This window comes from Paenibacillus sp. NPDC057886 (genome assembly GCF_042796655.1).
Taxonomy (GTDB): Bacteria; Bacillota; Bacilli; order Paenibacillales; family Paenibacillaceae; genus Paenibacillus.
In genome coordinates, this window is the sequence record NZ_JBHVMZ010000008.1 from 269884 (window position 1) to 327554 (window position 57671).

The 57671-nt window shown below is 46.8% G+C and carries 57 protein-coding genes, 1 pseudogene, 1 riboswitch and 1 other annotated feature (1 of these 60 running past the window's edge); of the genes and pseudogenes, 17 read left to right on the forward strand and 41 right to left on the reverse strand.

Features of this window, described 5'->3' with window-relative positions; translation table 11 throughout:
- Nucleotides 1–32 precede the first annotated feature (32 nt).
- Nucleotides 33–174: riboswitch (SAM riboswitch) on the reverse strand.
- A gap of 131 nt (nt 175–305) precedes the next feature.
- The 3 genes from ACFVQB_RS25910 to ACFVQB_RS25920 all read right to left on the reverse strand — a co-directional run bounded on the left by ACFVQB_RS25910 (nt 306) and on the right by ACFVQB_RS25920 (nt 2829).
- Nucleotides 306–1034: a Cthe_2314 family HEPN domain-containing protein gene (locus tag ACFVQB_RS25910; protein ID WP_379446823.1), complete on the reverse strand. Its 729-nt coding sequence runs from the start codon at nt 1032–1034 to the stop codon at nt 306–308.
- A gap of 216 nt (nt 1035–1250) precedes the next feature.
- Nucleotides 1251–2234 carry a COX15/CtaA family protein gene (locus ACFVQB_RS25915; protein WP_379446824.1) on the reverse strand — a complete coding sequence of 328 codons (984 nt, stop codon included), beginning with the start codon at nt 2232–2234 and terminating at the stop codon, nt 1251–1253.
- A 250-nt stretch (nt 2235–2484) separates the two neighbouring features.
- The gene (locus ACFVQB_RS25920; protein ID WP_379446825.1) at nt 2485–2829 is read right to left on the reverse strand and encodes a thioredoxin family protein; all 345 of its coding nucleotides are present in this window, start codon (nt 2827–2829) and stop codon (nt 2485–2487) included.
- Nucleotides 2830–2971: 142 nt separating this feature from the next.
- Here ACFVQB_RS25920 and ACFVQB_RS25925 point away from each other — a divergent pair, with 142 nt between their 5' ends.
- Complete coding sequence (locus ACFVQB_RS25925; RefSeq protein ID WP_379446826.1) at nt 2972–4252, forward strand: DUF2515 family protein; 1281 nt, start codon at nt 2972–2974, stop codon at nt 4250–4252.
- 152 nt (nt 4253–4404) lie between these two features.
- Here ACFVQB_RS25925 and ACFVQB_RS25930 read toward each other — a convergent pair whose 3' ends face one another.
- From ACFVQB_RS25930 to ACFVQB_RS25950, 5 genes are all read right to left on the reverse strand, one after another.
- Nucleotides 4405–6033, reverse strand: coding sequence for a putative polysaccharide biosynthesis protein (locus ACFVQB_RS25930; protein ID WP_099858137.1), 1629 nt, complete (start codon nt 6031–6033; stop codon nt 4405–4407).
- Between the two features lie 60 nt (nt 6034–6093).
- The gene (locus ACFVQB_RS25935) at nt 6094–6534 is read right to left on the reverse strand and encodes a DUF456 domain-containing protein (RefSeq protein WP_063566179.1); all 441 of its coding nucleotides are present in this window, start codon (nt 6532–6534) and stop codon (nt 6094–6096) included.
- A 54-nt stretch (nt 6535–6588) separates the two neighbouring features.
- Complete coding sequence (locus tag ACFVQB_RS25940; RefSeq protein ID WP_379446827.1) at nt 6589–7338, reverse strand: Cof-type HAD-IIB family hydrolase; 750 nt, start codon at nt 7336–7338, stop codon at nt 6589–6591.
- Nucleotides 7339–7654: 316 nt separating this feature from the next.
- Complete coding sequence (locus ACFVQB_RS25945) at nt 7655–8023, reverse strand: sugar phosphate nucleotidyltransferase (RefSeq protein ID WP_379446828.1); 369 nt, start codon at nt 8021–8023, stop codon at nt 7655–7657.
- A 20-nt stretch (nt 8024–8043) separates the two neighbouring features.
- A complete protein-coding gene (locus tag ACFVQB_RS25950; RefSeq protein ID WP_379446829.1) occupies nt 8044–8727 on the reverse strand; it encodes a TetR/AcrR family transcriptional regulator in 684 nt (227 codons plus the stop codon).
- A 254-nt stretch (nt 8728–8981) separates the two neighbouring features.
- Between ACFVQB_RS25950 and ACFVQB_RS25955 the strand changes: the two are divergent.
- Together ACFVQB_RS25955 and ACFVQB_RS25960 are read left to right on the forward strand one after the other, a co-directional pair.
- Nucleotides 8982–9551 (forward strand): annotated as a pseudogene (locus ACFVQB_RS25955) (SDR family NAD(P)-dependent oxidoreductase); the annotation flags it as partial.
- 11 nt (nt 9552–9562) lie between these two features.
- Nucleotides 9563–10696, forward strand: a complete 1134-nt coding sequence (locus tag ACFVQB_RS25960) for an SMP-30/gluconolactonase/LRE family protein (protein ID WP_379446830.1) — start codon at nt 9563–9565, stop codon at nt 10694–10696.
- A gap of 153 nt (nt 10697–10849) precedes the next feature.
- Here the strand turns inward: ACFVQB_RS25960 and ACFVQB_RS25965 are convergent, their stop codons facing one another.
- The 8 genes from ACFVQB_RS25965 to ACFVQB_RS26000 all read right to left on the reverse strand — a co-directional run bounded on the left by ACFVQB_RS25965 (nt 10850) and on the right by ACFVQB_RS26000 (nt 20824).
- Nucleotides 10850–11722 carry a metal ABC transporter permease gene (locus ACFVQB_RS25965; protein WP_063566127.1) on the reverse strand — a complete coding sequence of 291 codons (873 nt, stop codon included), beginning with the start codon at nt 11720–11722 and terminating at the stop codon, nt 10850–10852.
- Nucleotides 11722–12681 (reverse strand): metal ABC transporter permease, encoded by a 960-nt coding sequence (locus tag ACFVQB_RS25970; protein ID WP_379446831.1) that lies wholly within the window; start codon nt 12679–12681, stop codon nt 11722–11724. Before ACFVQB_RS25970 ends, ACFVQB_RS25965 begins: the two co-directional genes overlap by 1 nt.
- Nucleotides 12682–12684: 3 nt before the next feature.
- Nucleotides 12685–13506 (reverse strand): metal ABC transporter ATP-binding protein, encoded by an 822-nt coding sequence (locus ACFVQB_RS25975; protein WP_379446832.1) that lies wholly within the window; start codon nt 13504–13506, stop codon nt 12685–12687.
- Nucleotides 13507–13537: 31 nt separating this feature from the next.
- Nucleotides 13538–14521 carry a metal ABC transporter solute-binding protein, Zn/Mn family gene (locus ACFVQB_RS25980; RefSeq protein WP_379446833.1) on the reverse strand — a complete coding sequence of 328 codons (984 nt, stop codon included), beginning with the start codon at nt 14519–14521 and terminating at the stop codon, nt 13538–13540.
- 205 nt (nt 14522–14726) lie between these two features.
- Complete coding sequence (locus ACFVQB_RS25985; protein ID WP_379446834.1) at nt 14727–16703, reverse strand: peptidoglycan D,D-transpeptidase FtsI family protein; 1977 nt, start codon at nt 16701–16703, stop codon at nt 14727–14729.
- Between the two features lie 368 nt (nt 16704–17071).
- Nucleotides 17072–19096 (reverse strand): peptidoglycan D,D-transpeptidase FtsI family protein, encoded by a 2025-nt coding sequence (locus ACFVQB_RS25990; protein WP_379446835.1) that lies wholly within the window; start codon nt 19094–19096, stop codon nt 17072–17074.
- A 105-nt stretch (nt 19097–19201) separates the two neighbouring features.
- The gene (locus ACFVQB_RS25995; RefSeq protein WP_379446882.1) at nt 19202–20299 is read right to left on the reverse strand and encodes a transglutaminase domain-containing protein; all 1098 of its coding nucleotides are present in this window, start codon (nt 20297–20299) and stop codon (nt 19202–19204) included.
- A gap of 69 nt (nt 20300–20368) precedes the next feature.
- Complete coding sequence (locus ACFVQB_RS26000; RefSeq protein ID WP_076290926.1) at nt 20369–20824, reverse strand: ATPase; 456 nt, start codon at nt 20822–20824, stop codon at nt 20369–20371.
- A 216-nt stretch (nt 20825–21040) separates the two neighbouring features.
- Here ACFVQB_RS26000 and ACFVQB_RS26005 point away from each other — a divergent pair, with 216 nt between their 5' ends.
- Nucleotides 21041–22216, forward strand: coding sequence for an MFS transporter (locus tag ACFVQB_RS26005; protein ID WP_379446836.1), 1176 nt, complete (start codon nt 21041–21043; stop codon nt 22214–22216).
- Between the two features lie 378 nt (nt 22217–22594).
- Nucleotides 22595–22942: a toprim domain-containing protein gene (locus ACFVQB_RS26010; RefSeq protein WP_024631255.1), complete on the forward strand. Its 348-nt coding sequence runs from the start codon at nt 22595–22597 to the stop codon at nt 22940–22942.
- A 79-nt stretch (nt 22943–23021) separates the two neighbouring features.
- Here the strand turns inward: ACFVQB_RS26010 and ACFVQB_RS26015 are convergent, their stop codons facing one another.
- Together ACFVQB_RS26015 and cyoE are read right to left on the reverse strand one after the other, a co-directional pair.
- On the reverse strand, nt 23022–23633 hold the full coding sequence (locus ACFVQB_RS26015) for an SCO family protein (protein ID WP_053783327.1): 612 nt from the start codon (nt 23631–23633) through the stop codon (nt 23022–23024).
- Nucleotides 23634–23857: 224 nt separating this feature from the next.
- Nucleotides 23858–24787, reverse strand: a complete 930-nt coding sequence (gene cyoE, locus ACFVQB_RS26020; RefSeq protein ID WP_379446837.1) for a heme o synthase — start codon at nt 24785–24787, stop codon at nt 23858–23860.
- A 253-nt stretch (nt 24788–25040) separates the two neighbouring features.
- Here cyoE and ACFVQB_RS26025 point away from each other — a divergent pair, with 253 nt between their 5' ends.
- Nucleotides 25041–26021 carry a metal-dependent hydrolase gene (locus ACFVQB_RS26025; protein WP_379446838.1) on the forward strand — a complete coding sequence of 327 codons (981 nt, stop codon included), beginning with the start codon at nt 25041–25043 and terminating at the stop codon, nt 26019–26021.
- Between the two features lie 107 nt (nt 26022–26128).
- On the opposite strand, the gene ACFVQB_RS26030 is transcribed toward ACFVQB_RS26025, so the two are convergent.
- The gene (locus ACFVQB_RS26030) at nt 26129–26347 is read right to left on the reverse strand and encodes an alpha/beta-type small acid-soluble spore protein (RefSeq protein ID WP_017692386.1); all 219 of its coding nucleotides are present in this window, start codon (nt 26345–26347) and stop codon (nt 26129–26131) included.
- Nucleotides 26348–26466: 119 nt separating this feature from the next.
- On the opposite strand from ACFVQB_RS26030, the gene ACFVQB_RS26035 reads away from it, so the two are divergent.
- Entirely contained in the window at nt 26467–26664 is a 198-nt protein-coding gene (locus ACFVQB_RS26035; protein ID WP_063566137.1) for a hypothetical protein, read from the forward strand.
- A gap of 109 nt (nt 26665–26773) precedes the next feature.
- Here the strand turns inward: ACFVQB_RS26035 and trpS are convergent, their stop codons facing one another.
- Entirely contained in the window at nt 26774–27766 is a 993-nt protein-coding gene (gene trpS / locus ACFVQB_RS26040) for a tryptophan--tRNA ligase (protein WP_379446839.1), read from the reverse strand.
- Between the two features lie 118 nt (nt 27767–27884).
- Nucleotides 27885–28151, reverse strand: a binding site (T-box leader).
- 249 nt (nt 28152–28400) lie between these two features.
- Between trpS and ACFVQB_RS26045 the strand changes: the two genes are divergently transcribed.
- Nucleotides 28401–29375, forward strand: a complete 975-nt coding sequence (locus ACFVQB_RS26045) for an aldose 1-epimerase (protein ID WP_379446840.1) — start codon at nt 28401–28403, stop codon at nt 29373–29375.
- Nucleotides 29376–29576: 201 nt separating this feature from the next.
- Complete coding sequence (locus tag ACFVQB_RS26050; protein ID WP_379446841.1) at nt 29577–29810, forward strand: alpha/beta-type small acid-soluble spore protein; 234 nt, start codon at nt 29577–29579, stop codon at nt 29808–29810.
- A gap of 80 nt (nt 29811–29890) precedes the next feature.
- Here ACFVQB_RS26050 and ACFVQB_RS26055 read toward each other — a convergent pair whose 3' ends face one another.
- Together ACFVQB_RS26055 and ACFVQB_RS26060 are read right to left on the reverse strand one after the other, a co-directional pair.
- A complete protein-coding gene (locus tag ACFVQB_RS26055; RefSeq protein WP_063566141.1) occupies nt 29891–30304 on the reverse strand; it encodes a hypothetical protein in 414 nt (137 codons plus the stop codon).
- Nucleotides 30305–30577: 273 nt separating this feature from the next.
- Complete coding sequence (locus ACFVQB_RS26060) at nt 30578–32377, reverse strand: M3 family oligoendopeptidase (protein ID WP_379446842.1); 1800 nt, start codon at nt 32375–32377, stop codon at nt 30578–30580.
- A 118-nt stretch (nt 32378–32495) separates the two neighbouring features.
- Here ACFVQB_RS26060 and ACFVQB_RS26065 point away from each other — a divergent pair, with 118 nt between their 5' ends.
- The gene (locus ACFVQB_RS26065) at nt 32496–32666 is read left to right on the forward strand and encodes a YycC family protein (RefSeq protein WP_379446843.1); all 171 of its coding nucleotides are present in this window, start codon (nt 32496–32498) and stop codon (nt 32664–32666) included.
- The gene (locus ACFVQB_RS26070; RefSeq protein ID WP_063566143.1) at nt 32663–32896 is read left to right on the forward strand and encodes a hypothetical protein; all 234 of its coding nucleotides are present in this window, start codon (nt 32663–32665) and stop codon (nt 32894–32896) included. Before ACFVQB_RS26065 ends, ACFVQB_RS26070 begins: the two co-directional genes overlap by 4 nt.
- A gap of 18 nt (nt 32897–32914) precedes the next feature.
- Here ACFVQB_RS26070 and ACFVQB_RS26075 read toward each other — a convergent pair whose 3' ends face one another.
- Entirely contained in the window at nt 32915–33646 is a 732-nt protein-coding gene (locus tag ACFVQB_RS26075) for a DUF2225 domain-containing protein (RefSeq protein ID WP_379446844.1), read from the reverse strand.
- A 36-nt stretch (nt 33647–33682) separates the two neighbouring features.
- On the reverse strand, nt 33683–34060 hold the full coding sequence (locus ACFVQB_RS26080; RefSeq protein ID WP_053783277.1) for a globin domain-containing protein: 378 nt from the start codon (nt 34058–34060) through the stop codon (nt 33683–33685).
- Nucleotides 34061–34622: 562 nt separating this feature from the next.
- Here ACFVQB_RS26080 and ylbJ point away from each other — a divergent pair.
- Nucleotides 34623–35876, forward strand: a complete 1254-nt coding sequence (ylbJ, locus tag ACFVQB_RS26085) for a sporulation integral membrane protein YlbJ (RefSeq protein WP_379446845.1) — start codon at nt 34623–34625, stop codon at nt 35874–35876.
- 104 nt (nt 35877–35980) lie between these two features.
- Complete coding sequence (locus ACFVQB_RS26090; RefSeq protein WP_379446846.1) at nt 35981–36784, forward strand: NAD kinase; 804 nt, start codon at nt 35981–35983, stop codon at nt 36782–36784.
- 25 nt (nt 36785–36809) lie between these two features.
- On the opposite strand, the gene ACFVQB_RS26095 is transcribed toward ACFVQB_RS26090, so the two are convergent.
- Both ACFVQB_RS26095 and lipA read right to left on the reverse strand, forming a co-directional pair.
- The gene (locus tag ACFVQB_RS26095) at nt 36810–37211 is read right to left on the reverse strand and encodes a YutD family protein (protein WP_379446847.1); all 402 of its coding nucleotides are present in this window, start codon (nt 37209–37211) and stop codon (nt 36810–36812) included.
- Complete coding sequence (gene lipA, locus ACFVQB_RS26100) at nt 37208–38107, reverse strand: lipoyl synthase (protein WP_379446848.1); 900 nt, start codon at nt 38105–38107, stop codon at nt 37208–37210. The genes ACFVQB_RS26095 and lipA overlap by 4 nt, the downstream gene beginning before the upstream one ends.
- A 202-nt stretch (nt 38108–38309) precedes the next feature.
- On the opposite strand from lipA, the gene ACFVQB_RS26105 reads away from it, so the two are divergent.
- Nucleotides 38310–39380, forward strand: a complete 1071-nt coding sequence (locus tag ACFVQB_RS26105) for a M23 family metallopeptidase (RefSeq protein WP_379446849.1) — start codon at nt 38310–38312, stop codon at nt 39378–39380.
- Nucleotides 39381–39506: 126 nt separating this feature from the next.
- On the opposite strand, the gene yunB is transcribed toward ACFVQB_RS26105, so the two are convergent.
- From yunB to zwf (ACFVQB_RS26125), 4 genes are all read right to left on the reverse strand, one after another.
- Nucleotides 39507–40382: a sporulation protein YunB gene (gene yunB, locus ACFVQB_RS26110; protein ID WP_379446850.1), complete on the reverse strand. Its 876-nt coding sequence runs from the start codon at nt 40380–40382 to the stop codon at nt 39507–39509.
- A gap of 206 nt (nt 40383–40588) precedes the next feature.
- The gene (gene fsa, locus ACFVQB_RS26115) at nt 40589–41233 is read right to left on the reverse strand and encodes a fructose-6-phosphate aldolase (RefSeq protein ID WP_024632668.1); all 645 of its coding nucleotides are present in this window, start codon (nt 41231–41233) and stop codon (nt 40589–40591) included.
- Between the two features lie 86 nt (nt 41234–41319).
- Nucleotides 41320–42213, reverse strand: a complete 894-nt coding sequence (gene gnd / locus ACFVQB_RS26120) for a phosphogluconate dehydrogenase (NAD(+)-dependent, decarboxylating) (RefSeq protein ID WP_163761027.1) — start codon at nt 42211–42213, stop codon at nt 41320–41322.
- A 438-nt stretch (nt 42214–42651) separates the two neighbouring features.
- Nucleotides 42652–44106 carry a glucose-6-phosphate dehydrogenase gene (gene zwf / locus ACFVQB_RS26125; protein WP_379446851.1) on the reverse strand — a complete coding sequence of 485 codons (1455 nt, stop codon included), beginning with the start codon at nt 44104–44106 and terminating at the stop codon, nt 42652–42654.
- Between the two features lie 414 nt (nt 44107–44520).
- On the opposite strand from zwf (ACFVQB_RS26125), the gene ACFVQB_RS26130 reads away from it, so the two are divergent.
- Nucleotides 44521–44841, forward strand: a complete 321-nt coding sequence (locus tag ACFVQB_RS26130; protein WP_024632671.1) for a winged helix-turn-helix transcriptional regulator — start codon at nt 44521–44523, stop codon at nt 44839–44841.
- Between the two features lie 209 nt (nt 44842–45050).
- On the opposite strand, the gene ACFVQB_RS26135 is transcribed toward ACFVQB_RS26130, so the two are convergent.
- Both ACFVQB_RS26135 and ACFVQB_RS26140 read right to left on the reverse strand, forming a co-directional pair.
- Complete coding sequence (locus tag ACFVQB_RS26135) at nt 45051–45281, reverse strand: hypothetical protein (RefSeq protein ID WP_379446852.1); 231 nt, start codon at nt 45279–45281, stop codon at nt 45051–45053.
- 363 nt (nt 45282–45644) lie between these two features.
- Complete coding sequence (locus ACFVQB_RS26140; protein ID WP_379446853.1) at nt 45645–46802, reverse strand: Gfo/Idh/MocA family protein; 1158 nt, start codon at nt 46800–46802, stop codon at nt 45645–45647.
- Between the two features lie 112 nt (nt 46803–46914).
- Between ACFVQB_RS26140 and ACFVQB_RS26145 the strand changes: the two genes are divergently transcribed.
- On the forward strand, nt 46915–47784 hold the full coding sequence (locus ACFVQB_RS26145; RefSeq protein WP_379446854.1) for an AraC family transcriptional regulator: 870 nt from the start codon (nt 46915–46917) through the stop codon (nt 47782–47784).
- 80 nt (nt 47785–47864) lie between these two features.
- On the opposite strand, the gene ACFVQB_RS26150 is transcribed toward ACFVQB_RS26145, so the two are convergent.
- The 4 genes from ACFVQB_RS26150 to ACFVQB_RS26165 all read right to left on the reverse strand — a co-directional run bounded on the left by ACFVQB_RS26150 (nt 47865) and on the right by ACFVQB_RS26165 (nt 50918).
- Nucleotides 47865–48626 carry a DUF3600 domain-containing protein gene (locus tag ACFVQB_RS26150; RefSeq protein ID WP_379446855.1) on the reverse strand — a complete coding sequence of 254 codons (762 nt, stop codon included), beginning with the start codon at nt 48624–48626 and terminating at the stop codon, nt 47865–47867.
- Entirely contained in the window at nt 48613–49200 is a 588-nt protein-coding gene (locus ACFVQB_RS26155) for a sigma-70 family RNA polymerase sigma factor (protein ID WP_379446856.1), read from the reverse strand. Before ACFVQB_RS26155 ends, ACFVQB_RS26150 begins: the two co-directional genes overlap by 14 nt.
- A gap of 173 nt (nt 49201–49373) precedes the next feature.
- Complete coding sequence (locus ACFVQB_RS26160) at nt 49374–50162, reverse strand: TrmH family RNA methyltransferase (RefSeq protein WP_379446857.1); 789 nt, start codon at nt 50160–50162, stop codon at nt 49374–49376.
- A 93-nt stretch (nt 50163–50255) separates the two neighbouring features.
- The gene (locus ACFVQB_RS26165; RefSeq protein WP_064635682.1) at nt 50256–50918 is read right to left on the reverse strand and encodes a potassium channel family protein; all 663 of its coding nucleotides are present in this window, start codon (nt 50916–50918) and stop codon (nt 50256–50258) included.
- A 184-nt stretch (nt 50919–51102) separates the two neighbouring features.
- Here ACFVQB_RS26165 and sspI point away from each other — a divergent pair, with 184 nt between their 5' ends.
- Entirely contained in the window at nt 51103–51336 is a 234-nt protein-coding gene (gene sspI / locus ACFVQB_RS26170; protein ID WP_379446858.1) for a small acid-soluble spore protein SspI, read from the forward strand.
- 293 nt (nt 51337–51629) lie between these two features.
- Here the strand turns inward: sspI and ACFVQB_RS26175 are convergent, their stop codons facing one another.
- The 5 genes from ACFVQB_RS26175 to ACFVQB_RS26195 form a co-directional block, all read right to left on the reverse strand.
- Nucleotides 51630–53213 (reverse strand): peptide chain release factor 3, encoded by a 1584-nt coding sequence (locus ACFVQB_RS26175; protein WP_379446859.1) that lies wholly within the window; start codon nt 53211–53213, stop codon nt 51630–51632.
- 358 nt (nt 53214–53571) lie between these two features.
- Nucleotides 53572–53970 (reverse strand): DoxX family protein, encoded by a 399-nt coding sequence (locus tag ACFVQB_RS26180; RefSeq protein WP_379446860.1) that lies wholly within the window; start codon nt 53968–53970, stop codon nt 53572–53574.
- Between the two features lie 403 nt (nt 53971–54373).
- Complete coding sequence (zwf, locus tag ACFVQB_RS26185; RefSeq protein WP_379446861.1) at nt 54374–55924, reverse strand: glucose-6-phosphate dehydrogenase; 1551 nt, start codon at nt 55922–55924, stop codon at nt 54374–54376.
- A 247-nt stretch (nt 55925–56171) separates the two neighbouring features.
- Nucleotides 56172–56909, reverse strand: a complete 738-nt coding sequence (locus ACFVQB_RS26190; RefSeq protein ID WP_379446862.1) for a YwmB family TATA-box binding protein — start codon at nt 56907–56909, stop codon at nt 56172–56174.
- A 156-nt stretch (nt 56910–57065) separates the two neighbouring features.
- Nucleotides 57066–57671: the 3' portion of a response regulator transcription factor gene (locus tag ACFVQB_RS26195; protein WP_379446863.1), read on the reverse strand. 69 nt of this gene lie beyond the right edge of the window; only the last 606 of its 675 coding nucleotides appear in the window; its start codon lies beyond the right edge, outside the window — the gene reads right to left on this strand; it ends in the stop codon at nt 57066–57068.

The following is a 57671-nucleotide window of genomic DNA, read 5'->3' on the forward strand; positions in this document are numbered from 1 at the left end:
CAAAAAGGGCTCTTCACGTGAAAGATTATACCTTCTCATCTGCCAAAATCGTGCCTTGCACCATTTTGTAGGAATTAGCACCTAACATCTATAAAGTATGACACAGCTGTCATGCAGTTATAAATCGGTTGCCGGGCTTCATCGGGCCTGTCCCTCCGCCGCTCTCGATAAGAAATATTTAATTTATAAGTTCAGTAATAGTTATAATGTTAATGTCATAAATGTTAATTCCATCTAACTGTCGATCAGGAACTCATTATAATCCAAGTATTCCGATTTGTCAAAGGCAAATATTACAATTCAAATCACTTTGGCGGCTGAGCCATTCCCTGCTTATGCCACTTCTTGTTGATGTAGCCATACGCTGCTTTTAACGTCTTACATACCATGTCTACGCCCTCGCGGAGTTCCAAAAGATGCTGATCCAGGTCCTCCAGCTTTACTTTCCCTTGCAAAGTCTGGTGCAGCTGCCACAGATCATCCTGCATTTCGGAGTTCATGTAATGAATCTCCATGTTTCGTCGTTTGCGCAATTTGCTCATTGGCTCACGGTAGGAGTCCTTGATCTGGATCAGTTCGTTGGCAAGAACATAATGCAGCTTGTCATATCCGAACTGTCTTAATACGGTAAAATAAGAATAATGAGTTTTAACATTGGTTGTGTTCAGCTCAAATATTTCATTCAATACTGTACCTAACTTATCCAGAATGGCAAAACATCGGATGAAGCCATCCTTATAGAAATAGACGTAACGGGCGTACTCCGCTTTTTCTGGTATCGTCATATCATCTGTAGAGCCCGCTTTGACTTTCTGACGGAAATGGGAAGCAGCAAAACAACTTTGCTCCAGTTCATCCAGCGAGGAGATCAGTCCCTGGGTCCACACATACAGTTTACGAAAATCATGGGTAGGATCATGGTCCACATGCATCTGTCGCTGAAATAACTCAAGCGTATCCGCCATCGCCTCCATCGCTTCCTTGAGAACCCCTTCATTTTTACGCGGCTTTTCACCCAGCAACGTTCGCAGCATATATAGCCTCCTCTTTCCACTCTGCAGATCATCAAATTAATAATAATTCATCATATTAAATAAAATCGGAATCAGAGTACACGTATGACCGCTGCTTACAATAGGGTGCCCTGACACGCCTGACATCAAACAAAGTTCACCTGTCCAATGATGTACATCATCGGATGGTGAACTTCACTGGATTCATCCCCCCTGAACGACAATAATTCGGATAAATTAGAACCGGTTAACGGTCCGATGCAACTTGTACACCAGGAAACTCATATACGTTAATACACCGAACAAAATGGCAATATCAAGCATATGCGCCAACGCCACGAACATATACACTTCCGGACGGTTCATCGTGAGCATCAGTCCAAAACCAATAACCACTTGCAACAAAACCAGTACAACAGAAATGACTCCTAGCGCTCTTAATTCCGTGTTATCCGGATGTTTGCGATACGCAAAATGACCGAGAATTGCAATGACGATTACTAATGAAACAGCCGCCACCCGGTGAGCAAAAGCAACAGCTACGCCTCCCGAGAGCTCAGGAATAATCTGCCCGTTACAGAGGGGAAAGCCTGAACAGCCTCCAGCAGAATCCGTATGGCTCACAAATGCTCCAGTATATACCACGAGGTACGTATAGATCGTGGAAAACCACACCAAATTTCGGAACCCTTTGCTGACTCGCGGATATCGATTCAGTCGTTCCAATCCACCATGGCGAGCTTCCTGCCGAATACCAAGCGCCATCATCAAGGAGCTGGCAAAAGCGATTAAGGCAAATCCGAAATGCAGTGCCATGACTGCAGAAGATTGGGAGAATACGACGGCAAAAGCCCCCATGATTCCCTGGACAATAACAAATATCAGCGTTAACAATGAAAACAATTGCAGATCACACCGTGATTTACCAAACCGTAAAAATGCTACAAAAGAGGCTATGGACAAAAGCCCTGCCAGTGCGCTGACGGCGCGATGGGAAAATTCAATAAGTGAGGCAACAGTGTGTGCAGGCACAAGTTTTCCGTTACATAAAGGCCATTCCGCGCCGCAGCCGAGGCCCGATTCCGTTCGGGTTACAACGCCTCCGCCAAATGTGGCCAGAAACATGACAAGACAGGTTAATACAGTTAACCATTTAAACAAGGTTAAGTGCTTCAATTTTTTTCTCACCCGCTGTTGGTTTAAGATGGCGAAGAACTTCATCCTCCGCTTGATTCGGTACTTTGACACTTATTTCACAACTAAATTCATTATACCGGATAAATGTGTCATTGACGTTGCGCTTTGTGACAAAATGTTAACGTCTGTCGAAAAGTTGAACCTCTATTTATCAAGGCTATGTACGTCAATTAGTTTCCCCGAAAAATGTTAAAAATACAAACGCCACTTCCCTATTTCAAGAGAAATGGCGTTCCTTTAATTATAACCTTTTACATGGTGAACCTGTCATGCTTTATTTATGAATCGTGTTATATACCTCAACTGCTCGCTGCAGAAATTGCTCAATCTCTTCTCTCGACTTGCGCAGTTTGTTCACGTAACGAACGAGTTCCCGGCCATCCGAGTAAGCTACAAAGCTGGGGATACCCAGAATATTTTGCTCTTCGCTCACTGTACCCACCTGATCTACATCGACCTCAATCAACGTCAGTTCACGTGCAAACTTCTCTTCAACTTCAGGCATAAACGGATCGATGTACTTGCAATCACCACACCAATCTGCCTTAAATACAGCTACAGTCAAACGCGGAGATTGGATTGCCACATCAAATTCCGGTTTCGATGTAATCTTTTCCATTACAACATCTTCCTTTCTATACCTTGTCTATCCTCTAAGTGAAGCAAATTGCGGAGTGGAAGTCAAATATTCGGCGCATACTGAGATTAACAACTTCTTAAACTAAAATCATAATCAGAATAACAGGAAAGGAGGTCATGTCATGACTTCCGCTAAAACGGATTCCTCCGAGTCTGCCCATCACGGGTCGCTATTGCAAATGGTTCGATCCATCCCAGGTGCGGCCCGGGAAGTGTGGAGGGGTAAACAAGCGGCTTGGCAGGCCTCTGCACAGCTTCGCCATCCCTTGCGTGATATGGCTTGGGACTCTGACATGGCTGCAACCTTACAAGCTGAGGTGGAACGCCTATTGCCTGGAAACGAGAGTGCTTTTGCCCGAAATCCGCTCAGTGCACTGGTCTGTGAAGAGGATTGCATTATTCTGGAAGAGATCCAAACATTAACGCAGGAAAACAACCGGAGTAACATCACTCGCACAGCAGCATACCTGGAATGTTACGAACAGTATCCTGAGCTTCACTGGGCCCTGCTTGCCCATATGGTATCCCGCAACGGCGGATATCACATGACCGATCTTCAGAGTGACCTTATGCACAATCTGCAAAATCAAACAGACCGTGAGCACATGTATCGACTACTGGAGCGATGCAATGCCCTCATTTTCCAGGACGCCTATCCCCAGCTTCTGTTGTATATGAACAGCCGCCGGATCGGCCGGAGCTGTTTTCATTTGTTGTCCCATTTTCATGTATCGGCATTCATGACACCGTTCTGGGAACGATTTTGGCTGGAGCGATGCAGCTCGCTGCTTAGTGTGGCGTTAATTATTAATGAGCAGAACTATATCGAGAGCCGGGTCGTGCAGCATCCCTATTTTCAAAAACAAGTGCTGTCCAAACCCGCATTCCATCTGCATAATCTGGTTGGGCTGAATCATATCGTGTTTCCACTTGGAAGGGAAAAAGGTCTTGCAGGCCGGGTTATTGAACATTTTGGCAAGCTGGATGAGCGGATTATGTTTGGCAAAGGTTTATATGCGATGCTGTTTGGAGTGGAACAAGTTTTCACACAAGTATTGGAGTTTGCGCGCTCGGTTCCCCACCGTGGCTCACGTGCCGAATACTGGCCCGGTCTGTTCACCGCAAATGAAGATGAAGCCGGGGAAGCTGAGCTCTATAGCCAGGAGCTGCTGGACCAAGAATGGCTAGCGGAAGGACAACGGTTATATAGTCCTGAATTGCTGGCCGTATGGGGTGATACGCCGTATGAACCGATAACAAGGCAGGATTGGCTGCAAAATCGCGATTGTCTCGGTCATCTCACGATCCCGCGCCGCCCCTGGCTGTTCGAAATGAGCCATGAACATCGGTATGGCATGCTGAAGACCGCATTGGCTCATGATGCCAAAACCTTGACGCATTAAGGACAGAGGCCTTACAGGGAATTCATCTAAAGGACAATAATGGACTACCTTTTATAAATATTACAAAAAAGCCCTGTCCGCTATGAAAGCAGACAGAGCTTGTACTTATTTTTCAACAGATATAACGAAGTGTGTATTGTGTGTTGAATCGGTTATCCACGTTGCCCGGCTCCACGTTGTAGACGCATGAGCGGACGGAGTATTTTTTGCAAAATACGAGGGTAACTGCCCAGCTCGTCTTTTCGAAGTACACGTAGAACAACCATGAGTACCAGGTACACGACAACCACAAGCGCACCCACAAACAGACAGGTAACGAGGAATGATACACGTGCTGGCAGGAATAAATCAAAGATGGAGTTCCCGGCCCAGTTCGCCGCAAAACCAACACCCGCTGCAAGCAGTACAGTAATGATGAATCCTTTCCAACGATCACCCATAATCGAGAAATCGACAATTTTCCGAAGCACCCGCAAATTGAGGTACGTAATAACCAGGAAACACAATGCGGTCGCAATAATGATCCCGTAAATGCCAAAGATCGGAGCCAGGATTAGACTCGCTATGAGTTTGACTACGATACCCGCAGCCACACTAATCATTGTAATCCGCGGTTTACCTACCCCAAGCAAAATGGAGTTCGTGGTCATCATCGTAATTTGGAAAATGGTACCGAATGTCAGCAATGTAATGATCGGTGTCCCGTCTGGGCTGGTAAACAGCAAGCCGTTAACGGAATACGCTGCCGCACACAGAGCGATGACGATTGGCATTCCTGTCAGAATCGAAATGCGTAAAGCAAGCGTCACCTGATTTTTCAGATGAACTTCATCCTTGCGTGCAAAAGCTGCCGAAATGACCGGCACAAGCGATTGACTCAGTGCGATAGCCAGAATCGGAGGAATGCCTGCAATACTTTGGGCCTTGGCACCGAGAATGGCAAGAACTCCTGTCGCTTCTTCCAGTCCGATTCGTCCACTAAGCAGCGGAACTACCAGCGATGAATCGATAAAGTTAATCGCCGGAACAGCGAGTGAAGATAAAACGATTGGAATCGAAAGTTTGAAAATATCGCTGTAGATGCCCCGCATAGGCAATTGCTCCGCACGCTCGTAATTCAATTGCGCCGCACGGTCATTTTTGCGAAGCTTCAAGGTGAAGTACAACATGACGGCAAAAGCGCCAATGCTTCCGAATACGCCCCCAAATGAAGCCCCTGCAGCAATGGTTTGATCATCATAATTCCATTGCAGCATAACAAACGCCACGATGATCGCTGTACCTACGCGTGCAAACTGCTCCACAATCTGTGAAATGCCGCCTGCAGTCATATTGCCGCGACCCTGGAAATATCCACGCATCATTGCGATGGCTGGAAAGAGCAGCAGCGCTGGAGCCAAGGCCCGAATGGCGCTCACCGATTCCGGTACTTTGGACACATACGTAGCATAGTAAGGTGCCGCGAACCATAACAAAGCAGACATGACTACCCCGGCTACAGCCGCAAAGATGAGAGCTGCACGATAGATTTGTTGTGCTTCACCTGCGCGTCCCAGCGCATAACGTTCTGACACCATTTTACTAAGTGTACTCGGTATGCCTGCTGTAGCAACGGTTAACAGCATTAAATATACCGTGTTGGAGATGGTAAACGATGCGTTACCGATATCGCCGAGGATATGCTCCAGCGGCACCCGTTGAACCAATCCGAGTACCCTCGCAATCAGTGCAGCTGCCGCCAAGATGAGCGTACCTCTAATGAATGTTTCCTTCTTTGACAAGCCAATTCCCCTTCTTTCCCCCACACCGACGTGCATCCAGATGAAGCCGCTCCCGAACGTCTATGCGAATCTTACCACCCAGATAATAAACAGAACAATCATGACGATTTGCAAAATAATTTTCATAACGGTGCTTGTAAACAGCCCCACCACGGAACCAAATCCGACTTTGGAAGCTTTGGCAGGTGAAGACCCTCCGATCAGTTCCCCGATAAAAGCACCGATAAATGGTCCCAGTACCAGTCCGAATGCCGGAATGACAAATGGGCCTATTATGACACCAATCGTACTGAGAGTCGTCGATAATTTGGAGCCGCCGAATTTCTTCACACCCCAGGCACTGACGACATAATCAGCCACAAACAGCACCACTACGATCAATATCTGGATAATCCAGAACCATACACCGAACGGAACAAAGCTGAAGAACCAGCCATAGACCAGAAACGCGAAGAAAATCGCTACAGCACCAGGCAGTATCGGATATACCGTTCCGGCCATCCCCACCGCAAACAGCAGTACAATTAAAATCCAGCCAACGGTTGCGAGCAAAGGTTACTCCCCCTTCAAAATATGATCACGGATGACTTCGACAATGCCATCTTCATTATTGCTCGCTACGATCAGGTCAGCCGCTTCCTTCACTTGCTCCTGCGCGTTGCCCATGGCAACACCAAGACCCACGGCTTCAATAACGGCCAAATCATTCAAACTGTCTCCAACAGCAACCACTTCGGACATCTCTATGCCCAGCAGCTTGCAGACTTCAGCTACACCGCTCGCTTTGGATACACCACCAGGGTTAATCTCAATATTAACAGGTGAGGAGTTCGTCATTTGCAGGCCGCCCATATGTTGCAGCTCCATCATAATCTGGTGACGGACTTCATCCACTTCGGTATTGAATCCGAATTTCAGCCATTCCAGACCTTCAATATTGTCCGTCCAGCGATCACGGTTGAACAGCTCTTCCACGGAGTATGCCCAGTACCAGCTATTATATTTTTCGCCAATCTCCTGCATTTTGCGGATCAATGCCGGGTCCATCAGATGGCGCATATACAGATCATGCGGAGCTTTCCAGACTTCACTGCCATTGACCGTAACCATCGGGGTCTCCAGCCCAAGCTGTACCGCATAAGGCATGGCGTGAAACACGGCTCTTCCCGTTGAAAGGCATACATGCACTCCCCGGCGGATGGCGATTTGAATCCACTTGGCGGTCTCCTGTGTGATTTCATGATTATCGTTTAGCAATGTTCCATCCATATCAAGCGCAAGCAATTTGTATTTCAATTCACTCATGTTGTGTTTCCTCCTCAGTTGTCTCTCTACTTCTCCCTATCCAACAAACTCTCACAAAAAGATCGCCCGGCATCCGCGTAGGCGGATGCTCCGGACGTCACAGCTAACGACATTTTACCACAGATCGTCGGCCTGCAACAAAGTAACCCGCTCGTGAGTTGAACCTTCACACCATTTACAAGTGGTGTCTGTTCCAAGTCATATACGCTAATCAATCCATACCTCTACGTATGAATTATGGTAATAACATCGACTTTGGTATAATTTCCTAAACAAAAAAAACGGTCCACCCCCTACAGGATGAACCGCTTTTAGCTTAACCTTTGTCACTCTGTCTGTTTCCCAGACTAGTCCGCATCTCCGCATAAGCTTCAGTAGTGCCGACATCATCTATCGTTCCCTCCGTATAGTACGCCCATATCTCCGGGCGGGAATGCAGCCACTCGGGAAAATAACTTGGCGCAGCCGGGTTCCCCCACTGCTGATGCCACTGCTCAAAAGCACCGAAAAAACGTTCATTCGTCACAATCAGAATCTCCGTAATTTCATCCAGCACCTCCAGACGGCCCACCAGCAGATCCAGAATGGTACGGCTCCCTTGAACCGGCAGAAAGGGCTTTGGCGTATCTTTGGTTAACGGATAGAGACGGGTCGCATATCCCACAGCCAAGATTAATGCAATCATCCCCTGTCTTATCCTCTGTCTTATCCTCTGTCTGGCTTGTATGCTGCAAACAAGGATTGGGACATCAAATCCATTGTTTGTTTGTATACGGTATGGGCTGCCTTTACATCACCAAGGAACCCGCCCATATACAGGTGGATTACACCGTGCAGCGATGCCCATATAGTGCTGACAAGAGTCCCGGTCTCCTCCTGGTCCGAAATCTGTCCTTGCTGCTGGGCGGTGCTGATTAGAATCAGCAAACGGCGTATGGCGGTCATCGTTCCCTGCATACTCTCTGCATCCGGCTTGAACTCGGCAAAAGCCCCTCCGAACATCAGCTTGTAGTAGCTGGTATAATCCTGCGCGAACTGCCAGAAGGCTTCGCCCAAATCCAGTAAATGCTGCAAGAGGTCAGAGGACAGCGGCACTTCTTCAAAACGCCGGGCCAGCAATTTGCAGCCCTCCAGATACAGCTGCTGGGCCAGACCTTCTTTATTGACAAACAAACTGTAAATGATCTTGGTGGAGCAGCCCATCTTTTGCGATACTCTGCGCACAGTTACAGCCTCTGGCCCTTCTTCTTGCAAAATGGCTGCAGCCGCATCAACCACAAGCTTACGGAGATTTTCCGTATTTTGCAGGCGCGCTTCCTGATATGTTTTTAATGCCCGCCCCGTGGATGGTGAGGGCTTGTCTTCGTTACTGATAAGGATCACCTTCATTCGGTTATCATGTTACTGACCAGCAACAGAGTTGCCGGCTTCTAACAGGCATTCTAACCATTTGCAGAAAGGTTGTCAATGAAGCCATCACGCTGAAAAAAAGGTTTGACACAGGTGTGTCTTTTTGGTTACGATGATTCACATAGGAAACAGTGTTACCGAAATTATTTTATGTTCATCTTGGAATTGGTTTTTTTTTGAAGATCGGTAACATCGTTTCTTTATGAAAACACTGTATCGAAAGGAGCGGGAATCATGAGAAGTGCCAGCAGCTCAATCTGAACATTGATCTGTTGGTTAACAATGCGGGTTTTGCCACCCACGGTCTGTTTGAGCAAGTCTCCGGCGAGCGCCAGCATGAAGAAGTGATGCTCAATGTCGCCGCTGTAGTGGATATGACTCATTTATTCCTTCCAGGGATGCTCCAAAGAAGGGTAGGCGCTGTTATCAATGTTTCGTCTACCGCAGGCTTTCAGCCGCTGCCTTATATGGCCGTCTATGGGGCGACCAAAGCTTTTGTCTTGTCCTTTACCGATGCCCTTTGGTGGGAGAATCGTGACCGTGGCGTGCAATTTTTCACCCTGTGCCCAGGCTCGACGGAGACGGATTTCTTCAACGTGGTTGGTACGGAGGATGCCTCTGTCGGCGCGAAGGACACGCCGGAACGTGTAGTGGCAGTTACACTGGGCGCTATGGCAAAAGGGAAACAGTACGTTGTTCCGGGACTCCGGAATTACCTGGGTGCCCAGATTTCCCGATTCATGACCCGCAGACAAAGTTTACGGCTGGTTGGGGGCATGCTTCGCCCCCGCAAACAATATTAGGAGGATTAATAATGTCAACAGAACAAAAACAACGCAAACGTTCCACTGGTCAACAAATTCGTAGATGGAGCCTGGCCCTGCTCGGGGTAATTGTGCTGGGAATCGCTGTATTTCTGCTGATGCCCGCCCCGGTAGAACCTGCTGCTTGGTCTGCACCTGCCGCTCCTTCTTTTGAGAAGGATGGTCCCTGGAAAGAGAACAACAAACTTAGCTCCGCAGAACTGGTTACAGACCGCGCGAAGTTCCCGGAATTTATCACTTTTGATAAAGAAGGGCAGCTGTATACGGGTGACTCCGACGGCAAAATTTACAGAGTGACCTTTGACGCGGAGGGCAAGGCGCAGCCAGCGGAGGTGTTCGCCGATACCCACGGAACACCTAACGGACTGAAATTTGATGCTGCCGGAAATTTGATTGTGACGGATATTCAGAAAGGGCTGCTGTCAATTGACCCGAACGGAAATATCGAAGTACTAACCACTGAAGTAGATGGAGGGCCGATCTACCTGGCGAACGAGCTGGACATTGCGCAAGACGGATCGATTTATTTCTCCGATACCTCTAACTATGGCAAGGTCATGTTCAAAGAAATTGCCGAGAATAAACCGCATGGACGATTGTTGAAATATGATCCGCTGACCAAGCAGACGACCGTTCTGCTTAAGGATTTATATTTTGCCAATGGGGTCGCATTGTCTGCCGAAGAAGATTTCGTGCTTGTAGCCGAATCGTATCATTATCAGTTGACCCGATACTGGCTTAAGGGGCCCAAACAAGGCACCTCTGATATTTTTGCAGAGAATCTGGCTGGGTTTCCGGACAATATCACCCGTGACGCACAGGGACACTTCTGGGTAGGGGTATTCACAACCCGTCTGCCTTTTGCCGATTACATGCATAGTCATCCTTGGTTAGCGGCGACGATGTCCAAAGTTCCACAGTCCTTGTTAAATGGAGCCAGCGCGCCGGTGAAACATGGACTTGTCGCAGAATATGGACCAGAGGGAGAGCTTGTGAATAGCTGGCATGATCCTGAAGGAACATTGTATGGCATCACCACGGCCGTAAGCCAGGGGAAATATTTATATCTCGGAACCGCACCAGGAGGAAGCCAAGGGGTTCATCGGGTGCTTTTGAAACCGTAAGAATTGTTATATTCATCTACCTCATTGCCACCTTTAGGCATCCCAATAGCAGCTCACTCCGGCAGGAGGAGCTGCTATTGGGATGGCTTTTTCTTAGTTTACAGTCCAATCCAAAAACCGCCTGCAATGCAGGCGGCTGACACTCTCTATGAATTAACGTGCCGCGAATTTGCGGCGAGCATAACGAAAGACAATACCATGCTTTGGAGACAGCAGCAGAGCCAGGACAAACAGAATGCCAGCTACCGCCACCATGCACCCGGCAATGGAAGCATCCAGCGCGTAAGCCATGATATACCCTCCAACCGAGGAAGCGGCACCCACGAGCACGCTGTACAGAATCATTTTACCCAATCGATCCGTGAGTAAGTAAGCCGTCGCTGCAGGTACAATCAACATGCCTACCACGAGAATGGACCCTACACTTTCAAATGAAGCCACCGATGTCATGGAAACGAGCCCCATAAGCAGATAGTGGAACAGCACCACCGGAATGCCGCAGGCCGCAGCCAGCGCCGGATCAAAAGCACACAACTTAAACTGCTTGTAGAACAAGCCGATTACAAGGAGGATGACCAGCAAGGTGATGCCCAGCATCCAGACTGCCCTTGGGCCTACATCCGTCCCTCCAAGGGTCAACGTATCCCACTGGACATAAGCGATCTCACCGAACAAGACACAATCGAGATCCAGATCTATATGCCCTGCATTCAGACTGATCAGAATGACACCCACTGCGAAGAGTGCCGTAAACACTATTCCGATGGAAGCATCCGATGATAGCCCCCCGGCCTGCAAGCTTTGAATGAAGAACACCGTCAGTAATCCAAATACCGTTGCGCCGAGCAGCATCCATAACGAATCACGTGAGCCGCTCCACAGGAAAGCAATCGCAATACCCGGGAGAACCGCATGACTGATCGCATCTCCAACCAGAGCCATCCGCCGTAGAATCAGGAAACAGCCAAGAATAGCACAGGCGGAGGATACCAGGATGGCCGTTAATATAATCCAAAACGTTGCCATTACAACTCACCCCGTTCCTGCTGTGCTCGCTGTGCAGAGAGTGTCTGGAGCGTGGCATGCTCTTCCCTCAAGTAAGCGGATTTCGCCTGCATACTTCGCAAACGCCGTGCCAGCAGTCCGCGACGTGGGGCAAACAATGCAGAACCCACAAATAGCGCTGTCGCTGCCAGTACCGTAACTGGCCCTGTCGGCAGATTAGGCACCAATGTGCTGAAGATTGTACCTGTGGCACCGCTCAGTGCTCCAAATACGCCAGCCAACAGTACCATAAGCGAGAGCGAGTCCGTCCAGCAGCGGGCTGCTGCTGCAGGGGTCACTAGCAGAGCGGCAACAAGCACCACACCCACCGCTTGAATCCCCGCAACAACCGCAATAACGGTTAACAACAGAATCAGTTGTTCCAGCATGCCAACCGGCAGTCCCATGCCACGCGCAAAGCCAGGGTCAAAGCTCACCAGCTTGAATTCCTTGAACCATGCCAGACAAGCAATTAATAACACAAGACAGACACCACCCATGACATACACATCCGTCAGCACCATGGATGCGGCCTGGCCAAACAAATATTTATCCAGTCCACTCTGACTGCCGCTCGCACCGTGCTGAATCCGAGTAAGCATCACTACGCCAATACCGAAAAATACAGTCAGCACAATCCCCATTGCCGCATCCTGCTTGATCCGGGAATACCGTGTAATCCAGGATATGCCGAAGGTCGCAATGATTCCGGCCACAAGCGCACCGAACAGAAATAATCCTACTGATTTGGTTTCAGTCAACATAAAAGCGATACAAATTCCCGGTAGAGCTGCATGCGCCAGCGTATCTCCCATGAGACTCTGACGACGCAAAAATGTAAAGGAGCCTATAATTCCACTACTGAAGCCGAGCAACAAGCAGCCAAGCAATATCCAGCGTGTATTGGGATCGGACAAAATGGCTACTATCCAGTTCCACATGCACTACACCTGGCCTTTCTCCGTCCGGCTTCCGATCATCGCTATCCGGCCTCCGTACGTCTCTTGCAAAGTATCCGGTACAAATACTTCATTCGTTGGCCCACCTGCAACCAGCCGTCCATTAAGCAGCAACACATGGTCAAAATATTCCTCCACTGTCGCCAGATCATGGTGAACAACTAGTACGGTTTTACCTTGCTTCTTCAACTGTTCCAAAAGTGAAATGATGGCTTTTTCCGTTGTGGCATCTACACCTGCAAACGGCTCATCCATGAAATACAATTCGGCATCCTGTACCAGTGCCCGTGCCAGAAAAACACGCTGCTGCTGCCCACCAGACAGCTGACTGATCTGGCGGTACATATAATCACCCATTCCCACTTGTTCGAGGCAGTGAGCTGCCAGATCCCGTTCTTTTTTGCCTGGACGGCGGAACCAGCCCAGATGTCCATAACGCCCCATCATGACAACATCGAGCGCGTGAGTCGGGAAATCCCAATCAACAGATTCACGCTGAGGTACGTAGCCGATGCGGCGACGCTGTTCTCGGTAGGACTGACCAAAAATTTTCACCTCGCCATGCATTTTTGGCACTAGTCCCAGAACGGCTTTGATCAAGGTTGATTTACCGGCCCCATTGGGACCAAGAATGCCAATTAGCTGACCTTCCGGGATGTCAAAAGATACCCCACTGAGCACCGGCTTTTTATGGTAAGCCACCGCCAGGTCCCGAACACTCAGAGGAGCTGATGTAGGCTGCGTTCCCTTCAGATGGTTAGCATTTGGTTGTGGTTGGGATTTTTCGAATAAAATTGCATCGCTCATGCTCTTTCCACTCCTCTCTTCATATGGTTTCTCATTTTAATGCTTCTACAATCGTCTGAGTGTTGTGGCGGATCATGCCGATATACGTTCCTTCTTCCGTTCCCTCAGCACCCATCGCATCCGAGAACAGTTCACCACCAATGCTGACCGTATGTCCCTTTTCGGCTGCCCCGGCAATAATCGCTTCCATCGCTTTGGCTGGTACGCTGGATTCTACAAATACCGCTTTGATATTGTTGTCCACAAGATAATCTCGCAACTCACTGACATCCCTTGCACCATACTCTGCTGCTGTACTGATTCCTTGAAGCCCCATCACTTTCATGTCATAAGCTTGGCCGAAGTATCCAAAGGCATCATGCGCCGTAACCAATACCCGGCTGGCTTCCGGTATCTCCTGGATTTTTTCCCGCACCTCGGAATCCAATGCCTCCAGTTTCGTTAGATACTGCTCTGCCTGGACCTTGTATTCTTCTGCATGTTCCGGGTCTGCTTCCACGAGTGTATCGCGCACAGCCTCTGCGGCATGCATCCAGTGGCTAACATCAAACCAGACGTGAGGATCGTATTCCGTTCCGCCAGTATCCTTTCCTGAACGTAATTCATCCACCGGAATTTTCTCCGAGACGGCCGTTACTATTTTGCTCTTGGACATTTTCTCCAAGATGTCTGTCATTTTGCCTTCGAGATGCAATCCGTTATAGAAAATGACCTTTGCTTGCTCAAGCTTCCGAATATCTCCCTGGGAAGCCTTGTACAAGTGAGGGTCTACCCCTGGGCCCATCAGCCCAGTGACATCAACATATGTCCCGCCGACCTCACGCGCTACATCCGCAATCATGCCCGTTGTGGCTGTGACCTGTACTTTCCCTTCACTGCCTCCTGTTTCTGCTGCACTTGAGCACGCTGTTAGCACGCTAACCAGAACAACAGCAGCCAGCGTCATCAACCCTCTCTGAATGCTCCTCATCTTCACCATCAACAATTCAAACCGCCCCTTTCTCTCTCCTAACATAATTGTCCTCATCTAATTTTGTTGTACAAGGTATTAAAATTTATACAAGACTAATAATGTTTCCCTTGTGCAAATTTTAGCCGATGCATAATAAAAAGGCAAGGGATAATTTCCCCCCGCCTGTCCAAATGTGTATATGAGTCTTTTTATTGACCTATCTTCTTTTTCGTTTAAATCTGCTCTATTTCTCTTAAGCTGTATCACGTTACTCTTTGTCTTTTTCCTGATCTTTCTTCCCTTTTGGAGTCCCATCGAGGCCATACACTTCATCGTAGGCATCGAAAATTTTACGTGCAATTGGAGACGCACTGACCGATCCAAAGCCACCTTCAGGTACAACAACGGCTATAGCCAGCTTCGGATTATCCCGTGGTGCAAAAGCGATAAATACTCCGTTTTCCTTTTTGTTTGGTCCTGTTCCCTGCTCCGAGGTTCCTGTTTTTCTGGCATAATCGTAGGGGAAACCGTCAAACGAACTTACTTTGGTGACCATACCCTTATGCACTTCATTCCAGTATGCATCGGCAAAATCAACCTCGTTTAACACCTTTGGTTTGATTTTCTTCACCACATTGCCTTCTGCGTCACGGATTTCCTTTACTAAATGAGGCTCCATCCGTTTGCCTTTATTCGCAAGCATCGTGGTATATTGTGCAAGTTGAAGCGTTGTATATTTACCTTGCTGACCAAAGGAGGCAAAAGCAAGACGTGTCAGACCCGATTCATGTTCCTCCAAATACTCCAGTCGGCCCAGAAATTCTTTTGGTAAATCTATGCCAGTGGACACGCCCAAACCGAACTTTTTCATGTATTTGTCCCACACTTCCACGCCCTCGGTCGCCCCATATTTGTTATAGAGGCCCTTGCCCACCATATCAATCATAAAAGCATTGGAAGATTTCTCGATCGCTCTTCTCGCCGTAATTGAGCCGTTAAATGCCGAGTGTGAGTTTCGAACCTTTCTCCCATCTTTGCCTAAAGTGGCGTACCCTTGATCATAATAGGTTTGACCTGTACTGAACAGACCTTCTTTCAGTCCAATCAGTACACTAAGAGGCTTAATTACAGAGCCCAATAAGACAACAGACTCAGCCTTTTTATTCGAATCATTGGGAGGGAACGACTCGGCCGTTCCATTGCGGAATACATACTTGATCTTGTCATAATCCCAGTCATTTGGATCATAGTCCGGCATACTCGCCATGGCTACGATATTGCCTGTATCCACTTCCATGGCTACCGCGTATCCCGTTATAGCTTTAGGCAACTTCCTCAATTCATCTGTAATAGCTTGTTGTGCAACCATCTGAATTTCCTTGTTGATCGTTGTTACAAGCCCGTACCCCTTTTCAGGTGGGGTCAGATTCATCGTTCCATCCGGCAAATTTCGTGCATCAATGTCAATAGACTGGTAGCCACTTCTTCCACGAAGTTCTTCTTGATATTGCAGTTCCAAACCGTCAAAGCCTACCTTCTCTTCTTCGTGATAAACAAGACCTGGGTCACGCTGGGTACCTGCTGATTCCCGAATGGCTTTATACTTTTTAAGTGTATCCGGCGCCCGTTTGAATTCTCTTGTATATCCAATCACTTGAACGGCTACCCCATCTGGATCGTATCTTCGGACATTTTCCTCAAGAACCATAACGCCTGGAAACTCTGCTTTTTTCTCCATGAAATAGGCAATCTCTTTGGTTGTTAAATCGGATTTAACCAACCTTGGTACATATCCAAATGTCTTCTGATAATCCAGATCCAGTCGCTTCATAATTTCTTCTGCATCGGGTTGTTCTTTGTCCCCCGGATTAAACTGTTTAAACACAGCCGCTAGTTCATCAGCAAGTTCCTGCGCCTCCTGCTTGCGGTCATCATTTCTATAATCCTCATACAACAACACATAGAGGGACTGCACAGGCTCCGAATAAGCCAGCGCGACCTTCCCTGTCGCATCATAGATTGGCCCCCGAACAGGAGCGAGCGGAATATCTTTGGTATTACGGCTGGTTTCCATATAGGTCAGTTCAGGTCCCTCGACAAATTGCACAAAGGCCAACCTAAAAATTAGGATACTGAATATTACAAACGCAGCGAAAAAAAACATATTCATTCTTACACTAGACGGCTTGTTGTTGACTGGTGTATCTTCGTTGGTCATTTTCTTTTTCCTCAATCGGTTAAACATGGGATAAGCCTCTCCGTTCTTATGTAAAAGTAGATTCATCTATCACGCATATTGCATCAATCGGTTCAAATAACATACCTTTCCTTCTACAAGTCTATCAAAGGTCAACTGCCATGTCCTCCAGATTTTGGTTACATTTTCGTAAACAGAAGAGACATATGCCGATTCTTCCGAAACGATGTCAATATAGACATATCGTTAATCTCTTTACTTTTTTGAAATAAATTTTCATTCTCTTATGTAAACGTGTCATAAACGATGTTTGTTACATACTGATTTGCAGCAGCTTGCGGGAAAGTGGCCTCTCAGTCCTGGCAAACGTAAAAAGGACCCTCGAAAGGGTCCCCTCTTTGAATCAAAGACTCACATTACTGTGTATCTGATTCCTTATTTTTATCTTTTTTCGGTACACCGTCCAGACCAAACTCCTCATCATACGCATCGAAGATCGCACGTGCTACGGGAGCCGCACTGTTCGAACCGAAGCCCCCTTCTGGGATGACCACAGCTACAGCCAGCTTCGGATTGTTACGTGGAGCGTAAGCAATAAACACCCCGTTATCCACCAGTTTGCCTCCGACTAACTGTGTGGATGTACCTGTTTTTCTTGCAAAGTCATAGGGGAATCCACTAAACGCCGTTACTTCGGTTGCCATGCCTCGCTGTACTTCATTCCAGTAAGCATCATTAAAATCGACTGTGCTAAGCACTTTCGGTTTCATTTTCTCAACCACATTGCCTTGCGAATCACGGAACTCACTGACTAATTGTGGTTCCATACGTTTTCCTTTATTCGCTAGCATCGTAGCATACTGTGCCAGCTGCATCGTTGTATATTTCCCTTGTTGTCCAAAGGAAGCATATACGAGCTTAGTAAGTGAGCTCTCTTCACTCTTAATGTATTCCAAGTAACCAGAATATTCATTAGGCAAATCTACTTCAGTAGGTACACCAAGTCCAAACTGCTTCATGTATTCATCCCATACGCCAATTCCCTTGGCGCCATACTTGGAGTACAGCTTCTTACCGATTTCATCAATCATGAACACGTTGGAAGAATGACGAATCGCATCATGAGGAGTCAACAGACCATATACGTGACCGGAAGAGTTCTGTACTCTGCGGTTGTCCCCCCCAAATGTCGTAGATCCTCTGTCCGAATAAACGGAATTGGTCGTGAAGAAACCTTCCTTCAAACCAATTAATACACTGAGCGGTTTGATTGTGGAACCAAGCAATACAACAGATTCCGCTCGTTTATTTGAATCGTCTGGCGGGAATCCACGAATGGTACCATTTTGATAAATATATTTTATTTTATCGTAATCTTCAGTACTTATACCGCCAGTTCTCCAAACGTTCGTGTCGTAATCCGGCATACTGGCAGCAGCAACAATCTTCCCTGTATCCACTTCCATTGCGACTGCAAAACCTGTTTTTGCATTGGGATGCAGCTTACCGGAGACCTGATGTGTATGCAGCCAGCTTAGTTGATCCAGTATCGCTTGTTCCGTTTTCACCTGAACATTTTTGTTAATTGTTGAAATCAGGTCATACCCTTTTTCAGGTGGGGTAGAGCCTGCTACACCTTCAGGCAAGTTCCGTAAGTCAACGTCCACGGAGTTATAACCGCTTTTCCCCCGCAGAACATCCTGATATTGCAGTTCCAGTCCATCGAAGCCAACAAACTCATTCTCGGTATATACAAGACCTGGGTCCGTTTGCTTTTTATTCGCCTCATCAACCTCTTTGTATTTATTGAGTGTTTTAGAACTTTTGAACTTTTTGAGATAACCAATCGTCTGAACGGCTACCGTATCCGGATCATAGTAACGCACACTTTCCTCTACAATCTGAATTCCCTTGAATTCATCCTTGTGCTGCAGGAAATAAGCCACTTCCTCATCGGACAGATCACTCTTGATCAAACGTGGCATGAACCCATTTGCTTTACGCGAATTGAGGTCCATTGCTTCTAAGATGTTATCGACCGTAAGGGCCTCGGAATCCTTTTTCTTATACTGCTCAAAAACATCATGCAACCTGGTGGCGATGTCCTCCACTTCCGCTATATTCGGATTAGGCTTGCCATCCACATCCCCATAGTTTTTGTATAAAGTCAGATACAAGGATTGAATCGGCTTGGAGTAAGCCAGCTTCACCTCGCCCGTGGAATCATAGATGGTTCCTCTCACGGGAGCGAGCGGTACATCTTTGGTAATGTTGCTCGCTTCCTCCTGACTGAGCTCAGGCCCTTCCACGAATTGCAAAAATGCCAGCCGTACAATAATAACACTAAAAATAACAAAGGAAGCGAAGAAAAATACGTTCATCCGGTAACTGAAGCGCCGCTTGTCCGTAAGTTCGTCCTTCTCTTTTGAATGATTGTTCATTCATCCTACCTCTTTCATGACTTGATGCATACCGTCCAGGCTGTACAGCCTCGGCATGATAACCTGGCAACGTCGTCATCTCCCGGACCCATGTCCGGCGTAATGTTAAGCTGATTGATCCTTTAGATGGGTGTCGGCAAAGTTAGGAGGATTGAACCAATCGCCACTAATCGCCCAAGTGGGGTCAAGCGGAATCCAGCTTTCCGAATCACTTAAATATATTTCATTCCAGGCATGCGGACCATATCCACCCTGCCCGTTATAACCAAGCCCTGTAACCACTTTGACTTCCAGACCCTGTGAACGAGCCATGACCGCATATAGACGAGCGTAATCAATACATACGCCTTCACGTGTATCAAATGTATTTTGTGGCGTCTGCTCATGCCATATGCCCTTTTGCTCATAGTCATCCACTTTACCATAGTCATATTGAATGCGAGAACCTACCCAGTCATATAATGCCCTGGCTTTGGCTTCATCTGTCGTTTGACCTTTCACAATTTCTTTTGCCGCAGATTCAATATCCGCCGGAATGTTATGGTCAATGACTTCATATTTGCGTTGCAGAATCGCGCCAAGTTCCTTTTGCACGGCTTGAGTAAATACGGGTAGCTTGTCTTTGATGAAAGTACCTGATAATGGCTCTATGACAGATTTGGCCCCTTGCATATAAATGGGTGAAGCCTCTACATAGCGACTAAACATGCTGCCCGGATAGAGACTGACAATCATGAACAATACGGCAATCACAATCATCCCGCGGACGGAGCCAATAACTGTACCAATCACAGCACCCGTAAAACGGCTGAAAAATCCTTTGGGTCTGCTCTCTTGCTCTGCTGAACTGTATCTTCTACTGAAAATAAGGGAAGAGAGCAATCCAAGAATCAATCGAATGAAGCCATAACTAATCACAAACAACACGGCAAACCGCATTAGCGGAAAATCAGCAATGGCCGTAATCAATGTATAATACATCTGCTCCCATCGGTTCAATTCACGGTTTGGCATGTCTGCCGCATGCACAGACAACCATTGCTGAACATATGGCGCAAGCCACAATGTTAAACCGATGGATAACAGAATACCAATAACCGCCATAATGCCATCCATGAGGAATCCAAAGAGTCTTCCTGCCGAACGCGAAGCACCTCTGGACCATCCCTGAAGCAATGAAGCGGCCACAATCAGCAACAGCATAATCGTTATGCCGTTGAATTCTTTCAGACTGTCCAGCCAACTTTGCAGCACGTATCCATTCCTCCTTTACTACGAAGCCGGTGCTGTTCCGTTCTCCTGTGCCTGTTTGACAAAAGTTCGTATCGTTTCATTGTCGACCTTCCATTCGCCCACTGAGATCCCCCGGAATGTAACATCGACTTTATCCGAATTCGTTCTACCCTTAATCTCCACATTGGGGCTTGTGATGGTAAATGCTCCATCCTGTCCTTTGGTGTATGTTGCTTTGGAAGCTTCTTTGAGCATCATGCTGGTCGCTTCCTTCTTCAATGTGTCCATCGTACTCGATTGAACGTCAGTAACTGTCTGTTTGATCTGATCAATGGAGATGCCGCTGTATATCAGTAGAGCCGCAATAATGATGATGGCAATCGCCCATTTCAATACGGTTTTGACCACGTTCAGAACAAAGAACAAAATGATCAACGCAACCACAATCACCAGCCAGTTCTGCATCACAAACTCTTTGATTACTTCTATGTTCATGACTACACCTTCCGTATTAGAGTTGATTATTAACACTTCCCGAATATTATACATGATTTCCGAAGCTGCTGTCAGCTAAGCCCTCCTATGTAAAAATAAACGGTCTAAGTTCGTCCCGTCGGGCGTACAAGTAGTACCATGAGGTTCTGTCCAAGGAACGGGGAACACGTCATGACCAGTTATTGAACAAGCATCGCTTAACAAGGAGGGGCTTATGTGAAAACGGCCATCTGGCTATATCTATTTTTGTTCCTTGCTGTTTTTGATCTGCACGCCCAGTATCCAATCTTGACCCCTTTCGCTATCTCGCTCGGGGCAGCCCCGACCTTCATCGGCTGGATGATGGGCATCTATTCCTTGACTCATCTCCCAGGCAACCTGATTGCCGGAACCCAAATCGACAAACATGGCAGTCGTCGTTACATTGTGTTCAGTTTGCTGGGTGCAGGGATCATTTTGCTTATCCAGGCGCAAATCCACACGCCATGGCAGCTGCTCGCCCTGCGCTCCATCAGCGGGTTTGTACTTGCTTTTCTGTCTCCGGCCTGTCTCGCACTGCTTGCGCAACTGTCAAGTGATCCAATCAAGCAAGGCAAGTACATGTCAGGCCATGGCGTCGTACATACGCTGGCATCCGTGGTGTCCCCCGCCGCAGGCGCATTGATCGTCGGAGCTTTAGGATTTTCCGCCACCTTTGCGAGTCTCGGTTATCTGCTCATTCTGTCCGGCGTTATCGCATGGTTATCCATGCCCAAAGGCCTCGCTGAGGTTCAGCACGAAAAAGTGACCGAGCCCGCCATGCCTAGCAACCCAGTCGGAGAAAAAAGAAAATTCCTGCCCGTATCCTGGCGATACTTTGCTCTGCCCCTTGTCATTGCGTGTGCCCAAGGAATTCTTTTTTTTGAACTGCCTCTGCGCGGAGGCGGACATTCGTCCATGATGTCTACCGGGCTTTTGTTTTCCATTATCAGTATTGGAGCACTATTTACCCTGAGCATGCTATTTCTCAACCGTTATTCTCCCAAACTGCGGTTGATTGCAGGTGTGCTGCTAATGTCTTTATGTTTCTTTGCTATGGCGGCCATACCACAGATTCCGTTGTCTTCCCTGCTTTTCGTTCTGGGGATGTCAAAAGGCATTATTTTCCCAGCCATGGCAACACTCTTTATTCATTTAAGCGGTGGAAACAAGCTGGGTCGCATCTTCTCATTGCAATCCATTGCTACCTCCATCGGTTCTTTCATCGGCCCAATCACAGCAGGACAGCTTCGTGTGGGTTTATCGCCCTATTTCATTGCCTTTGTATTATTGATGATTGGTATTATGCTGCTCCCTTACTTCACAGCCAAACGCGAAGCTTCCCTATCTGATCCCAAAAGCATACTGGGTTAACCGTATCAAGATAATCTATATCTCTACCCTTTGACAACAGAAAGGCTTGTATTTTCCTTGGCTTTGCATCATTCCCCTATTTACAGCTACACTATATAAAATGGACTGATGTTTTACACACAAACGAAGTGACTTCTTCATCTTCAAGATTTCTTCTTAAATATCCTCATTAGGAAAGAACGATCCGTAAACGGAACGGCCACTGTTGCTGAGACATTCAGTTCAGAATGTGGAAAAGAATTTAGAAATCAAAGATGTTTCTGTCAGCGAAGTCGCTCGTGTAAAAATTAGAAGGTCCATTTTATACAATCAGTCGATTTTCGCTGCAACATTTCCCGGGGAATGTCGACATAAGCTCTTGATCAAGAGGTGAATATGATGCCTATTCATGTCATTGTGGAAGGTAAAAATGACCGCAGCAAACTAAAACGTCTTGTAGGACCCGAAATCAACATTTTGTGCACGTTTGGAACACTGAATTCTCTCAAGCTTGAGTCGCTGCGCAAACAGGTTGGTTACGATGAGGTCTACTTATTTATGGATAATGACAGTTCGGGTAAAAAAATCAGGGGTGTGCTGCGAGATGCCTTCCCGGATGCAGTACAGATGTATACACGACGCGGTTATGCGGGTGTAGAGGGAACTCCCGACGAATACATCATCGCCCAACTGGAGAAAGCCGGATTGGAATCGTATATCCAATATCCTGAATTTCCATCGTTTTAAACTGTAAGAGGCTGCTCGCCGGGGTACTCAACCCAGGAAGCAGCCTCTTTCTATGGCTTGTTAATGAATGAATGCCTCTTCATTCTTTGATCAGATTGCGAATGTCCTCCGCAATGACTGCTGGTTCAACATCCTCTGTATTAAACGCATTGTATACCTTGCGCAACTGGTTATTTCGATCCACCAGTCCAATCATATTCATATGGGCAAAATCGTCCTTATTCTCACCCTCAATGAGGATCTGGAATGAATCCCTGGCGAGCTGCTTCGTTTGATCCATATCCCCCCGCAGGAAGTACCAGCCTTCATAATCAGCGTGGAATCGATCTGCAAATTCCTTAATCTTCTCCTTGGTATCCACTTTCGGGTCAAACGAAATGGACACAAACGAGACATCCTTGCCAAAGGTATCATCCTCTTTCAACAGATCCTGCACCTGGGATAACGTAAACGTCGTAATTGGGCACACATCCGGACAACTGGTGAAATAAAAGTAGAACAAACGCACCTTACCTTTGGTATCATCCAGAGATACTGTGCTTCCATCCACATTTTCCATTGAGAAGGATTGAATCTCCCGAATTTCGGGTAACTTTTCCTTGCTGGCAAATACGGTGCCCCACATTAAATACACCGCCATAATCAGCGCAAGCCCTAGCAGCATCCATGTCCATTTATACTTTTTCAGCATCATTATCGTCCCTTCCGATATCAGATCATATGAATACGCATACATAAAGTTTTAACGGTTCTCTATAAAATTCATGGACTCGTGTTTTTAATGCATTTCCTCATTCCCATACCACTTTGATGCATATGTATACGAAGAACCCAATCGACAATGGGCTCCCTTGTTATTGTAGCTGTTCCACAGCCCCGTGCCCATCTTATGTTTATTACAGCATTTCATGCTGCTTATTTGTGCACTGTATCCAGAATCATCAATATAAAACTCAAAGATAGATAGTTAATGGAGTAAAGGAATACCTTTTTGGCCCAGGCGTCTGTATTTTGTGCACGAAAGCCTTTAAGTGCGTAGTACAGCCACAGCACGGAAAGTATTAGCGAAACGGTAAGATAGAAGATTCCTGCGTACCCGTATGCATACATGAGGACCGGGACAAAAATTTGCAAAACCAGATAAGGAATCATCTGAATCTTGGTCCGTTCAATCCCCTTCACAACCGGCAATAGCGGAAATCCCCCAGCCCGATAATCTTCCACTCTGCGGATCGCGAGCGCCCAGAAGTGTGGAGGCTGCCATAAAAACAACATGGCCAGAAGCAACCATGCACCAAGATCCATACGTCCGGTTACTGCGACATACCCGATGACTGGCGGCATTGCACCAGACAGACCGCCAATGGAGGTGCTCCATGTCGACGAACGCTTTAACCAGAGGGTGTACATAATCACATAGACAAACATGCCAAAAATGCCGCATAATCCGGCAAGTACCCCGGAGAAGGAAAAGAGTACGGATAATCCAAGCACACCCAAAATAATGGCATAGGATAGAACGACTTTGGGTGTTAAACGTCCTGTTGGCAAGGACCTGTTGCGGGTACGTTCCATTTTGAGATCAAGTTCACGGTCAAAGTAATTGTTAAATACACAAGAAGAAGCCATAATCAGCACCGTTCCAAGCAGGGTCAGCAGCATCTTGCCGAAGTTGACGTCCCACTGGGATGCAAGCCAAAAGCCACCAAAAACCGCAATAAGGTTGGTTCGAAGAATGCCCGGTTTCGTAATATGGATAAAATCTTTCCACGTCCCTGATTTCATCGGAGGCGCAGATCGTGTTGCCGAATCGGAAGAAGCCTGGTATCTCAATGGATTGTCCACGCTTGTGAATCCCCCTTGTTCTTGATCTCATGGAGGTTTCTCTCTCCGCCTCCGATATAAAGTTTATCACAAGAAAAGGAAAAAGAGTTTGACAATGCGCGTACAATTGCTGTCAATTGAGCAGGTTCTTGTCATATCTTTGGAAATTAGGGTGTTTTGCTTCCTTGTAGGCGGATAATATACACTATATATGGGTATCACCTAAATAGAGAAGCAACTCGCATTAACGATACACCACACAAAGGAGACGTTTATGGATACTTCTACACATTTTGTCATGGGGATTGGTCTGGCCGGTCTGGCCTATGTCGATCCTGTTGTCGCGACGAGTCCCATGCTCGCAGCTGCGGTCATGGTTGGCACCATTGCAGGTTCGCAGGCTCCTGACATCGATACTGCGTTACGTCTCAAAAGCAACTCGCTCTACATCCGGAATCACCGGGGCATGTCCCACTCACTGCCATTTCTCCTGTTATGGGTTCTGCTCATTACCGGTGTCATTGCATTGATCTTCCCTGGTGTCGCTATTGGACATGTCGCGGCCTGGACTGCTGTCGCCGTAGGCTTCCACGTTTTTACCGATTTGTTCAATACCTATGGAACCCAGGCAGCACGACCTTTTACAGAACGCTGGATTGCCTGGAACATCATTCATATTTTTGATCCGTTTCTGTTTACCACACATGTGCTCGCTATTTTGTTATGGGCTTTCGATCTGATCGCCCCTGCTCCACTCTTTGTTTCACTGTATATTTTGATTGGCTTGTATTATGTATGGCGGACAATAGCACGTGCGATGGCTGTTAGACAGGTGAACCGACTCGATAAAAATAATTCTGAGGCTCATTATATGGTGATCCCAACGATATCCTGGAACCGATGGCATGTGGTGAAAAGATATGCAGACGGCAGTTATGAGATTGGCAAAATGGATCATTCCGTCCTAACCTGGAATCTCCATGCTTCATCGTCCACTCACGCGGCTGTTGCCGCCTCACGCAAATCTCCTGAAGTCACTGCATTTCTGTACTTCACCTCCTATGCTGTCGCAGAGGTCGAAGAATTACCGGCAGGGTACAAGGTTCGCTGGGCAGATGTGCGTTATCGACACCGCAAACAGTACCCATTTGTCGCTGTAGTCGTTATGGATCGAAATTTCGAAACGATTGATACGTATGTCGGCTGGTTAAGCGATGAGAAAATGGATAAAAAACTTTTATCCGCACGCTCTTGACGAAAGGTGCAGGGAAGGGCACAATCAGACATAGGAACGAATGCGCGAGAAAGCCCGGAGCGTTTCCGCTCCGGGCTTTCTGCTTGTTGCTGTTTGGTTATAATAAATTATTTGCCAGACCCAGCCAGAGACTGCTCAGCGATTTGTACCAGACGTTTGGTGATGTACCCGCCCAGAGATCCTGTCTCACGGGAAGTGTAGTTACCGTAGTAACCGTCTTGTGGGATCGTTACACCCAGTTCCTGTGCAGCTTCGATTTTCAATTGTTGCAGTGCTGAGTTTGCTTGAGGTACCACCAAGTTGTTAGAACGAGATCCTTGAGCCATATTTAAAATCTCCCTTCAATCTGTGTCTGTAATGTATTGCAAGCTTGCAAGATTATTATGGCTCGTACGCTTCAGGTTATACGGAATTTTATCAAATTTCTATATGGAGGTTTTTCCCAATGAGCAAAGGTTTATCGCTATGGTTTGCATTCTCTTCGATTATGTTGTTAGCGGTTACGGCGATCATGATCTCTTACTCCGGCTGGTTGGCTACGCTGCTGTTTGTCGTGTCCGTTGCCAACATCGGCTGGGGATTCGTCATTCGCGCAAAGAAAGAGCGTCGTGAAGCACGTACCACCTCGGAAACTGCCTCCTGACCCGGTATACTTCATAGGTAGTACGAAACGATAATAAAGAGGAGCCCTATCAGGGCTCCTCTTTATTATGTGAACAATTCATCTACTTTAAGTTACTTGCCTCGTCCTACTACAACGTACGTCTAGGAACAAACCCCATGCGTTCTTTAACCGCATGAAGTGTCTGGGAAGCCACCGCTTCTGCGCGACGAGCTGAAGTTTCCAGGATGTCGGTCAATTCACCAGACTCACGAATCTCACGATACCGTTCCTGTAAAGGTTCAATAACGGATACCACCACTTCAGCCAGTTCTTTTTTGAACGGACCATACATTTTGCCTTCATAGCGTTCCGCTACTTCGTTCAATGTCAGACCAGCGCATTCAGCATAGATACTCATCAGGTTGCTGACTTCAGGTTTGTTTGCTGGGTCATATACAACTTCACGACCGGAATCGGTTGTGGCACGGCTAATTTTTTTGCGGATCACATCTGGTGGATCAAGCAAGGCAATGTAGCTGCCTGCGTTGGGATTACTTTTGCTCATTTTGGAAGAAGCATCGTCCAGTGACATTACACGAGCACCCACCTGTGGAATATAAGGGTCTGGAATTGTGAAATACTCACCATAACGGTGGTTAAAACGTCCCGCCAGATCGCGTGTAAGTTCCAGATGCTGCTTTTGGTCCTCGCCTACAGGCACAAGATCAGCATTATACAGCAAAATATCAGCAGCCATTAATGAAGGATATACAAACAGTCCCGCGCCAACGGAATCTTTACCGGATGATTTATCCTTGAACTGCGTCATGCGTTCGAGCTCGCCCATCGAAGTCAGGGTCGTCATCAACCAGCCCAATTCCGCGTGCTGCGGTACATGGGATTGCAGAAACACATTGGATTTCGTAGGGTCGATTCCGGCTGCGATGAACAAGGCAGCTACCGCCTCAGACTGCTCACGCAGCGCTGCTGGCTCTTGAGCTACCGTTACTGCGTGAAGATCAACCACCATGAAGTGACATTGGTAGTCATGTTGAAGTTTCACAAAGTTTTTAATTGCTCCGATGTAGTTGCCCAATGTGAGCTTGCCACTCGGCTGAATTCCCGAAAGTACTGTTTTCATTTCACATAACGCCTCCCTGTTTCTAATTATGGATGACCGATGGGTATATTTTGTAATACCTTAGACGGTATCCAACTGTTCTTCCTATTCTCCGCGAACGCAAAAAGGCCCCACATCCGCAAGGGACGTGAGACCGTGGTGCCACCCTTATTCGCATTTCTCCATTCCTCTAGACCTGATTAGATCATGTAGAAGAAATGCCTTCATTTCTCCGTAACGTGGAGTATACGTCCGATTCTACTAAGGGTAGTCCAAGCTTCAGACTTCGCCTATTCAAACCAGCACTCAAGGGTCCATTCGGTAAAGAGTTCACACCGGTTCACATCACCCACCGGCTTTCTGAAGAGAGTTCTCTTCGCTTACTTGTCCCTGTCATCGCTTTGATTATCATTCATTGAATAAAATGCATAGTTCAGAATACCATCTTAATCCGCACGGAGAAGAATGTCAAAATGGGAATAGCTTTTTTTACCCACTTCACAGAAATCTGTTATGATGGAATTGCTTATCCTAATCACCAGCATTCATTCAGTATGCCAATGGGATAAGTGGCATGTACACAATGACACGCCTGCAACGGCAGATAGGAATGGTCGTTTGCAGACAGATTTCAAGTGGGAAAAGGAGCATCGATATGAAACAAGTGACCAAAGGCCAATGGAATGGTTACGACACGTATATCCTACATAGCCGTGAATTGGAGATTACCCTGCTGCCGCGTCTCGGAAATAATATTATCTCGATTCGCGATTTGGTGCAGGGCCGCGATGTCGTTCGCAGTCCGGAAGAAGACGAACTTGCCTTTTATTTGCAGAAGCCGTATCACTTCGGCGTTCCGCTTCTTGTTCCGCCAGGCCGCATTCATCGAGGACAATTCGAATATGAGGGAGTCCATTACCAATTCGATCAGAATACGGCCAATGACAACCATATTCACGGCCTCCACCGCAGCCAGTCCTGGTGTGTCAGCGACATCGAAGAAGATGAAGATGGCTGTGCAATTACAACGGAATTATTAACTGAAAATGAAGAGCATTGGATGGCTCAATTTCCAATTCCTTTGAAGCTTGAGATGACGTTCAGACTACAAAACGCAGTGTTAAGCCAGCGTCTGCGTGTGACCAATCTGAGCTCCACTCCTGCTCCTTTTGGAATGGGATATCATACATGGTTTCTGCTTGACGGCAAACCTGCCGAATGGTCACTTCAACTTCCTGTGTCCGGAATTTACGCTCAGAATGAAGAACAACTGCCTACAGGTGAGATTGAATCTCTCGGAGAATGGTCTTCTTTGAACGAAGGCATGAACATGCAAGGACGAAACTGGGATACCATTTTGAAAGCTGCCGAAGGACAACCAGCGGTAGCTCACTTACGCAGGCAGGATGGATATACGCTGAAATATTCAGCGGATGAAGCATTTTTCAAACATTGGGTCCTCTTTACAAAGGGTGAATCCGATCAATTTCTATGCATTGAACCCTACACATGGCTTCCTGATGCACCCAATTTGAATTTAACAGACGAGCAAACGGGACTGATTCGTCTGGAACCTGAACAGCCCGTTGAACTTTTTACACGTATTGAGATTGTTCCACCAACCGAGTAGTAATCTTGCACTCTCAGGTGCCCTCTATGGGATATATCCCCTATATTTTCCTTTTATTCTACGTAGCCGATCCATACTGGGTCGGCTTTTTTCATGTTATATCTCTTCTCTCTTATCCAGATTTTTCCTTACGCCATATCATGCATATTTCCTCATTCTCTAACCATACTAACATCACCAAGCCATAAGGAGGTGACACACATGTACGGAGGTCAAAACCAAGGTAGCGGAAGCCGCACCAACAATCTGGTTGTTCCCCAAGCAACAGCAGCATTGCAACAATTGAAAATTGAAGCTGCACAAGAGCTGGGTGTAACTATTCCCCAAGACGGTTACTACGGTAACTACACTTCCCGTGAGACAGGTTCTCTGGGTGGTTACATCACTAAACGTCTGGTCCAAATCGCTGAGCAGCAATTATCGGGTCGTTCGTAAGCTCGTAATTTGTGCTCGTATATGCAAGAACAAAAAGCGGCCTTCCTCGGAAGTGCCGCTTTCCTGTGTACTCATCACAATTATGAAGACGACTCCATGCCTGAATCCATGTATGTATTGGTTCTTGGATAACGAATCATCAGGTTCGCCATATTATAGTTGGACTCCATCGTGGCATCAACGAGAATCATGCCTTGTCTTACTGTAAAATCATATGCAATTTCTCCATGAGTCCAATTTCGCTTGAATTTCAAAGTCTCAAGTGCCATTGCACGGAAAGAAGAGCGCTGGGTTTCGTTTAGTCCACCGTCCTCCACTTCCATTTGACCGTCACGTCCGGTTATCGGATTATGTCGAATCCCAAACTTTCCAATTACATTATTTCGTATTTGCACAAAAACCACACCTGAATCTAACCCTGATAATTCATGATCAAGCTCTTTGAACACCAGATCCAACTGTCGTGCTAATGAAAGCTGGTCAATTTTTACCATAACGCTCCTCCTTTATGCACTTCATCCTACAAAACAAGGACTTACGACTCATTATATGACAACATATGTGGTCATTCAACAAAGACAAACAAACTTGGGTAATTATAACTATAATTTGCACAATTAATTGCCATTTTGCGTCCTTTTAGCGAGTTATTTCTCTCAATTGCGACAAATTATTTAGCGGAAGCCTAACTTTAAAAAACACAAAAAAAGGCCGCACCCCCGTGTATGTTTACACAGGATTGCAGCCTCATTACATATATAGGAATACTATTTTGCGGATTCTGTCATCTCAAGAAATTGATCAATATCGGCAACAACCAGGTTCGCTGCATTTTGCCAGAAATCAGGTTGTGTGAGATCTGTACCCAGATGTTTCTGAGCCAGTTCTTCTACCGTCATACGGCCCGTATCTCGCAGCAAATCATCGTATTTATCGGCAAATGCCGTGCCTTCCTCCTGCGCTCTGGCATAGATGCCTGCACTGAACATATATCCGAACGTATACGGGAAGTTATAGAATGGTACACCTGTCAGATAGAAATGCAGCTTGGATGCCCAGAAATGCGGATGATCCGATGCAAGCGCACCACAGAACGCCTCTTGCTGTGCTTCCACCATTAATTTGGACAACTCATCTGCATTCACCAAGCCATGTTTACGCTGCTCATAGAACCGATTCTCGAACAGGAAACGAGCGTGAATATTCATGAAGAACGCAACACTTCGTTGAATCTTGTCTTCAAGTAGAGCAAGCTTCTCTTGCTCATCCGTTGCTGCCTGAACCAGGGCATCGGCTACAATCAGCTCGGCAAAGGTAGAAGCCGTTTCCGCCACATTCATGGCGTAGCGTTGATTCAAGGCCGGCAGTTCTTCCATAATGTGCTGATGGTATCCGTGACCAAGTTCATGGGCAAGTGTCGACATATTCGACGGCGTCCCAGAGAAGGTCATGAAAATACGTGTTGCTTTGCTGAGTGGCAATGATGTACAGAAGCCCCCTGGACGCTTGCCTGAACGGTCCTCTGCTTCGATCCAGCGTTTCTCGAACGCCATCTCTGCAAATTCCGAAAGTTTGGGACTGAACTTGGCGAATTGATCAACAATATTGATGGCCGCCTCGTCATATGTGACTTTTCCACCCGACTTGCCTACTGGTGCATCAACGTCACTCCAGCTGAGTTTCTCTACATTAAGCAGTTTTGCCTTGCGCTCCAAATATCGAACCAATGCAGGTTTGGCATCGTTAATTACGTTCCACATCGTATCGAGCGTCTGACGCGACATCCGGTTGATCGCCAAAGGTTCCTTGAGAACGTCATCCCAGCCACGCTTCTCATACAATTTGAGACGGAAACCGGCGAGATGGTTTAATGTATCTGCGCAGAAGTCTTCGACATCAGTCCAAGCCTGTTCCCAATTAGCGAATACATCCTCGCGTACATTTCGGTCACTGTCGCTCAATTTATTGGCAGCCTGTCCTGCTGATAGCATTACCGTTTCACCATTTTGTTCAAATGGAATGTTGACCTTGCTTACAATGGTGTTATAGAATTTACCCCACCCATGATAACCATCTACGCCGAGATCCAGTGCAAGACCTTCAAGTTCAGGGGACAGTTTCTCACGAGCTTGGGTGCGGCTCTCGTTCAGTACAAAGGTAAGCGGCTGAATATCTTCACGGGCAATCCATGCTTCCCATACAGAGTCTGTCGTCTGGCTAAGCGTATTATCGAATTGGGACTTGCTACTGTTCAACATCGCGCTAAGAGAAATGATAGTTCCCTGAAGCTGAACTGCCTTTTTATCATTTTGGTTTTGTGAAGAAAGACAAGACACAAATGCGGACCCTTCCGAAATTCGGATATAACAGCTCTGAAGCAATTCCAGGATTGAATCAAACGCATTCGTTTCTTCCAACGATTTGGGTGCAGGTGTTTCTTTCAAAAGGGATTGCAGCTTGCGTACATCCTGCTCCAGCTCAATCAAATACGCAGCGAACGACTCGGAGGCGGAACCTCCACTAAAAATGGACTCCAGATCCCAGACGGGTTGTAATGGTGTTTTCATTTAAATAAGGCACCTCTCTCAGTAGAATGGATAATTAACCTTGAATTAGAACTGGTTTTATAAGCGCTATATCTCTATACTAGAGAAATAGTTTAAGCTATTTTCAGGAGGTCATCGTATGAAACCTTTACAAGTCTCGGCTGACACAGCCGTCAAATTAGCAGAATCTCTGGGTGTTCCCCTCGAACATCTGATGCATATGCCCCAGCATATCCTGATGCAGAAAATCGCCGAACTGGCCAAAGAAGAAGCGGCTAAACCTGCCTCTGCGGAAGGCGAGCAAGAATGATTCCCTTTGAGAACAGCTGGCCTTACGATATTGTAATGGGGGACATTTATGTACAGCAATGTCCGTACTGCCATGCAAACAATGTACTGCTGCCACTCAAACCGAAGGAGCTTGTACGCATTCGCGAAGGCAAAAAGAAATTGCTGGTCTTTCCTTGTTGTAATGCCAGCATGACTGTGATCGACAATGATAGTGATTACCTGCTGTCCAGTCGTCCTGTCCGCAATTAGAGAACCACTGTCACTTATCTAAATGGGGCTGCGTTTCGCAGCCTCTTTGTCTACTTCAATCATCTCAGCCGGCAACTCCATCTTGCCCGAAATCATCTGTTCCCGAAGCAATGCCCACTGCTCCCGCGAAGCACGAATCATGGCAGCATCGGTAATGCGCTTGTCATGAATAACCCTGCCGAACCATTTTACAGCCTCATGGAACCGACCTACCCTGCGGTTCAACTCTCCCAGCAGATACAGCAGCTTGGCCTCATTCCCGCCAGTACCTTCCCGTTCAAAAACCTTTACATAAGCCTCAAGGCTAAATTCAAGAAAACGGTTTTCCTGGGTATGATCCTCCATGTACCGATACAGCCAGGCAATATGATGCAGCAGACCGGCAACGACACGATCTTTCTCCTGAATAACCTGCGCACACAGCAGCCCAAGCTTGTATGAATCCATCGCCTGTTCCAGTGTCCGCGCTCCGCTATAGTCTCGTTTCACCCAACGATTGCCGATCTGCTCCTTAAAAGCCTTTCGTTGTTTATCGTTCAATTGTTCCGTCGAATTCTCCGTCGAAGCGAAACCACACTCGGGACAGATTCGAACAACATAGAAATCCGGATTTTCCCGTTTGTAGTACGCGCAAAAATCGGAATCCGTCCGGTATGGCCGTTTCAAGCTTGGTCTTACGCGTGAGGTATCATACTCGGTCTCGCAATAATGACACTTCACTTTTACCTTATACAGAGGCTCTATTTCCACTCATTCCATCCCTCTCCCAAAAGCTTGTAATCGGAACTAAGGTGTATTCACAAAATGATGTGCTGGCCCCGACAATCGCTGCAGGACGAAAGAATGCAACGGCTCTTCCACACCGACCTGTGTCAACGCCTGATCCATACATGCAAGCCAGGCTTCTGCCCGTTCAACCGTCACTTCAAAGTGCATATGGCGGGCACGCATCATCGGATGACCAAAAGCCTCGGAAAACAATGCAGGACCACCGAAGAACTGAGACAAAAACATGTATTGCTTGTCGATTACCGGTTGAATATCCTCCGGAAAAAGAGGTGCCAGCTTCTCATTCTGCTGAACAATCGGATAAAAAGCTTCGACCAGTGCGCGAACGCCTGCCTCTCCACCAAGATTGTCGTAGATGCTCAAACTAGGATTCATTCCGCTTCCCCCTCCTTTCGGGTGTCGAATTTTGACATATATTACACTCCCATGCTTAATTATGAAAGGAGATTGAAGAACAAGGCCACAAACGCCTTTATCTTCATTCTATCAAAAAAATCCCAAAAGTCCTATATAACATGAAAGGGTTATGGTCCCACATAGCCATGACTCATACAGGTCTATCTCGTACTGAAGGCACAAAAAAAGCGCCAAACATGAGGTTTGGCGCACCAGATATTCCATCAATAACTTCGCCAGTCCTCTTCTTCAGAGCGCACAAGCGAGGCACGTATAACATAAACAAAAGCACAAACCAGGATTCCGGTGACAAGACTCATAATCATCACTCCATCCGATTTAATTCCACCTTCTAGGTAAATAGGTGACGTTCAGGCGTTTTTATCATTTTAGCATACATCTCTTAAAAACACAGCCACTTTTGCAAGCGCTTTCTAAACATTAATTTGTACTGTTTGTCCGCTTTGTCTCATATATTGATGGCAAAAGCACCAGCAATCTGCTGCACACTGACCATTCCAAAAATAAAGGAGAAGAATTCATGGCCGCTTCACAACGAATCACCCATGTCCTGATCCCGCTAGCTCTCCTGATCCTGTGTGTATTGATGGTGCTGTTTCCTGCGGAAACCTGGCATGCAGGTGTACGCGGACTATCCATTTGGTGGGACGTGCTTTTCCCTTCCCTTTTCCCCTTTCTGGTGTTATCCGAGCTGCTTCTCGGCTTCGGCATTGTTCATTTTTTGGGTACGCTCTTAAATCCATTGATGCGTCCGCTATTTCGTGTTCCCGGAAGCGGGGGCTTTGTGTTTGCCGTCAGTTGTGCTTCCGGATATCCCACTGGAGCCAAATTGACCGCACAGTTGTGGGAACAAAAATTGGTTACTCGGGAAGAAGGTGAACGCCTCGTTGCTTTTACCACATCATCGGATCCCATTTTCATGATTGGAGCAGTATCTGTCGGTTTTTTCCACAATGCAGCTATTGCTCCCATACTGGTCACATCACATTATGGTTCTGCATTTCTTGTAGGCCTGCTCATGCGGTTCCATGGAAGGACCTCAGTAAAGGATAAACAGTCGATCAACAACTCTCCCTCCGCCTCTGAAGAGGCACACAAAAACAGACTACTCCGAGCCATTTATGCAATGCATGAGGCAAGAAAGGCTGATGGACGGGCATTTGGTGAATTGCTGCGCCAGGCTATCTCCTCATCCCTTCGCCTTATTATTATCGTAGGAGGGTTAGTTGTATTCTTCTCCGTTATGATGGAGTTACTCGTTCAAACCGGATGGCTAGGCGGGTTATATGCTATCACGGAACAACTGCTTCTATATACGGGGTTCCCCCCTGCCTTATCCCACAGCCTCGTAGGCGGGTTATTTGAAGTCACTTTGGGAGCCAAAGAAGCGGGAGGGGCAGGCATATCCATTCCGCTCGTGTACAAAGCTGCTGCTGCTGCCTTCGTCCTCTCCTGGGGCGGATTATCCGTTCATGCCCAGATTATGAGTGTCCTGAGCAACACACCCATGAGATATGGCCCCTTTCTGTTTGCCAGAGCAATCCATGCTCTCATTGCACCCATACTTGTACTTTTGTTATGGATGCCGATGATGGGTAATTCGGAGTGGCCTGTTTTCTTCCAAACGGGTGCCAAGCCAGAATTATTTTCGTATATACCAGACTGGGGACAGATCCTGTTTTCGGGAATAGGTGTACTTGGAGGCGTATTACTTTTACTGCTGATGCTTTCTATTATAAGTCCCTTTTTCTTAACCCGACGTATGAAAAAATAAGCCATCCTGTGCGTTCATATTCAACTGAATATCAATCCAACATTGTGTTCTTCTCTGGAATTGATTATCATCGGTAGTATAATGACCACAAAGGAGCTTTCATCTTGAGATACTATGTTCAAGACCGCGGAGACCAGTTATCAATTGATCTCAGTCAGCAGTTTCATGCGCTGGCAAAAGAGGAAGGGTTTAAGCTGGATGCAGAATCGCCGGAGATTGTCATCTCCATCGGAGGCGATGGTACGATGCTGCAGGCATTTCACAATTTCATCGACCGCATCCCGGACATTGCTTTTGTTGGGGTTCATACAGGCCATCTCGGCTTTTATGCCGATTGGAAGAAGGAAGAATTACGGGAACTGGTACGATTGATGAGCGGCAAAGGAGACCCGGAACGACTAAAACCCCGGATTGTGGAGTATCCGCTGCTGGAGCTTGAGATTCGTAAAAAGTCGGGCAATACCTCTTATATCGCACTGAACGAATTTACGTTAAAAGGTGTAGACGGTACAGTCGTTGCTCAGGTCGACATTAATGACGTGACGTTTGAGATGTTCCGGGGAGACGGTATCTGTGTATCGACACCTTCAGGCAGTACGGCATACAACAAGGCGCTTGGCGGCGCCATGGTGCATCCCACGATCGAGGCTATTCAGATCGCCGAGATTGCTTCAATCAATAACCGCGTCTATCGGACGCTGGGTTCACCGGTTATTTTGCCGAAGCACCATCACTGTGATATCTTCTCACGCAAGGACCAGCGGTTGTTGCTTACCATTGACCACGTAAACGTTATGGTGGAAGATCTTATATCGGTACGTTGTCAGGTATCCAAACACAAGGTAAGCTTTGCACGTTTTCGTCCCTATCCGTTTTGGAATAGGGTTCGCACAGCATTTTTGGACTAATAACGCAACAAAAAAGCGGTCCTTCTCAGGAACCGCTTTTTGCTTTGGCTTGAGGCTGGTCTTTGCTCTTCTGAAGCACAAAGTACGCACATCCAAAGTTGCAATATTCATTGATATAATCCACCATGCTGGAGATCGTGGAATCCTTCGTGGCTTTGGGATGGTTGTCCCGGTAAAAACCTTTCAACCGCAGCTGACTGTAACCCCAGTCCCCAATAATGTAATCGTACCGCTCCAGCACTTCGCTGTAACGGTCACGGAAGACTTCAGGATTCCAGCCCTCTTTATGGTTTTGCACGATTTCATAATTCTTTCCGCCGATTTGAACAATAACCGGTTCTTTGGGTTTTTCCTGTACAGGCTCCTGAACCGATTCCTGAATCTGTTCTGAACTTTTTTCTTCTTCCAAACCTGTCTCCTCCATCATGCGTGAGATGCCGCCTTTTCACTATTTTTCGCAGCAGATTTCACTTGTTCATGGGCATGGTAGGAGCTGCGGACCATAGGTCCGGATTCCACGTGGCTGAATCCACGCTTCAGTCCTTCCTGCTTCAATGAAGCAAACTCCTCTGGCGGATAATACTTCTCCACAAACAGATGTTTCTCAGATGGCTGCAAGTATTGACCAATTGTCATAATATCACAATCCACAGCGCGCAGATCATCCATCGTTTGCAAGATTTCATGATATTCCTCACCCACACCAAGCATGATGCTCGATTTCGTCGGAATATTTGGCTGCATTTCCTTGGCACGAGCAAGCAATTCGAGTGAACGCTTGTATTTCGCCTTGGCACGGACTCTATCCGATAACCGCTCTACGGTCTCGATGTTATGATTCAAGATGTCCGGTTTGGCATCCATTACAATCTGCAAGGAATCCCGGTCACCCAAAAAGTCCGGAATCAGCACTTCTACGCTGCATAAAGGCAAACGACGACGAACGGCCTTCACCGTCTCCGCAAAGATCGTCGCTCCTCCATCCTTCAGGTCGTCACGCGCCACGCTCGTAATTACGCAGTGCTGCAGATTCATCTGTTCTGCCGCTTCTGCCACGCGTTCAGGTTCCTGCAAATCAAGTTCCGTTGGCAAGCCGGTATTCACCGCGCAAAAACGGCATGCCCGTGTGCAAATATCGCCCAAAATCATAAAAGTAGCTGTCCGATTGGCCCAACATTCGTAAATATTAGGGCACCGTGCTTCCTCACATACTGTATGCAGCGTTTTGGAACGCATCATCGTTTTCATTTCCTGATAGTTATCACCGGTTGTCAATTTAATCCGAATCCAGTCCGGTTTCGGTTCTTTAACACGTTTAGCCAATGCATAAACCTTCTTTCTACTGAAGTTAGGCTGTTGCTCGGAACATATTATACCATGAAAGCGCTGGAAAAACCCCCTTTTGTCACATCTTGTGCATTCATGTCTTACATGGATAAAATGAAGACTTTTGAAGAACGCTAGGTTATAGCTTGGTTCACCGGGCACCATGTGCATTATCTCATTGGAAAGGAGCTGCTTCCCTGTGCAAGATCGCTTTACATCGCGGTTAACTTACTCCTTTTGGATCAAAACATTGCTTGCAGGTACACTGCTTCTCCCATTCTTGCCTGTTGATGTTTACAGTGAACCCACCGCCGCTGATTCCAAACCTCAGGCTGTAGAGCAAAAACCAGCGGACATTTTCGCTTCGCGCCGACATCTATATGAAAGCATTGGTCAGATGACCCAAATTCCCTGGTACAGGCTCGCAGCGATTGATCAATATGAACGAACCATCTCGCGTGCACATCCGAAAGATCGTAAACATCCGGATCGGCTGACCGGTATATTCATGACCCCCCCAGCCTGGAGAGGCTGGCTAAATCCGGATGAGACGGATCAACACCCGGGTTCTATTGTCTTTTTCAATGGATATGGCCGTGACGGTTCTGGTGATGGTGTAGCAGATGCCAATAATGACCTGGACGTACTCTACAGCATGGCTTCCATTGTTCAGAATTATGGGAACAAGCCGGAGGACTTCAACATCGCCCTGTGGGAATATTATCATAACTCCCGGGCTGTGCAGCGCATTCAGCAATTCGCGAAATTATATGAGCATTTTGACAGCCTCGATCTCTTTGGTCACGCCTTTCCCGTCCCTCTCGGAACCAACTATTCATACCGCAGCACCTGGGGAACCAAACGCAGCTGGGGCGGGTACCGTATTCATGAAGGCACGGATATTTTTGCACCGCATGGCCTGCCTGTGCGCAGTACCTGTTACGGTGTCGTGGAAATCAAAGGCTGGAATCCGTTTGGCGGCTGGCGTATCGGTATTCGTGATCTGAACAACCATTACCACTATTACGCTCATCTATCTGGCTTCGACAAAAACGCCCATATCGGCGAAGTGGTTAACCCTGGTCAGGTTTTGGGCTGGGTGGGCAGTTCAGGCTATGGAAAACCAGGTACACAAGGCAAGTTTCCTCCTCACCTGCATTACGGCATCTATCGTGACAGCGGGCTGAATGAATGGTCGTTCGACCCTTACCCGCATCTGAAACATTGGGAGCAGGAAGAACGCAAACAGAAGAAAGCCAAAAGCAAATGAAGCGGAATCAATTAAGTTGAAAAAAAGGATAATAAGTATCTATTTAGTTTTGAGATGATTTTTAATGCAAAGCGGGACCTCCACATAGAGGCCCCGTTTTTTTATTCGATATTTGCCTTTGATTCATTAGTGGTTCACATCCACGTCAAGCTGCAATCCCCCGTTTGGATCAGACAAATCCGGCTCAACCTCCAGTCCATTTCCGTTCAGACCGTTTGCTGGAGCCTGCTGTTGGTTGGGAGAGATTGAATTAGGCGTTCCTCCATGACCGCTCGAAACACCAGTCTGACCCGATGGCAATGCAATCGCGGGTGCATTGCTGCCGTTGCTGCCCACTGGCTTGCCCTGATTATCGTAGTAGTACATCGGCACATCCCCGACCACCAACAGGTAAGATATCGGAATTTCCGTATCGACGGTCTCGGGTTCCATGTCAAAGGGCACCACCACCGCGACTTCGGCAATGATGTGAATGTACACTTCCACCAGAATCATGTTTATACCGGCATTCTGCTGGCGGGTGTTCAAATCCACCTTGACCGCTCCCTGAGGCTCAATACGAACCGGTATACTTGGACCAAAGGATGCCAGTACCGGGCTGCCCAACGCCTGCCCCAGCGGAATTTTTTCTTTTAACATATGCACGTTCTGCAAAGTGGATTGCACGATATTCATCGTACTCGCGGTGATTCGCATATGCTCATCGTAATTCAGCATGAATCCGGACACTTTCCCAGCCGTATCGGTTTTCCAGTCAATCAGTCCTTCGGTGGATTTGCCTTCGGATACCTGCGCGGTAATCGCCTTGTTGATTGCTTCCGTTGCAATTTGCTTCACTCTGATTTTGGCCAGATGCATGATGGGCGGTTTCATTTTCTTATCGACATAGGCAAAACCCTGCATCAAACAGAACGCTGTTACCAATAAAATAATCAACCACATTTTGCGCCTGCCACTTGGCGGCTTGCGGCGTCTTCGGCTTCGCCATCGTCTTCTCATCATCGGGCGTCCCTCCCCTGCGGGATGAGCTATAGGCTATATACTATCCTTATGCACTGTTGTCCCGAAAAAGAAGGACAGCACCTGCTCGTACGGGGATATCATCATGTACAACTAAAAAAGCCTTCCGCCAGCAGATTTTGTCTGCAAGACGAAAGGCTTTTTAATGGAGTACAGGTCTAAAGAATCAAACCCTTGTCCATATTTTATTATTTCGGAACGGACTCCCAATCTTTCAGGAAGCGCTCAATGCCGCTGTCTGTCAGCGGGTGTTTCCACAATGTTGGCAGGAGCGAACCCGGAATGGTCGCGATATGCGCACCAGAAAGAGCTGCATCCTCCACATGTTTGATATTACGGATGCTTGCTGCAATAATTTCGGAAGGCAAATCGTACGTATCCAGAATGAGACGCAGATCGCGAATCAGCTTCATGCCATCCACCGCAATATCATCCAGACGGCCAACAAATGGACTGATGTACGTTGCACCAGCTTTCGCCGCCATCAGACCCTGTGCTGCCGAGAAGATCAGCGTTACATTGGTTTTAATTCCTTTTTGCGTCAGTTCATGACAAGCATAGAGTCCATCTTCGGTCATCGGTAGTTTAATCACTACATTCGGTGCCCACTCTGCAATTTCATAAGCTTCCTTCAACATATCCTCGGCTTTAAGTCCGATAACTTCAGCACTGACCGGGCCTTTAACAACGCCACAGATCTCCTGAATCACTTCTTTAAATACGCGACCTTCTTTGGCAATCAAAGAAGGGTTGGTCGTGACTCCATCTACCAGACCAAGACGTTCGATCCGTTTGATTTCTTCAACATTACCTGTATCCAAGAAAAATTTCATGATATGTTCCCTCCACTTGATGAATTTGTAAACAACTATACTCATCATTACCCGATTATCCGTATATGTTAACAATTATATATAAATTAATTTTTTTCTACAGCGTGGCCGCCAAATTCATTACGCAGTGCTGCGACAACTTTACCTGTGAATGTGTCTGTTTCCAAAGAGCGATAACGCATCAACAGGGACAATGCGATAACTGGCGTAGCAGTTTGCAGGTCAAATGCTGTTTCAACTGTCCAACGTCCTTCACCGGAAGAATGCATAACCCCTTTGATTTCATCCAGGTTAGCATCTTTGGAGAATGCACGCTCTGTCAATTCCATCAACCAAGAACGGATAACGGAACCGTTGTTCCATACACGAGCAACTTGTTCGAAGTCAAAATCGAAGCCGCTTTTCTCCAATACGTCGAAGCCTTCACCGATGGAAGCCATCATACCGTACTCGATACCGTTGTGAACCATTTTCAGGAAGTGACCGCTACCGGCTTTACCTGCATACAGGTAACCATTTTCAACGGAAGTATCCTTGAACGCTGGCTCAACCACTGCCCAAGCTTCAGGATCGCCACCGATCATGTAACATGCGCCATTACGTGCGCCTTCCATACCGCCGGATGTACCAGCATCCATGTAGTGAATGCCTTTAGGTTTCATTTCTTCGTAACGACGGATGGACTCTTTATAGTGCGAGTTACCCGCTTCAATGATGATGTCGCCTTTGGACAACAGTGGGCTTACTTCAGCCAGTACAGCATCAACCACGTTGTGAGGAACCATGATCCACAATACACGTGGGGATTCAAGGGAAGCCACCATTTCTGCATAGGAAGATACGCCTGTTGCGCCGTATTCTTTCATTTCATTTACAGCTTCAGCGTTCAGGTCAAAGGCAACCACTTCATGTTTGTGGTCAATCAGGTTTCTACCCAGGTTCAATCCCATTTTACCTAATCCAATAAGTCCAAGTTTCATTGCTAAGTTCCTCCTGTTATGAACAATGTTTAAATTTCATCTTTGTTGCAGAGCACCAGACTACATTCCCGTTTCGCTGCAACCGTTCCGGTTACGGATCGTTCTTTCGATCGCTGTTGTATCCAAATTTCTTTTCATCAACCTTTAAATTGATGAAATTTGGATACAAAGGCGAAGCATATGCTTCCGGAGTAGCTTTCTTTCAGAAAGCTTTTAGCTTCGCTTCTACAGAATCGATTCCGTCCCCTACACTGCGTCGCTACTTAGGCAAATCAAGTGCGTCCGCCATCTATATTCAAAAATTTTCACAGCCTTCCGGCCCAATATAACCGGAAGGACTTATGCAAAATTGGAACGGTGTACTTCATAGAAATTTGTATATTATCGAGCAGAACAGACTGTAGTGTTCTCTTCTCTGATGCTGCTCTTACATTACTTTTACCACCAACGGTAGCCGTTCTCTGCGATCAGACGATCTGCCGACTCAGGTCCTTGCGAACCTGCGCTGTACGTATCCAGTGGCACATTGCCATCCTGGAATGCTTCCAAGATCGGCTGTACCCATTGCCAAGCCAGTTCAACTTCGTTCCAGTGAGCAAAGAATGTAGAATCTCCGCGCATCGCGTCAAAGATCAGGTTTTCGTATGCTTCCGGAATGTTGCGTTCACCTGAGTTGAAGTTCATATGCATTGGTTCCACTTCGCCTTGGTTGAGTGGGTTTTTCGCATTCAATTGAAGCGAGATGCTTTCTCCCGGACCAATTTCGATCGTCAGCAAGTTAGGCTCCGTTGTATTTTCGGATTCATGACCTGTTTTGAGTGGTGCCTTGAATTCAACAACAATTCTGGTCGATTTTTCAGCCAGGCGTTTACCTGTACGAATGTAAAATGGAACCTCGCTCCAGAATGGATCATCGATCCACAGTCTCGCGGCAACATATGTTTCATTCTGAGAACCAGCTGGAATGCCAGGCTCGTCCAGATATCCAACAACAGAAGTACCTTGCAGTTCGCCTGCTTCGTATTGGGCACGAACGACTTCAGAAGCGATATTCTCTTTCGTCAATGGACGAAGAGCTTCAGCAATCTTCTGCTTTTTGAATTGGATTTCTTCCGGTGTGCAGCGTTTTGGCAAATGCAAACCAATCATCATCAGCAACTGAAGCATATGGTTTTGGAACATGTCACGAAGGGCACCGCTTTGGTCATAATACGCGGCACGTTCTTCAACACCAACCGTTTCACTTGCCGTAATCTGCACATTGGCAATATAACGGTTGGACCACAAAGCCTGAATGACCGGATTCGCGTAGGTGAGAGTTTCAATATTTTGAACCATCGGTTTACCAAGGAAATGGTCAATACGGTAAATTTCTTCTTCCTCAAATGTATTGCTGAGTTTCTCATTCAACTCACGAGCAGATTGCAGATCGTGTCCAAATGGTTTTTCAATGATGAGTTTCTTCCAGCCTTTGGTGTTACCCAAGCCGCTTTCTTGAATGTTCAGTGCGATGGGCTCAAAGAATTCCGGCGCAACCGACATGTAGAACATGCGATTTTCCGGAATATTCAGCTCTTGTTCACGCTTCTGAACCAGTTCCAGCAATTTGGTGTAATCTTCAAGCTTCGTATTATTTAAAGAACAATAACGGAAAGCTCCAATGAAATCGCGAACCTGAGCTTCTTCTTCCGGTGTTTGACGGGAGAAGGTATGCAGTGACTTTTCAACATTCGCCTGAAAGTCAGCATCCGACAATTCACGCCGTCCAAGACCGATAACGGAGAAGGATTTCGGCATTTTCGAATCAATGTACAAATTATATAATGCAGGGTAAATCTTGCGTTTGGCTAAATCGCCTGTTGCCCCGAAGAGGACAAATGTCATTGCGTCCATTGGAGTGCCTCCTGTGATCTGTGCAGTATAGTATATGATGATGCAAAATGTTCAAATCCAAGCATGACAAAAGACGGAATTAGTGGGGGAGTTCCCCGCCTTACCTCCGCTTGTGTATCTGACCTGAATTAAACATGGAACATTCCTTCTCTCCACAACCTTAATCAAGGTTATAAATTGTAACCAATTGAATTGACGTTACCCATATTACACCTGTCGTCACAATTCGTCAACAATCGTGTCTAACCTGTGAACACCAGTGTTTATAGGGTTTTTATTTAATGTTAACGCTTTATGTGGTAACATTAAGAACAATTGGTATGTGACATTTTACACATAGGGCTTGTGGACACTCAGGTTACAATAAGTATACTAATGCTATAATAAGCATAACTAAATCAAAGGAGTACTTTTATGAGCGATGATGAGAATGCCAAGCAAATATGCGAAAAGGTGGAACAGTCTTATCAGATCATTGGCCGGAAATGGGTAGCCCTCATTATTCATACATTGATGGAAGAACCCAAACGATTCAGTGAAATTCACGCTTATATCCCGGACCTGAGCAAACGGGTACTTAATGAACGGATGAAGGAACTGGAGGAAGAGGGACTTGTCGTGCGTCATGTGGTTACGGAACGCCCTGTTCGGACAGAATATATGTTGTCCCGCAAAGGTACAGAGCTGGGGCGCGCATTAAGCGCCGTAGAACGTTGGGCCGATAAGTGGCTGTAGCACGTACTTTTGAGGATAACACTTTAAATTTCATCACGATAATGTACTGACGCTACTTTTAATAACATCAGCAGTTACCCTCATGTGATTTAATATCTGCTGCTACGTTCAAAATGCTGCCGATACTGTAGCGGAGTTGTTCCCGCCGATTTGCGAAATAATTAAATGAAATAAGATCCATTGGGAAATCCGCCCGCCTGCCAACCTCCTCAACGGACAGAGTTGTCGTTTCCAGCAGGAAGATAAGCCTGCTTGAGTCTTCGGGCTGAGACATAGTCGGTAATACTGCTTCCTGCTTCTTGCTGAAAGATCCGGGAAGCATAAGACTTGGATAAGTGGATATCGTCCGCCATATGATCCAGTCTGATTTCATCTACATAGTGCTCTTCAATCCAATGCATCATCTTCTCCGCATGTCTGAATTGACGTGATCCGACCAAGTTAGGTTGCCTCGCATGTTCCCCATCACTTTGTTGATCGCATCCAATTCCGTTCGCTTTGCATTCTTTTTATACTTTTCTTCCATTGAATAATCAAAGCAATTCTTTATTACCTTAGCACTTGATACTTACCTGTATGATGACAACTATGCTAACGTAAATACCGTTTAAGGAGTCAAAGATGACCGGGTATGTTTTAGATTATGTATATTAACAAAAGAGAAAGTCTAACTAGATGCGTCATGATTATGGAATAAAATTTTGGAGCATGGGTATTAATCTTTTATTTTGTTACAACTCAAAAAAAAGATACCAATCCTCACTGTAATATAATGTGAGACTGGCATCTTTATTCTATCTTCTCTAAGACTCCAACTTTCTCCCTAGCGTAATACTCAAATCCTCAAAGTTCTCCACCGCCGTCTTTTTTTCATAAAAATGCACCGCATGTTGCATAATCCCTTCCCTTGTATAGAAAGCATCCTCCGCCTCTAGTGGAAAAGTAACCTTCTCCCCCGTACTGGCCGATTTATAAATGCCTACAATGAGTTCCAGTGTATTCCGACCACTCTTCCCATCCACCAGAAGGGGCGATCCTGTCTCAATGGCGTTTAGCACATTCTCCACTTGCCCGGCATGCCCCACATGAGTAACATCCGGTAATTCTTCAGCAAGTCTCTGAATCTGTTGTTCCAGATCTGGATTGGGTTCTGGGAATCCATTAGTTCGTGCCGTAGAAGCAACGACCCTCCAAGGCGCAGATACCCTGGCCTCTTTACCCTGAAAAATCAACTGCTGATCCTCTCCGTGGTGTACCACGGAACTGGTGATCATACCAAGTGCTCCTTCTTGGAAACGAAGCATCGCCATGGAAATATCCTCTACTTCGGCATTATCATGCGTCGTATTCGCCATCATGGCCTGCAATTCCACCGGAGGCCCCATCATCCAAAGCATCGCATCAATATGGTGTACCGCATGATTAAGCGTACAGCCTCCGCCTTCCTTTTCCCATGTGCCACGCCACCACAGATCATAATAATTGTGGCCCCGCCACCAGAACGAATCGACCTGTACGTGGACAATGGGACCCATAAGTTTGCTATCCAACACATCTTTCAGTTTCATCATCGGTGTCGTAAAACGATTCTGCGCCACAACCGAAAGCAACTTACCACTTTTTTGCGCCGCTTCCAGCATCATATCCGCCTCTTGTAAAGAAGAGGCCATTGGTTTTTCGACAAGCACATGTGTACCTGCATGCAGAAAATCACACGTGATTGGTGCATGGGTATACGGAGGGGTACAGACGGAAACCAAATCAATGTTTTGATCCAGCAATTCATGATAATCGGTAACAGCTTGCGCACCTTTCAATCCATAATCGTTAATTCGCTTTTGTGCTTTTTCCGTATACATATCCACCACAGCTACGATCTGGCATCGTTCAGGAAATGCCAAATACGCTGTAATGTGCGCTGCACTGATTGCGCCTGCTCCAATAATGGCTACTTTCAACATGAATGCATACCTCCCTTATTCCCTTCACAATACACAATAATAAAGCGCTTTTATGCGTTCATCTTGTGATAATATAAAACTATATTGCGCTCTTGAAGAGGAGGTATTCCTAATGTCCATCATCACCGAGGAACAATTTAATCTGGCATTCCGTCGTACCTCCACGACTGCGTTCCGAGAGGTTTTCCACGCTCATTCACAGGTGGAAATCACATATATCCATGATGGATATGGACAGTTGATAACAGAGGGACAGGCATTCCCGCTTGAACCGGGTACGTTGATGATATTCCGCCCTTTTCAGCTGCATCAGATCCAGATTCAAGTCACGAAAGAGCATCCCTTTATCCGCAGCGTACTGATGTATGAGCAGCACCTGCTGAACTCGCACTCTCGGCAATTTGCCGTATCCAATCGTTTTACAATGGACCTTCTCGGGCAAACATCTCCGCTTCAACCGATCCGTCTTTCTGCTTCATCCCCACTGGTCCAGATGATTGAGCAATTTGCCGATATTCTGCCTACGTTGCTTCCACATGTAGCGGAAGAGGATACACGACTCTTTTTACTTGGACTTCTTGCACAGCTTCGCTACCTTTGGAAGGACAGGCAGTATCCCAGCTCTACTGCGCTCCCAACGGGTTCTCCCGTTCTGCATCCTCATGCTGAGGCTGTCATGCAGTGGATTGAAGAGCACTACAACGAAGCGTTTCGTCTGGAGGATATCGCAGATACACTGCATCTCTCGCCCTATCATTTGTCCCACATATTTAAAAAAGCTACCGGCACCACCATCGTTGCTTACGCCCAGGCCACCCGTATTCGTCATGCTTGTGTGTTACTCACAAGTACCACACATACTGTTCCGGAAATTGGCCACCGTGTAGGCATGTCCAGCCCATCTTACTTTTGCAAAGTCTTCCGCAATGCAACAGGCACCACGCCGCATCAGTATCGGCTGAATGTGCAGGGCAGGGGATAAGAAGAGATCATCCGACGAAACGAAAAGGAGCAAAAGGAATGGTTCTCTTTCGCTCCTCCGCTTCCTGAACATTGCCTAATTTACTCACCCTGTTTGCGTACTTCCACTCCCAACTTCTCCAAGAAGGGGAATATTCGCTCGCGTACCTGCTTTAGTTCTTCCTTCTGCTCCGCAGACAATCGTTCTTCATGGATGTTCCCATTCTGATCCATCACCTTGGCCTCATACTGCTTCATCTGTTCATACAACGATTTGAACTCGGTAAACTGCTCCTTGGAAAACTTCGTCTCTGCCATTGCCAGCTGTTCCTTCCAAAATTGCTCCTGGTCCATAGGTTCTTTTGGAGAATCTACACTTGCTGCTTCCAGCTTTTTGAAAAAGGGTTCCAGTTCTGCAGCAAGACGATTAAACTCGGTCTGTTCTGTGGCACTCCATTGCTCGGGGTGCATCTCTCCCTGTTGATCCGCATACTTCAAGGCCATTTGCCCCATTTGCTTCATCAGACCCATAAATTGAATAAATTCCTCTTCACTTAAATGTGCTTTGGCTGTCTGCAGCTTCGCTTCCAGTCTCATGTAATCCTCGGATGTTCCACCCACCGCTGATATATTTTCCTGTGAACCATACATTTCGTTAGCCAAATAGGTATACCCCGCATAGGCTCCAGTAGGAATGATGAGTACAGCAGCCAGCAGTACAATGACCAGCCATCTTTTTCGATTTCTTTTGAGACGTGATTCACTTCGTATAGCATTCATGATTTTATGTTTTGTTTTTTCAGGAATTATCCAATCTTTCGTGTCTTCCTGGAAGGCTGCTCGCAACTGTTCATCTAGATTCATGCAAATCCTCCACCTTTCCTCGAATACCCGCATTCAACTTCTGATTCTGCCTCAGCTTGGTTAATGCCGCATGAATACGCGATTTCACCGTGCCTAGCGGAATGTCCAATATGCATGAAATCTCCTCTTGCGTGTACTCGTTTAAATAATGAAGAGTGATCGCCTGCTGCAGCTTGTACGGCAATCGGTGCACCTGTTCGAGCAGAGGGCGATTCGCCAGTTTGTTGATTAAGTCACCGGAAAAATCATACTCCAGCCCAGTATCAGACTTCTCCATCCGTTTGCTAAAACGAAATTGTGTCAACTGTCTGCGCCGGTAACTTCGGACCTGCCGCATCGTCACACCCATTAACCAAGGACGAAACGCTCTTTCCGAATCGTATCGCTCTAATGACCTGTACGCCTGAATATAAATTTCCTGCACCAGATCTTCCGCGTCAGATGAGTCACGAATCAGAAAACGAACAGTACGATACACATCCATCACCGTTAGCTCATATAACTCCCCGTATGCTTCGTAGTCGCCAGCCCGGGTTAATTCCACAAGTTTTATGTACTTTTCTGTCTCACTCATTATCCATCCCCTTCCTCCTTACACTATATATTGGCATACCAGCTCCATTTCGTTCGATTTATTTATTTACTTTCTCCTACCATACAAAAAAAGCCCATTCCATACTCATCGTTCGAGTTGGAATAAGCTTATATTTTTTACTTCAAATGATAATGAAGTGAATTATTCATGGGCTAAACCATCCGCTGCCTCATTGCCTCGAACAACAAGATCGTTGCCGCCATCGCGGCATTAAGTGACTCAGCCTGTCCCTGCATGGGAATCGTAATCGCATCGTCCACCAGCCGTGCAGTAGACTCCGATATGCCCTTGCCCTCATTACCAATCACAAGCCACACCGATTGTGTAAAATCATAGCTGTAACAGGAATACTCTGCCTGCAAAGACGTACTAACCAACTTTACACCCGCAGCCTTTGCTTCAGGCAGCAACGATTCCAACTGCCCTTCTACGATTGGCAAATGAAACAATGACCCCATCGTCGAACGAATCGTTTTCGGATTATAGACATCCGCACAACCAGCACCGAGCACAACGCCTGCCGCTCCCGCTGCATCCGCACTGCGAATGATCGTCCCCACATTACCGGGATCCTGAACATTGTCCAATACAACGACCAGCCCCTTGGAGGAAGACAACAAGCTTTGCAGCGGCTCACGCCCTTTATGTACAACGGCAAAAACAGGTTGGGGTGTCATCGTATCCGTACACTTGGCGATAACCGCAGGAGATACACTCATCCATTCCACACGCTGAAGTGGAGCCTCCAGTCCAGCCAATTCCTTGGGTACACCCTGCTCCCCATCGTAAACGATGCATTCCAGATCCGCCCCGGCGCGCAGCGCTTCCTGTACGAGATGAATGCCTTCAATAATATATTTATGTTGACGGGTACGGTGCTTTTTCTCCAGCAGTTGTGCCCATTCCTTCACACGTGTATTTTGCGGTGATACAATATCCATCTTTCCATCCTTCCCGTCTGCGGGATTTTTTATCAAAATGTTACATGACGTATTAAAATTTTCCGACCAAAGATTGCTCCATCAACGTACTTATCACTTTGGATACGCAAGCTCCATTTTCGTTAAATGGTCCTTGTGACCAACGATGATTAGCACATCCCCGTCCGCAATCCGATCCTCCGCATACGGAGAGATATTCATCGAATTCCCACTGCGGATCGCCATCACGTTGCAACCAAAACGTGCACGAATATTTAACTCCAGCAGATTTTTACCGATCATTTGCTCGGACGCTCTCATTTCCAAAATGCTGTAATCCTCAGATAACTCGATGTAATCGAGAATGTTTGGAGATGTTAGATGATGGGCTACACGCAGTCCCATATCCCGCTCAGGATAAATAACCTTGTCTGCTCCGATCTTCTGCAATACTTTACCATGAAGCTCATTTTGTGCTTTTACAATCAGAACAGGTACACCCATATCCTTCAGAATAAGGGTCGTGAGAATACTCGACTGAATATCTTCACCAATCGCCACAACGACGACATCAAAATTCCGTATGCCCAGCGCACGCAGCGCTTCTTCATCTGTCGAATCTGCCGATACGGCATGAGTCACCACATTGGACATTTCCTGGGTCCGCTGTTCGTCCGCATCAATTGCCAGTACGTCGAATCCCATGCCGCTCAGCGCATTGGCTACACTTGATCCAAACCGTCCCATGCCAATCACGGCATATTGTTTTTTAGCCATTAGGGTCTAACCTCCCGCTGCACTTCAGCATTACGCATCTATTGGTAGTCCATTTTTCAATTAAAGGGTGAATGTTTACTTAAATATCCTTCGTAGTATACCACAAAGCCCAATAAACTTGAATGCGCTCACGCTTCCCAGGGAACAGTATTAGAGCAGCCGAATATACGAGGAGGGACTTGCGATGCCAATTACATTAAGCCTGCGTGAAGCGATTGTTCATAAGGTTCATGATAAAAGTGATGATCAGCTCCGGGAGATGATCGAAGGTTCTGTAGATGGACCGGAAGCAGCATTACCCGGACTTGGTGCCATTTTCGAAATGATCTGGAAGAACACGGAACCTACCAAGCAGGAAGAATTAATTCAAATCGCGCAGGAGCATCTGCACACCATTCCCGTTCAACCCATCAGATAACTGAAGCCTTGGAGGGAAAGGTACCATCATCACGTTGTTCTGTCTGCAAAGAAAGATTCTGGCTCATTGGTCTGGATGATGCCTTGCTCCAAGAGCATGGCAGTTAAATCCCCCGTAGACTAATTAGGCTCCCCAACCAAACAAGGTACAGTCACTGAGCATAACTCAGGAGACTGTACCTTGTTTGTGTGTACCGGTATAAAAGCTGGGAACGACAAAAATGACCTAAACCCTCTGATCAGGGATTTAGGTCATTTGCTTCTGCTGTCTTTACTATTTTAGGAAAAAACGGCTTATGGAGCGGTCTCCAGGAATTTCGCCGTTGGGTTTTTGTCCATTGCGGTTCTCATCGCGTATTCATTTTCGAACAGTACTACATGATTGCCTTTTTTATCTTTCACCAGAGCGGAGTTGATCCGGAATTTACTTGGGTCCAGATTCTCGTCCACGATCCAGCGAGCAAATTGATAAGGCATGCGCTGTAACTGCACGTCTACCCCGTACTCGCCTTTCATCCGGTATTCAAATACCTCGAATTGGAGCTGACCCACTACGCCCAGCAATGTCTCGTCGAAGCTAACCGTGTTGAACACCTGAATCGTACCTTCCTCGGTCAACTGGTCAATCCCTTTTTGGTACTGTTTATGTTTCAATGCATTTTTAACCGTAACTTTGGCAAAAATCTCTGGTGAGAACGTCGGCAGTTCATCAAAAATAACCTCGCTACCTTGGCTCAATGAATCGCCAATCCGGAAGATGCCTGGATCGAACAGACCAATAATGTCGCCTGCATATGCCTCTTCTATAATATCCCGATCCTGTGCCAGGAATTGCTGAGGTTGCGACAGTTTGATTTCTTTACCCACACGATTATGCTTCACGCTCATACCGCGTTGGAACTTACCGGATACAATACGCAGGAATGCGATACGATCCCGGTGTGCCGGGTTCATGTTCGCCTGGATTTTGAAGACATAACCGCTGAATTTCTCATTGGTTGGCTCAATCTCACCCGCTGTACTGCGACGCGGTTCCGGCTTCGGTGCGAGTTGCAGGAAGTTCTCCAGGAACGTCTGCACGCCGAAGTTATTGATGGCACTACCGAAGAATACAGGGGTCAGTTCACCGCGTTGTACCTTCTCCATGTCGAACTGGTCTCCTGCAACATCCAGAAGCTCTAGATCTTGACACAGCTGATCATGCAGATAATCTCCTGCCATCTCACGAATGATCGGATCTTCGTACCCTTCCACTTTTTGTACTTTAATCGTCGAGTGATCGTCTCCTTGGAACAATTCCACCTGATTTTTCATCCGATCATACACACCACACAGCTCGCGTCCTGTACCAATCGGCCAGTTCATCGGTACGGAGCGAATTCCCAGAACGTTTTCGAGTTCTTCCATCAGATCAAACGGGCTTTGTCCTTCACGGTCCAGCTTGTTGATGAACGTGAAGATCGGAATACCGCGCTTCGCACAAACCTGGAACAATTTAATGGTTTGGGCCTCGACACCTTTGGCCACGTCAATCAACATGACCGCGCTATCGGCAGCTGTCAGTGTACGATACGTATCTTCACTGAAGTCCTGGTGACCCGGTGTATCCAGGATATTGATACGATGACCCAGGTAATCAAACTGCATTACGGAAGAAGTTACCGAGATCCCCCGCTGTTTCTCAATTTCCATCCAGTCACTTGTTGCATGTTTGCTTGCTTTCCGAGCTTTGACTGTACCGGCAAGACGAATCGCACCCCCGAACAGCAATAGTTTCTCGGTCAATGTCGTTTTACCCGCATCCGGGTGAGAGATAATGGCAAACGTCCGACGTTTGTCCACTTCCTGTTGAAGAATGTTATCTGCAGCTTTGCTCATAGATTCTATCCCTTTCGTCCGTTCATTCACGTTAATCCGGCGAGGCCGGTCTACCATTCAATCTTTATGCAATCCGGCTATGCCGGTTGATTGTACATTCGCATTTCGCACATGAGGCAATTAAGCATCCTATGTTAATTTTACACATTTACAACGGAGTTCATCCTCCCTAAGCGTTGTGCTTCCATTCATGCCGTAGACCTGATTTAGTATCCAACTTTCCTATTGTACCATAATCTTTACCGAAAATAACCGATTACGTACAGCAGATTCTTCTCTTTTCCGATTGCAAAAAAAGAGCACCCTTCCGCCATCATTATGGCATCCAGGTACTCATTATTCATTTCGCTTGCCGCTCTTAGAAAATTAATGCGTCCAGTGCGTATTGTCCTCCACCTGTCAAAGCTAGTGCTACACCAACCACCAGGATCGCCAGGTTATATTCAAATCCGTTTTGCGTGGACCAATATCCGTTCGCACCATGAACCTTCACAATCGCAATAACCATAGTCAGAACAATCAGAACGCCGCCTACCGGTGTGAGCAGACCCAGAGCCAGCAGTAATCCGCCGCCGAATTCTGCGAGCCCTGCCAACAATGCTACCAATGCGCCAGGTTTCATCCCCATCGATTCAAACCAGCCTCCGGTTCCCTTGATTCCGTATCCCCCGAACCATCCAAACAATTTCTGAGCCCCGTGCGCCATGAACGACAATCCAATCACCAAACGAATCAACAACAATCCTACATCCAACATTTTCTTTTCCTCCATTCAATATATACAAAATAGTATTCTTAGATTAAAGATATTATGCTAAATTTTTTTCTTCATGATTGTATGTCGTAACCCCTTCACCTGGTTCACATTTTATCTCATGAATGATGTACGTTTCCGATTCGTCCTCGGTTTTCGTATGTCTTTGCGTAATCTCTTTATCTCTTGAGTTGAGTATAAGTTATATACTTACTTTTTGTCAACAACTTATTTTATTATATATTAAGCTTTACTTTCCCTACTTCTCCATCACAAAAAAAGACCTGAAAAGATCGCATCTCTGCGTTCTTCCCAAGTCTTATTTATAACAGTGTTAGTCTTATCACCAATAAAATGACTTCGCTCTAATCCAAATCCTTGCCACTCGTGAGTGTTGCTTCCGCGATTAATTGTTCACTTGCCAGACGACACTATCTTCGTCCTGACCGTTCACCGGCCACCAGTGGAACCCATCCTGCTCCAGCAGTTTGCCTGTTGCTTCCGGCCCCCACGTACCTGCAGGATACGTATGCAGCTCTCCGTGATTTTCCGCCCAAGCTGCCGCAATCCGGTCCACGAAGGACCATGCTGTAGCCACTTCATCCCAACGGGTAAAGTAGGTGGAGTCTCCTTCTGCTGCATCATGCAACAGACGTTCATACGCCTCCGGCGAGTTGATCCCAATCATGCAGCTCTGACAGAAGTCCATCGCCAGCGGCTGAATTTCGGAGTCGGAACCCGGCTTCTTGGCATTGATTTTGATATAAATGCCTTCCATCGGATTCACCCGAATCACGAGCAGATTGGGTTCCAGTTTATACTTTTTGCCCAGATAAACGTTGCTCGGCATGGATTTGAATTCAACTACAATTTCGGTCGTTTTCACCGGAAGACGCTTGCCTGTCCGAATATAGAACGGCACACCTGCCCAGCGAAAATTATCTACAAATACACGTGCGGCAAAGTAAGTCTCTGTATTGGATTCAGGATCAACCTTATCCTCCTGACGATAACCGGGAAGCTGCTTACCACGATACTCCCCTTCGGTATACTGCCCCCGCACAACGTTAGTGCTCACTTCTTCATTAGAGTTAAACGCACGCAGAGAACGCAACACCTTAACCTTCTCATCGCGAATGTCCTCCGGGAACAAACGGCTTGGCGGCTCCATCGCAATCATCGTCAGCATCTGCAGCATATGGTTCTGTCCCATATCGCGCAATGCTCCCGAATGATCGTAGTATCCACCACGTTCTTCCACACCAACCGTCTCTCCCAAGGTAATTTGAACGTTGGCAATATGTTTATTGTTCCAAAGCGGCTCGAAAAAGGCATTACCAAAGCGGATGACTTCGATATTCTGCACCATTTCCTTGCCCAGATAATGGTCAATCCGATAAATCTCTTCTTCACGGAACACTTCACGGATCTGCTCATTCAGATGCTCCGCAGATTGCAGATCATATCCAAATGGTTTTTCAATTACAAGTCGATTCCACCCGTAGCTCTCCAGCATTCCACCATCACGCAAACTATATGACACGCTGCCAAACAACTCAGGTGCCAGCGCCAGATAGAACAGACGGTTACCCGGCGTGTTAAACTTCGCTTCCAGATTCTCTGTCTGCTCACGCAATTCTTTGAAACCGTCCACGTTTTTGATATCTAGTGATTTATACTCAAAATGTTCGACAAAAGCATTCCACTCATCGGGTTCCCCCGCCGGATAGCGGCAGAACTCCTTAATGGATTCATAGATGTCTTCCCGGAATTCTTCTGGTGACCTCGGACGACGCGCTACACCGATAACCGCAAAGTCTTCGGCTAACTTGCCTTCGCGGTAGAGACTGTAGATAGCCGGAAACAGCTTCCGGCGGGCCAAATCACCCGTTGCTCCAAAAATGAAAAATACTGCACCTGGTGTCTGCACTTCATCTTGCATTTGTTTTTCGACCATGGGCTCCTCTTTCTTTCCGGGAAGACATCTCCACACTCTCCCCGAGCTATGTAATGGTGTTATATACGCAACATACAACCGTCAATTACCAGCAAATTTCCTTCTTGGATGTGATGCCATTTTAGCATAAAGCCCCATGGGTTGCACTAATTTTCCTGAGAAATGTTATCACTATTTTTCCACAATTCATGGAAATCTCATCTATAAAAATTCATGATCAGTCTTATAAATCTGCTTTAATTTTGCATTAATATTCAATCGTGATCACCGGGAAACCTACTGTAACTCGATTGGTCCCCTGTTCAACATTCTGGTGAACCGCCAGCTGCATGTTCAATTGATGCGCCCCGCTCTTTATCGCTATGGGCAAATCCGAAGCCTCATATGAAACGCTGGCAGTGCTGTTATCTGTATAACGTTCTATTGCTTTCATATCCATCTCTCCGGACAGCTGTTCCTCGATTTGCTGCAATTGACTGCTGGCGCCACTTTCCGTTGAATCAGTGCCCTGCACAGCGAAATTCCATGCTGCCTTCATTCCCGAGTCTGTAAGCAACCGGGATACTTGTTCATGTAATTCGGTTAATAAATGCAGATCTGTATGTTCATTGCCTGATAACTGGACGATCGCGTAGTATTCCTTTTCCCCCGTAACGACAACATTGACCAGAATGCCTGCGTGCTGAGCATCAGCAACCATCTCACTGCGATACACATCATGCCCCGTCTGAACACCGCGTTCAGGCTGTTGCAATCCCAGCCGATGAGCGAGCAGCTCTGCTTGCTCTTTTGCATCTCCACGGCCTTCCCCTTGCCATTTAATGACTAAACGCTCCACATGATCGATTGCTGTATCTGCAGTCTTTATCAATTGTTCCAGCTTGACTGCTTCAGATTCCGTCTTCTCCGCGTAAACACGAGTCATGCCTACAAGTATAATGATTGCCAATGCCAGTATGCCTGCTGTCATCCATCGATTTAACATTCAAATCCTCCGCTCTTTCTTGCATTCTATGAATCTATCAACAGCATGCCCCCATAACTCATTTGCTAAACTTCTTTTGGCATACAAAAAAAGCCCCATCCACCATCTTCATGGTTGATCGGACCTTATCGCCTCAACGTTCACACGCTTCATTTTCTATTCCGCAAGTCCATTCTTATATGCATAGATGGCTGCCTGTGTACGGTCATCTACGCCAAGTTTTGCAAGGATGTTCGTCACGTGGAATTTGACCGTCTTGATTCCAATAATCAGATCATCTGCGATGTCCTGGTTAGACTTGCCTTTGGCCAGCAAACGGAGAACATCCATTTCCCGATCGGTCAATTCCTCATGCGCAGGTGCGGCTGCCTGTGGTTGCCGGAAACGATTCATCATTTTGGATGCCACTTGAGACTCCAGAACCGATTGCCCACGAGCTGCAGCACGGATTGCATCTGCCACCTCATTGGCTCTGGATGTTTTCAGCAGATAACTGAAGGCTCCTGCCTCAATAACCGGATACATTTTTTCATCATCCAGATAACTGGTCAGCACAATGACCTTGCATTCCGGATACATTTTGAGCAGCTGCCGGGTGGCTTCAATCCCGTCCATCCCTTCCATGACGAGGTCCATCAGGACAACATCAGGTTTATACTCCTGTGCCAACCGAATGCCTTCCTCGCCGCTGCCCGCTTCCCCCACCACTTCAATGCCATCTTCAGTATCCAGCACCGCAGCGAGGCCAATGCGTACCATCTC

What these genes read in the sequence shown, in the direction of transcription:
- ACFVQB_RS25910 (WP_379446823.1), bottom strand. Translation starts at nt 1,034, where the DNA reads ATGCTGCGAACGTTGCTGGGTGAAAAGCCGCGTAAAAATGAAGGGGTT.
- ACFVQB_RS25915 (WP_379446824.1), bottom strand. Translation starts at nt 2,234, where the DNA reads ATGAAGTTCTTCGCCATCTTAAACCAACAGCGGGTGAGAAAAAAATTG.
- ACFVQB_RS25920 (WP_379446825.1), bottom strand. Translation starts at nt 2,829, where the DNA reads ATGGAAAAGATTACATCGAAACCGGAATTTGATGTGGCAATCCAATCT.
- ACFVQB_RS25925 (WP_379446826.1), top strand. Translation starts at nt 2,972, where the DNA reads ATGACTTCCGCTAAAACGGATTCCTCCGAGTCTGCCCATCACGGGTCG.
- ACFVQB_RS25935 (WP_063566179.1), bottom strand. Translation starts at nt 6,534, where the DNA reads ATGGCCGGAACGGTATATCCGATACTGCCTGGTGCTGTAGCGATTTTC.
- ACFVQB_RS25940 (WP_379446827.1), bottom strand. Translation starts at nt 7,338, where the DNA reads ATGAGTGAATTGAAATACAAATTGCTTGCGCTTGATATGGATGGAACA.
- ACFVQB_RS25945 (WP_379446828.1), bottom strand. Translation starts at nt 8,023, where the DNA reads ATGATTGCATTAATCTTGGCTGTGGGATATGCGACCCGTCTCTATCCG.
- ACFVQB_RS25950 (WP_379446829.1), bottom strand. Translation starts at nt 8,727, where the DNA reads ATGAAGGTGATCCTTATCAGTAACGAAGACAAGCCCTCACCATCCACG.
- ACFVQB_RS25960 (WP_379446830.1), top strand. Translation starts at nt 9,563, where the DNA reads ATGTCAACAGAACAAAAACAACGCAAACGTTCCACTGGTCAACAAATT.
- ACFVQB_RS25965 (WP_063566127.1), bottom strand. Translation starts at nt 11,722, where the DNA reads ATGGCAACGTTTTGGATTATATTAACGGCCATCCTGGTATCCTCCGCC.
- ACFVQB_RS25970 (WP_379446831.1), bottom strand. Translation starts at nt 12,681, where the DNA reads ATGTGGAACTGGATAGTAGCCATTTTGTCCGATCCCAATACACGCTGG.
- ACFVQB_RS25975 (WP_379446832.1), bottom strand. Translation starts at nt 13,506, where the DNA reads ATGAGCGATGCAATTTTATTCGAAAAATCCCAACCACAACCAAATGCT.
- ACFVQB_RS25980 (WP_379446833.1), bottom strand. Translation starts at nt 14,521, where the DNA reads ATGTTAGGAGAGAGAAAGGGGCGGTTTGAATTGTTGATGGTGAAGATG.
- ACFVQB_RS25985 (WP_379446834.1), bottom strand. Translation starts at nt 16,703, where the DNA reads ATGTTTAACCGATTGAGGAAAAAGAAAATGACCAACGAAGATACACCA.
- ACFVQB_RS25990 (WP_379446835.1), bottom strand. Translation starts at nt 19,096, where the DNA reads ATGAACAATCATTCAAAAGAGAAGGACGAACTTACGGACAAGCGGCGC.
- ACFVQB_RS25995 (WP_379446882.1), bottom strand. Translation starts at nt 20,299, where the DNA reads ATGCTGTTGCTGATTGTGGCCGCTTCATTGCTTCAGGGATGGTCCAGA.
- ACFVQB_RS26000 (WP_076290926.1), bottom strand. Translation starts at nt 20,824, where the DNA reads ATGAACATAGAAGTAATCAAAGAGTTTGTGATGCAGAACTGGCTGGTG.
- ACFVQB_RS26010 (WP_024631255.1), top strand. Translation starts at nt 22,595, where the DNA reads ATGCCTATTCATGTCATTGTGGAAGGTAAAAATGACCGCAGCAAACTA.
- ACFVQB_RS26015 (WP_053783327.1), bottom strand. Translation starts at nt 23,633, where the DNA reads ATGCTGAAAAAGTATAAATGGACATGGATGCTGCTAGGGCTTGCGCTG.
- ACFVQB_RS26025 (WP_379446838.1), top strand. Translation starts at nt 25,041, where the DNA reads ATGGATACTTCTACACATTTTGTCATGGGGATTGGTCTGGCCGGTCTG.
- ACFVQB_RS26030 (WP_017692386.1), bottom strand. Translation starts at nt 26,347, where the DNA reads ATGGCTCAAGGATCTCGTTCTAACAACTTGGTGGTACCTCAAGCAAAC.
- ACFVQB_RS26035 (WP_063566137.1), top strand. Translation starts at nt 26,467, where the DNA reads ATGAGCAAAGGTTTATCGCTATGGTTTGCATTCTCTTCGATTATGTTG.
- trpS (WP_379446839.1), bottom strand. Translation starts at nt 27,766, where the DNA reads ATGAAAACAGTACTTTCGGGAATTCAGCCGAGTGGCAAGCTCACATTG.
- ACFVQB_RS26045 (WP_379446840.1), top strand. Translation starts at nt 28,401, where the DNA reads ATGAAACAAGTGACCAAAGGCCAATGGAATGGTTACGACACGTATATC.
- ACFVQB_RS26050 (WP_379446841.1), top strand. Translation starts at nt 29,577, where the DNA reads ATGTACGGAGGTCAAAACCAAGGTAGCGGAAGCCGCACCAACAATCTG.
- ACFVQB_RS26055 (WP_063566141.1), bottom strand. Translation starts at nt 30,304, where the DNA reads ATGGTAAAAATTGACCAGCTTTCATTAGCACGACAGTTGGATCTGGTG.
- ACFVQB_RS26060 (WP_379446842.1), bottom strand. Translation starts at nt 32,377, where the DNA reads ATGAAAACACCATTACAACCCGTCTGGGATCTGGAGTCCATTTTTAGT.
- ACFVQB_RS26065 (WP_379446843.1), top strand. Translation starts at nt 32,496, where the DNA reads ATGAAACCTTTACAAGTCTCGGCTGACACAGCCGTCAAATTAGCAGAA.
- ACFVQB_RS26070 (WP_063566143.1), top strand. Translation starts at nt 32,663, where the DNA reads ATGATTCCCTTTGAGAACAGCTGGCCTTACGATATTGTAATGGGGGAC.
- ACFVQB_RS26080 (WP_053783277.1), bottom strand. Translation starts at nt 34,060, where the DNA reads ATGAATCCTAGTTTGAGCATCTACGACAATCTTGGTGGAGAGGCAGGC.
- ylbJ (WP_379446845.1), top strand. Translation starts at nt 34,623, where the DNA reads ATGGCCGCTTCACAACGAATCACCCATGTCCTGATCCCGCTAGCTCTC.
- ACFVQB_RS26095 (WP_379446847.1), bottom strand. Translation starts at nt 37,211, where the DNA reads ATGATGGAGGAGACAGGTTTGGAAGAAGAAAAAAGTTCAGAACAGATT.
- yunB (WP_379446850.1), bottom strand. Translation starts at nt 40,382, where the DNA reads ATGATGAGAAGACGATGGCGAAGCCGAAGACGCCGCAAGCCGCCAAGT.
- fsa (WP_024632668.1), bottom strand. Translation starts at nt 41,233, where the DNA reads ATGAAATTTTTCTTGGATACAGGTAATGTTGAAGAAATCAAACGGATC.
- gnd (WP_163761027.1), bottom strand. Translation starts at nt 42,213, where the DNA reads ATGAAACTTGGACTTATTGGATTAGGTAAAATGGGATTGAACCTGGGT.
- zwf (WP_379446851.1), bottom strand. Translation starts at nt 44,106, where the DNA reads ATGGACGCAATGACATTTGTCCTCTTCGGGGCAACAGGCGATTTAGCC.
- ACFVQB_RS26130 (WP_024632671.1), top strand. Translation starts at nt 44,521, where the DNA reads ATGAGCGATGATGAGAATGCCAAGCAAATATGCGAAAAGGTGGAACAG.
- ACFVQB_RS26140 (WP_379446853.1), bottom strand. Translation starts at nt 46,802, where the DNA reads ATGTTGAAAGTAGCCATTATTGGAGCAGGCGCAATCAGTGCAGCGCAC.
- ACFVQB_RS26145 (WP_379446854.1), top strand. Translation starts at nt 46,915, where the DNA reads ATGTCCATCATCACCGAGGAACAATTTAATCTGGCATTCCGTCGTACC.
- ACFVQB_RS26150 (WP_379446855.1), bottom strand. Translation starts at nt 48,626, where the DNA reads ATGAATCTAGATGAACAGTTGCGAGCAGCCTTCCAGGAAGACACGAAA.
- ACFVQB_RS26155 (WP_379446856.1), bottom strand. Translation starts at nt 49,200, where the DNA reads ATGAGTGAGACAGAAAAGTACATAAAACTTGTGGAATTAACCCGGGCT.
- ACFVQB_RS26160 (WP_379446857.1), bottom strand. Translation starts at nt 50,162, where the DNA reads ATGGATATTGTATCACCGCAAAATACACGTGTGAAGGAATGGGCACAA.
- ACFVQB_RS26165 (WP_064635682.1), bottom strand. Translation starts at nt 50,918, where the DNA reads ATGGCTAAAAAACAATATGCCGTGATTGGCATGGGACGGTTTGGATCA.
- sspI (WP_379446858.1), top strand. Translation starts at nt 51,103, where the DNA reads ATGCCAATTACATTAAGCCTGCGTGAAGCGATTGTTCATAAGGTTCAT.
- ACFVQB_RS26175 (WP_379446859.1), bottom strand. Translation starts at nt 53,213, where the DNA reads ATGAGCAAAGCTGCAGATAACATTCTTCAACAGGAAGTGGACAAACGT.
- ACFVQB_RS26180 (WP_379446860.1), bottom strand. Translation starts at nt 53,970, where the DNA reads ATGTTGGATGTAGGATTGTTGTTGATTCGTTTGGTGATTGGATTGTCG.
- zwf (WP_379446861.1), bottom strand. Translation starts at nt 55,924, where the DNA reads ATGGTCGAAAAACAAATGCAAGATGAAGTGCAGACACCAGGTGCAGTA.
- ACFVQB_RS26190 (WP_379446862.1), bottom strand. Translation starts at nt 56,909, where the DNA reads ATGTTAAATCGATGGATGACAGCAGGCATACTGGCATTGGCAATCATT.